The organism is Vibrio sp. M260121 (genome assembly GCF_036533715.1).
Lineage (GTDB): Bacteria > Pseudomonadota > Gammaproteobacteria > Enterobacterales > Vibrionaceae > Vibrio.
On record NZ_JATABF010000008.1, the window covers coordinates 57,672 to 112,745 of the forward strand.

The following is a 55,074-nucleotide window of genomic DNA, read 5'->3' on the forward strand; positions in this document are numbered from 1 at the left end:
ACGCACCACTAATGACAGCGCTAACTGAAGCGAAATTCCCGGAAGATGCTTACCAAACCACGACCATCATTAACCAAGATGATGCCGTTTGGGGAACTGGTTCATTTGTCAAATCATCGGCGCAAGACAGCAAACAAGAATTTCCTTGGTCATCAATGGTCTTAGATGAAAATGGTGTAGTGGCAAATAGCTGGGCTCTACAAGAAGAAAGCTCAGCCATCATTGTGCAAGACAAGCAAGGTAAAATTCTTTTCATCAAAGAAGGGGCTCTCAGCACGGATGAAATCAACCAAGTTCTTGGTCTAATCAAGCAAAATATCTAGTCTTAATTGCTCCTTACCGTCTTTAGGTGAGGAGCAAACTCCCGAAAACTTGCTTCTAAGTTATTATTTCATCACAGATAATCCATCTCCATTTCATAAAAGAATGAACTTTTCTGCCAAATGGGTGTTATATTATAACACTAGGTATCGTTTCGGGCTTTAAGATGCACTATCGCTGGCAAGCAATCTCACATTATTGGCGTCGCACTGTGGTCTTACTCAGTGTTGCGTTACTGATCGCTTGGAATTTTGCCACTATCGCTCATCAACTTGACCTAGTCCCGGAGCACCACAGCCACCATCATTGCCAAATGTTTGCTGGCTCGCATCATGGTCTGGTTAAGGCTCAACCAGAGCTTTTCGCACCAACTTATCAACGCTCGACATACTCAGACGTGATCAAAAAACGTTTAAATGTCAGTGATGTGCGTTATACAGCGCGCGCGCCGCCTATTTTTGCTTAAACTTAAGAAGCCTCCATACTAGAAATTAAACGAGTTGCTAACTACATGATTTAAATTAGCAATTTCAATAAAACATTTAAGCAAATTAGGAAAAGAAAATGCCTTCTAAACACGCTCTGGCTCTTGTTATCGGCCTATCTCTAGCAGCAACTGCAAACGCAGAAGAATATCGTCAACACGAAGCACACGTGCATGGTCACGTAGAATTCAATATTGCTCAAGATGGTAAAGACTTACTGATCGAAATCACTTCTCCAGGCGCGGACGTTGTTGGCTTTGAGCACGCACCTGAAAACGCAGAACAAGAGAAGGCACTTGGCGATGCTGTTGCTGCTCTAAAAAACACCGACCAGTTGTTTGCTATCAACAAACAAGCGAAATGTGTGATTGAAGATGTTCACGTATCCCACACCCTAGGCCAAGATTCTCATGAAGGTCATGAACACCACGACCATGAGAGCCACGATCACGATAAGCATGACCACGAAGGTCACGATCATGACAAACATGACCATGACAAGCACAAAGACCATGATCACGACGAACATGCACATGATGATGACCACCACGATCACGAAGGTCATGAACATCACGACGAGCATGAGGGTCACGATCATGAACACGGCGGCCACGGTGAATTCACAGCAGAATACCGCTACCACTGTGACTCTGTTGCCGATCTAAACAGCATCAATACCACTTGGTTCAAGCAATTCCCTGCAACAGAATCAATCAGTGCAAACCTATTCACTGACACCACTCAGTCTGCGACTAGCCTAAGCAAAGACAACGCAAAGATCGCAATTAAATAAATCACATGGCGTGTAAGTACTTACTTACACGCCATTGCTTTGGTAATTTATTATGACTGAAACCACGTTAAACGTTGTTGAGCTCTCTAATGCCCAGTTTGTCTGGCCCGGCTCCGAAAACGCGACCATTAACATCCCCCAGTTACACATTGCTCAAGGCGAGCATGTCTTTATCAAAGGCCCAAGCGGCTGCGGTAAATCGACTCTGCTTGCCCTGTTAACAGGCATCAATACGCTCACATCTGGTTCATTGTCTGTATTAGACACCGATATCGCGAGTTTGAGAGCGAGTCAAAGAGACAAGTTTCGCGCCGATCACATTGGCTATATCTTCCAACAATTCAATTTGTTGCCTTATCTCAATGTGATAGAGAACGTTCTCATTCCATGCCAATTCAGTAAAATTCGCCGCGACCGCGTTACTCCAAATGCTTCAACGACATCACTGGAAGAACAAGCGACGACGCTACTGGAGCGTTTGCGTTTACCTAAAGCCCTGCATGACAAACCGGTATCAGAGCTCAGTATTGGTCAGCAACAACGTGTCGCAGCAGCGCGTGCTTTGATCGGTCAGCCTGAACTGGTGATTGCCGATGAGCCCACATCGGCACTCGATCATGACAACCGCAAAGCATTCATTGAACTCTTGATGGAGCAAGCCAACCTTGCCAACGCGACGTTGGTCTTCGTCAGTCATGACCCGACACTAGAATCCTTATTTGACCGAACACTTAATCTGCCTGAAATCAATCAAGCGCAAACCCTAGGAGCCGCATCATGAGTGCTGTTGTAAAGCTCGCTTGGAAAAGCCTGATGAACCGCAAAGCGACCGCTATTCTCACCATCATGACGGTCGCCATTTCTGTTGTTCTACTATTAGGCGTAGAGCGCATTCGAACCCAAGCCAAAGATAGCTTCGCCAATACTATTTCTGGAACTGACCTAATTGTCGGAGGTCGCTCAGGACAAGTGAACCTGCTGCTGTACTCAGTGTTCAGAATCGGCAATGCCACCAACAATATTGACTGGAAGAGCTACCAAGAGTTTGCGAACCACCGAGCCGTCGATTGGGCAATCCCAATCTCGTTGGGTGATTCACACAAAGGCTTTCGAGTGATGGGCACCAACCACAGCTATTTCGAACATTATAAGTACGGAAGTAAGCAACCACTAACTTTCTCTGAAGGTCGAGAGTTCAACGGTTTATTCGAAACGGTTCTAGGTTCTGATGTCGCCAAAAAACTGGGTTATAAAATCGGTAGTGAGATCATCATTGCCCATGGCATCAGTGATGTAGGCTTTAGCCGTCATGACAACTTGCCGTTTAAAGTCGTTGGTATTCTTGCTCCAACGGGCACACCAGTGGACAAAACCGTCCACGTCTCATTGGAAGCAATTGAAGCGATTCACGTCGGTTGGGAAAGCGGGGCTCGCTTAGGTCCGACACCAAGTGCCGCAGACCTCAAAGCCAGAGATTTTCAACCAAAGCAGATCACTGCGATGCTGGTCGGGTTGAAGTCACGCATCCAGACTTTTGCTCTGCAAAGACAAATCAACACTTATCCGAAAGAGCCTCTTAGTGCCATCATGCCGGGCGTCGCTCTGCATGAATTATGGGGAATGATGTCGGTTGCGGAACAAGCACTGATGGCAGTCTCAGGCTTTGTAGTCGTGGCAGGTTTATTGGGTATGTTGAGTAGCTTGCTGACCAGCTTACAAGAACGCCGCCGTGAAATGGCCATCCTGCGCGCAATGGGGGCAAGACCTAAACACGTCTTCTCGCTACTGATCAGTGAAGCAAGTTTACTCACGTTTGCTGGCATCATTACCGGCGTTGCGGGCTTGTATTCCATTCTTGCCCTCTTGCAACCAATAATCCAACAAAGTTATGGTATACACCTAACCTTAACGGCACTGTCGCCGTATGAATGGATGTTGCTTGGCTTTGTACAGTGTGCAGGTATTGTGATTGGCTTCATCCCAGCATTCCGTGCTTACCGACAATCGCTCAGTGATGGAATGACAATTAGGATTTAGTAAAAATGTGGAAAAAAATACTCGCTAGCTGTTTGCTACTGATTTCCTTCACTGCACCAGTAATGGCCAGTGACGAACCGCTGAAACTCGATTGGATTGATCTTGTGCCAGAGAATGAGCGCAAGATGTTCGACAGTGTAGGCATGCCAGCTACAGACCACAACGGTGGTGCGGCACTTCAATCTAAGATTGGTAATGTTCGTCCTGAGCTTAACGGCAGCAAAGTGAAAATCCCTGGCTTCGTGATCCCATTAGAAGGTGATGCGAATACAGTGACGGAATTCTTACTGGTGCCATACTTTGGCGCTTGTATCCACGTTCCACCACCACCACCAAACCAGATCATTTATGTCAAATTCCCGAAAGGTGCACCAGTACAGGAGCTATGGGATGTCATTTATGTGGTGGGAACTCTGAAAACTGAAACGATCGAACATGAGTTGGCAGAAACGGCCTACGTGATTGAAGGCTCATCAATTGAAGCCTACGATGATATGTAGCTTGTTTGATAGCTAATAACTTGGTTGCGAATCAATAACTCCGTTGATTAGTAGGATAGATACACTAGGCGTCGCTTCGGCGCCTTTTTTATGCCTGCCAGATATACTTAGTTACACGATATAGCGAGACAAATACGCGAGTATACCGACATACAAAACCAAAAGTAGCGCTATCGACAGGTGTTTTCTCAGTTTGCTTACGTCTGAATATCTCATCACCCCTCCAAAATAATGATAACAATTTTAACAACTCATTATCATTTTGAATAGCCCTATTCTGTCAAAATCCGGACATGCCTCTCTGGTCGAGAAAACAGGAAAGGTGTAAATTTAAGCAAGTGCTAATCGCCAGCCTTGGTAGGAAATAAAATGGCAGAACCAACAAAGCAACCTGTTGTTATTGAACACGAACCCACACAACAAAAACACACTCACCACGAAAAGAAGTCTGGCTACATCAAAGACAGTGCGAGCCGTGTTCAAAGCATTGCTCAAATCTACGGATTAGATGCTTTGTTGCAAAACGATCCTCCAGCTAAAACTGCGCTTGAACGCGCTCAGTTACGTGAACAACGCCGCCAAGAACAGAGACAAAAGAACTTAGAGCAAATCCTCAAACTGGCGCACAGCTCATGTCGAGATGAGACCGCTGGTGAGCCAGACCAAGACTGGTTGTATCGTTTTTTCGATATGGCGCAAGACATCCACAACAGCTCAATGCAAAAGCTCTGGGCGCAAGTCATGAAGCGCGAAGTGACCAACCCCGGCTCAACTTCGATGAAAGCACTTAAAGTGTTGAAAGACATGTCGCCAAGAGAAGCCCAAACTCTGCAACGTGCCGCGACGCTAGCGTGCAGTTTTGGTGGAGATAGCAGTCGCAAACTGCTGATTGGCTACAAAGCGCATGGCGGGATGTTCAGCTTTGGCAAACGCGACACCACCAGCAACCTTAATATGGGTAGCTTCCAACTTCCTTATTCAAGTTTGTTAGTGTTGATTGAACTGGGACTGCTGCACAGCACTGAACTAGAGTCAGGAGAGATTGGCATTGAAACGCCTTTGATGCTCACCTATCAAGGTAAAAACTTATCACTGCAGGTAAATACCAAAGGCGTGCGCCTGTTGTACTACCGCTTTACTCCGACAGGTAATGAGTTGTGTAAGCTGCTTGGTAACAAACCTAATAATCAATACTATGACCAGATGCTAGCGCTTCTAAATCAAAGATTTAGCGTTCATAGCGAAGCCAAAACCACAGTAAACCACACCGTTTAGTACATAAAAAAGAGCTTTTGGTCACCTATGATCCAAAAGCTCTTTTAACTGCTCAGTGACTTTTTGGCCACCTATGATCCAAATGCTTTTTTATCGGATCACACCGCGTTGTCTAAGGTCGATTAAACACAACTCCACCAGCTCTTCGACACTCTTTTCGCCGGCTGGCAAATCAATTTCTGGGCTTGCTGGAGCTTGGTATTCAGAGTCAATACCAGTGAAATTCGGGATTTCTCCTGCGCGTGCTTTTTTGTACAAGCCTTTCGGATCGCGACCTTCACACACTTCTAAAGAAGCATTGACGAACACTTCAATAAACTCGCCCTCTGGCAACAGATCACGCACCAATTGACGCTCTGCGCGGTGAGGAGAAATAAATGCCGACAGAACAATCAAACCCGCGTCTGCCATCAGTTTCGCCAGTTCACCAATACGACGAATGTTCTCGCGACGATCTTGCTCAGAAAAGCCTAAGTCGCTACACAAGCCATGACGAACATTGTCGCCATCAAGCAAATAAGTGTGATAACCCAATTCGGCTAAGCGATTTTCCAATGCACCTGCCACCGTTGATTTGCCCGCGCCAGATAGCCCAGTAAACCAAAGTACCGCAGGCTTCTGCTTTTTTAATCCAGCACGAAACTGTTTATCAACCGAGTGCTGATGCCAAACGATGTTTTCATCTTTTACCGGAGTTTCGGCAGTCATAACGTATCCTTGTAAATTTACAGATTAAAACGGAAAGAAGACCGGAATCAGCGTCAGTACTAGCACTGAATACACGATGGAAATCGGCACGCCGATTCGCACATAATCGGTCAATTTGTAATTCCCTACGCTGTATACCAACAAATTGGTTTGGTATCCGTAAGGAGAAATAAAACTGGCACTGGCGCCAAACAGCACCGCCATAATGAAAGGCATTGGGTCAACGCCATAACCTACCGCCATGCTATAACCAATAGGGAAAGAAAGCGCCGCCGCCGCATTGTTGGTCACGAGCTCAGTTAGCACTAAAGTCATAATGTAAGTGGCGACTAGCGCGCCAAACACACCCCAGCCATTAAAGGCTTCAATAAACATATCGCCCATTCGCACCGATAAACCGGATGTAATCATCAGCTGGGCGATAGACAACGCCGAACCCACAATCACCACAATATCGATTGGGAAGCGGCGACGAAGTTCGGAAAGTTGAATCACGCCAAAAGCAAGTAGCGCAATCAGATAAGCTGCCAGACCTTTGATAATCGGTACGATCTCTAGCAACGCACAGCCAATCACAGCGGCAAAACCAAATAACACCAAAGCCGATTTGTTGGCGTCTAAACGCGCGCTGGAATCCAGATCGTTCACCAACACAAACTCTTTACGGTGAGCACGGCGTTCCGTCTCAAAGCGCTTACCGGGTACCAAAACTAACGTATCGCCTGCAGCTAAAGTGATATTACCTAAGCCACCTTCAAGGCGTTCATGGCCACGACGAATCGCTACAACCACCGCATCAAAACGGTCACGGAAGCGACTCTCTTTCAGCGTTTTATGACAGAAGGTCGCCGATGAACTGACTACCACTTCAATGAAGTTCTGACCGTTAAGGTGCTGATGGCCAAACAGCGTTAAACCAGGAATTTCTTGCAGTGTTGCGACACTCTCAACATCGCCACAAAACAGCAGCCGATCTTTAGCGTTGAGGACAAAATCAGGACCAACAGACGGAACCGTCACACCATCGCGAATCACTTCAGCAAGGAACAATTTTCTCAGGGCACGCAGGTTATTTTCGGTAATGGTGCGCCCAACTAGCGGCGAACCCGGTTCAACACGAGATTCTAGAAAGTAAGGTAAATCTTCTTGGCTTTGGTCATCGTAATTGGGCAACAGATAACTCAGCGGAATAAGAATAAGCACACCGCCTACCAGTACCGCTAAGCCAATCATGGTTGGAGTAAAGAAGCTCAAGCTTGGCAGCCCGGCATCTTCAACAAAACTGTTGATAATTAAGTTGGTCGAGGTACCAATCAACGTCAACGTACCACCAAAAATCGCTGCATAAGAAAGCGGAATCAAAAGCTTAGAAGGCGCATGTTGTTGGTTGCGTTTAATCGCGCCAATTAACGACACCACAACCGCGGTGTTATTTGTGAAAGAAGAAAGTAAAGCGGTAGAAAAGCCCAACTTGGCAATCACACTGCCGAGATGGCCTTCAGAAATACTGCGACTGACCCAACTGATCAATAAGGTTTTTTCTAATGCGCTCGATGCGAGGATCAGCAGCACTAGGGTCAGAAGTGAAGAATTAGTAAAGTTTGCCGCAATGGTATTGAGCTCAATCATCCCCACCATAAAGGCGATGAAAGCGGCTCCAGCAAATACGTAACTTGGTTTAATTTTGGTTACGAGTAAACAAGTGATAATGCCAAGCAAAATCGCTAATACAAATCCTTGTTCCCACATAGCCAATCCTTACCAATAAACCCGATACGGGCACAACAACGACTCGTGCAAACTTAGCTGCACGGAGTGACAAACGAGTAACCAGACAAAAAAGCAAAGCAAGCGAAAAAGAACGCCAGAATGCTCGGTTTCTTGGGCTTCCGGAGCATTCTGGATTCGGGGGAAATCAGCCTGACGGGTTTCGCAATCCAGTCAGGCTAGGTGAACCAATTACTTCTTCAATAACTGGCTCAGGTCTTTAGCTTCCCAATGCGGGAAGTGCTTACGAACCAAAGCATTGAGTTCAAGTTCGAACGCTGAAACATCCGCAAGACCACGCTCAACAGCAGCCAAACTTTCTTTCACCATGCCGGCACCTACTGTTACATTGGTTAGACGATCGATGATGATGAAGCCGCCGGTATCGGCACAATCTTGGTAGTTATCCAATGCGACAGATTCGTTCAGCGACCACTCACACAAACCGATGCCGTTGAGTGGCAATTCAGCTGCACCGTGAGTCGAAAGATTGTTGATGTCGTACTGGTGACGAATCGCTTCAACGTGACCAACCGTCTTCTTACCAGCAATCTTAATGTCGTAATCACGACCCGGTTGCAGCGGTTGCTCTGTCATCCACACTACGTCAGCCAACAAGTGGTTGGTTGATTCCACTTGTGCATTTTCCAGCACCAGCAAATCACCACGACTGATATCAATTTCGTCATTCAGAGTCAGCGTAACAGCCAGACCTGCTTGTGCTTCCTGTACATCGCCATCAAAGGTCACGATGCGTGCAACGGTTGAGGTTTTGCCTGATGGCAGCGCCTTGATCGCATCACCGACTTTCACTGAGCCTGATGAAATCGTGCCCGCAAACCCACGGAAATCAAGGTTAGGACGGTTTACATACTGAACAGGGAAACGGAAGTCGCCTTCGCCTTTCTCGTGGTCAACATCCACAGTCTCAAGTAGCTCAAGCAAAGATGGACCTTCAAACCAGCTTAAGTTCTGTCCTTTCTCTACTACGTTGTCGCCTTCTAGCGCTGACAACGGAATGATTTGGATATCCGTCTCACCCGCTAGGTTTTCTGAGAACTGCAGGTACTCATCGCGGATCTCTTCAAAACGTTCTTGTGAGTAATCCACCAAGTCCATTTTGTTGATAGCAACAACGAAGTGTTTCAAACCCAGTAGGTTAGAAATGAATGAGTGACGACGCGTTTGGTCTAATACACCTTTACGTGCATCAACCAAAATCACAGCCAAATCACAGGTCGATGCACCTGTTGCCATGTTACGTGTGTACTGCTCATGTCCTGGCGTGTCAGCAATGATGAACTTACGTTTCTGCGTCGAGAAGTAACGGTAAGCCACATCAATAGTGATGCCTTGCTCGCGTTCTGCTTGTAGACCATCTACCAGCAATGCCAAATCTGGCTTTTCACCCGTGGTGCCTACGCGTTGGCTATCCGAGTGAACTGCAGCTAGCTGATCTTCATAAATTTGTTTTGAGTCATGGAGTAAGCGACCGATTAGGGTACTTTTACCGTCATCTACCGAGCCACAAGTCAGGAATCTAAGTAACGACTTGTACTGGTGTTGTTTTAAATAGCCTTCAATACCAAGCTCGGCCAATTGAGCTTCAACTGCACTGTTCATTATCTTTCCTTAGATCCTTTAGAAGTAACCTTGACGTTTCTTAAGCTCCATCGATCCTGACTGATCGTGGTCGATCGCACGACCTTGGCGCTCACTTGAGGTTGCCACCAGCATTTCTTCGATGATGCCTGTTAGCGTGTTTGCTTCAGACTCAATCGCGCCAGTCAGCGGGTAACAACCCAAAGTACGGAAACGAACACTCTTCTCTTCAATCATTTCACCTGGCTCTAGCTTCATGCGGTCATCGTCTACCATGATCAGCATGCCATCACGCTCAACAACAGGTCGCTTGTCTGCAAGGTACAGAGGCACGATCTCGATGTTTTCTAGGTAGATGTATTGCCAGATATCCAGCTCAGTCCAGTTTGAAAGTGGGAACACACGAATGCTCTCCCCTTTGTTTACTTGACCGTTGTATGTTTTCCAAAGCTCTGGACGTTGGTTTTTCGGATCCCAGGTATGGTTCTTATCACGGAATGAATACACGCGCTCTTTTGCACGTGACTTCTCTTCATCACGACGTGCACCACCGAATGCCGCATCAAAACCGTACTTGTTCAGAGCCTGCTTCAAACCTTGAGTCTTCATGATGTCAGTATGCTTTGAAGAGCCGTGTACAAATGGGCTACAACCCATTGCTAGACCTTCTGGGTTCTTATGAACCAAAAGCTCAAAGCCGTATTTCTCAGCGGTACGATCACGAAACTCGATCATCTCACGGAATTTCCAATCCGTATCTACGTGCAGTAGTGGGAATGGAATTTTGCCTGGGTAGAAGGCTTTGCGCGCAAGATGCAACATGACTGATGAATCTTTACCAATCGAATACATCATGACTGGGTTATCGAACTCAGCCGCAACTTCGCGGATGATATGAATACTCTCCGCTTCGAGTTGTTTAAGGTGAGTTAAACGTTGTTGGTCCATGTTTTGTCTTTCCTTTTTAAGCTTGAAGGCTCATTAGTCCCTAATCTTTGGTCTGAAATTATATGGAGCTGGCAATAGCACTTTTGTTGAATTCAGTACTAGACAAAAACCAGTCCAACTTTTGAGACAGACGCACAACTTCGCCGACAACAATCAAAGACGGAGCTTGAGCTTCTTTAGATAATTCAGATAGTTGAGAAAGTTCTCCGGTGAAAACTTTTTGCTGGATTTGCGTACCGCGCTCGATGATGGCGATAGGGGTTGAGGCTGCCCTACCATGTTTGATGAGCTGATTCTGAATATAGTGTGATTTCATCAGCCCCATGTAGATCACTAAAGTTTGATTCCCGCGCGCTAATGTCGACCAATCCATGTCGTCACTTTCTTCTTTCAGGTGACCCGTGACAAACAGTGCTGACTGCGCGTAATCACGATGCGTCAGCGGAATACCGGCATAAGCGGTCGCTCCCGCAGCGGCAGTAATGCCTGGAACCACTTGAAAACGCACACCAGCATCAGCCAAAACTTCCAGTTCTTCACCACCGCGGCCAAACACAAATGGATCGCCACCTTTGATGCGCACCACTTTGTAGCCTTGCTTAGCAAAGTCCACCAGCAGTTGGTTGGTCTTTTCTTGCGGCACACTGTGGTGCCCAGCACGTTTACCCACGCACACCAAAATGGTTTCGCTTGGAATTAATGACATAATCTCATCAGACACCAGGTAGTCATAAAGCACGACGTCAGCTTGTTGCAGGCAGTTGAGTGCTTTCAGCGTTAATAGCTCAGGGTCACCCGGGCCGGCACCAACAAGGGCAACTTCGCCTGGCTGAAGAGATTGCTTACTGAAACGCGGAAGATCGGCAGCTTGGTTATCCGAAACCAGCCGAGGCTTGTTGATTGGGAAATTCGTTACTGAATCGTTAACTGCCATGTGCTTGCTCATCATCCATTGATATCGTTATGGATGGCATTATGGCGGTGGGTTTATATTACCGGAAATTCTAAAATTTCATTTTTTATTCAAAAAACTGCTAAGAAGCTTTTGTTAGGTCTCATTCAAAATGGTGAAAAAGTCATCACTTTGACACTTTCCTCCGCATTTAATTGCCTAATGTTCACAGTTTTCTGCATCTTAGCCTGAGCTTGCACTAATATTTGTTACATTACGCTGTACGACCCCTCTATCCCATTTAATTGGAGCACCTCATGAAAATGGCAGTTAATCCCGTATCCGTCGCAGTTTTAAGCGGTATGTTGACGCTTGCTGGCCCAGCGATGGCGGACACCATCAAGCTACGTATTATCGAAACCACCGACATTCACACCAATGTGATGGACTACGACTACTACAAAGATCAGCCTTCTCAGCAAATCGGTCTTAGCCGTGCGGCGACACTGGTTAAGCAAGCTCGTGAAGAAGCAGTGAACAGTGTTTTGGTCGACAATGGCGACTTGATTCAAGGCAGCCCGATGGGCGATTACATGGCAGCTAAAGGGATTAACGCTGGCGAAATCCACCCGGTATACAAAGCGATGAACCAGTTGGATTACGATGTGGGTAATATTGGTAACCACGAATTCAACTACGGTCTTGAGTTCCTGAAAAACTCTATCGACGGTGCGAACTTCCCTTATGTTAGTGCTAATGTTTTCGACAAGAAGACAGGCGAGCACTACTTCAAACCTTATCTAATTAAAACGCACACGTTCAAAGACACTGATGGTCAAAGCCACGAAATCAAAGTGGGTTACATCGGCTTCGTCCCGCCACAAATCATGGTATGGGATAAGAAGAATCTAGAAGGTAAAGTCTTCGCTGAAGACATCACTGAGACAGCGAAGAAGCTGGTTCCTCAGATGAAAAAAGAAGGCGCAGACGTGATTGTGGCGATTCCACACTCGGGCATTTCCACTGACCCATACAAGCTAGGCGCTGAAAACTCAGTTTACTACCTCACAGAAGTTGAAGGCATTGATGCGATTGCCTTTGGTCACTCTCACGCCGTATTCCCGGGTAAAGACTTTGCCAAGCTGCAAGGTGTCGACAACGCCAAAGGCACAATTAATGGTGTAACCGCAGTGATGCCGGGTCGTTGGGGTAGCCACGTTGGTGTAATGGACTTAATGCTGAAAGAAAAAAACGGCAAGTGGCAAGTGGTTGAAGGTCAATCTGAAGCGCGCCCTATCTTCGATAAAGCTAACAAGAAATCTTTGGCAGAAGCCGATAAAGGCATCGTGGATGCACTTGTTGATGACCATAAAGGCACACGTGAATTCGTCAACCAGCCAATCGGTAAAGCGAATGACGTGATGTACAGCTTCCTAGCGCTTGTACAAGATGATCCAACGATTCAAATCGTAAACCTTGCTCAGAAGGATTACGTGGAACGCTTTATCCAAGGCGACCCAGATCTTGCAGACATTCCAGTACTAAGCGCAGCCGCACCATTTAAAGTGGGCGGACGTAAAGACGATCCAAATGGTTTCACCGAAGTAGAGTCCGGACAGCTGACTTTCCGTAATGCCGCGGATCTTTACCTATACCCGAACACGCTGGTAGCAATGAAGGTTAAAGGCAAAGAAGTTCATGAATGGCTAGAGTGCAGTGCAGGTCAGTTCAATCATATTGATGTTAACAGCACCAAACCTCAGTCTTTGATCAACTGGGATAGCTTCCGCACTTACAACTTCGACGTGATAGATGGTGTGAACTACCAAATCGATGTTACTCAACCGCCGAAGTACGATGCGGATTGTAAAGTGATCAACCCAGACTCACAGCGTATCGTGAACCTGACTTACAACGGTAAACCGGTTGATCCGAAACAAGACTTCATCATCGCAACCAACAACTACCGTGCTTACAGTGCAACCTTCCCGGGTACTGGTCCGGACTTCATCGCATTTGATTCTCCAGATGAGAACCGCTCTGTAGTGGCCGCTTACATCTCTCGCATCAGTAAAGAGCAAGGTGAAGTAACACCAAGCGCGGATAACAACTGGTCATTCGCACCAATCAAATCGGATAACAAACTTGATGTTCGTTTTGAAACCTCACCAAGTGATAAAGCTGCGCAGTTCATCAAAGAGAAAGGGCAATACCCGATGAAACGTGTCGCAACTGACGAAGTTGGTTTCGCGATTTACCAAATTGACCTGAATAAGTAAGGCAAGTTTTGCAATGAATTCAAGCGGCTCTCATGAGCCGCTTTTTTGTTGTCAGTAAAAACCGTTAGAATGAGAAAAACCATTTCTGAGTTATCACATGCACAGCGATCTTTTTTCTGACTTAATCAACCATGACTTCCTCGAAGGTGAAGCGAATCAGCTAATTGAACATGGGCAACAGCTAGAGTTGCCGACACGCCATATTCTCAATCATCAAGGTGAATCCAGCTCGCACATCTACTTTGTGTTAGAAGGTTTATGCCATGCCAGTTATCTGACCGATAAAGGGAAGGAATTCAGTAAAGAGTTCTACTGGGAAAAGGATTGGGTGATTGGCTTTGAAGGGCTTATTAAGAATCAGCCCTCGCCGTACTTATTAGAAACGCTGACACCTTGTCATCTGTTTTGCTTGCCGATTGAAGTGCTACACCAATGGCGTGAAGAAAAGCATCCTATCTACTTAAAGCTGCTCGAAGCGCAATTGATGCATAAAGAAAACAAAGAACGCTTTATGTTGCTCTACTCACCAGAAGAGCGCTACCAACTGTTTTGTCAGCATTATCCAGACTTAGAACAGCGTATTACCGATAGCCAGATTGCCGCTTACTTGGGGATTACCGCGATCAGTTTAAGTCGAATAAAAACCCGGTTGAAGCAGCATCATGAAAAGTAGAACTAAAATAATATTGACAAAAAACAATCACTTTCAGTAGTCACACTCTTATTATTAACTAACGCTATTTGTTTGAAGTATAAGCAAAAATCTCAAATCCCATCTGGATATGCATAAGGATATACTACACCCTGCATAGCCAAATTTCATATCACTCGCCTCACATGGCGGGCGAGTGTTTCATCATGAGTTAAGGGAAAAGATTATGTTTGGAAAACTGAAAGCCGCCGCCGGTGATGCCGCAAACAATAAAGCAGCAACACTCATAACGACACACGTAGAACCCGTAATGGAAGAAATCCAAGGCTACTCTCCGGCAGTTATCATGGAAGATGAGACCTACCAGAGCCAAGTGATTGAGCCGACGCTCGTTGCACTTCAAGCGGCTTCGTCAGGCGTGACCTCAATGCTGCCAAACTTTAATGAGAAATTTAGCGCCTGCATGTTCCACCTTCGTGGCGAACTGCTCGAACTATCAGAAGATAAAGTCGCACTGATCGACGACTTCAAACAACAGCTACCTGCAACTGTTATGGAAGGCTTAAAGCTATAGCGGTGTACAAAAACAAAAAAACGGCTAAATCGTTAGCCGTTTTTTACTGTATTGCTGGTTTTACTTCAGCAAACGGGCACGGAATTGACGACCTTTCATCTTGCCGTTACTGATAGTTTGTAGCGCTTTCTTCGCCACTGACTTTTCTACCGCAACATAAGCACGCATTGGGAACAGGTGAATCTTACCCACTTGTGCTCCTGTGATGCCATTTTTACCCGTTAAGCAACCTAGAATGTCGCCTGCGCGCACTTTCTGCTTCTTGCCGCCATCGATGTTAATCGTCACCATCTTAGCTTGATATGGCTGCTGAGTTGATTTCGCGGGCAATGTTGCTGGAACCACGTCCATGTCTAGATACTCTTCGATACGAGCCACACGCAGGCCGTCTTTTTCACCAAAGAAGCTGAATGCTAAGCCTTTGCTGCCAGCACGACCAGTACGACCAATACGGTGAACGTGTACTTCTGGGTCACGAGACAATTCGAAGTTAAATACCGCATCTAGATTGTCAACGTCCAAACCGCGTGCCGCCACATCTGTTGCAACAAGGATCGAAACACTCTTGTTAGCAAACTGAACCAAGGCTTGGTCACGTTCGCGTTGTTCTAGATCCCCATGAAGATCGATAACACTGAATCCTTTGTGATGTAGTTCATCTGCTACATTCTGTACTTCTTTCTTCGTGTTACAGAACACCACTGCCGACTCTGGCTGGTGAGTCAGTAGTAGGTTTGCCAGAGCTTCATCTCGTGCTTCTGAACCTTCTACGTTGTAAAAGTACTGCGCAATGCTCGACGTATCGTGAGTGGATTCTACTTTGATCATCTCTGGCGATTGCATAATACGTTGAGCAATCTGTTCGATTTTCTCAGGGAACGTTGCACTGAATAGTAAAGTTTGACGCTGTTTGGGCGCGGCTTCAATGATCGCATCGAGTGCATCTTGGAAGCCCATATCTAGCATACGATCCGCTTCATCCAGAACTAGCGTGTTTAGCTCTTCTAGGTTAATGCGACCTTTCTCTAGGTGATCAAGGATACGACCTGGCGTACCAACAAGAATATGAGCGCCATGTTCTAGTGAACCAATTTGCGGTCCCATTGGCATACCACCACAGAGCGTAAGCACTTTGATGTTGTGAATACTACGGCCCAAAGTACGAATTTCTTTTGCCACCTGATCAGCCAGTTCACGCGTCGGACAAAGCACTAAAGATTGTACACGGAAGCGTTTTACGTTTAGGTTGGATAGTACGCCAAGACCAAACGCCGCTGTTTTACCTGAGCCGGTTTTACCCTGACCAATCACATCACGCTGATTCAAAATCGCAGGTAAGCTCAACGCTTGAATTGGCGTCATATGGGTGTAGTTCAATGATTCAAGCGTCTCTAGTAGCGCTGGAGTAAGCCCTACTTGGTCAAAAGTTTGTTTGCTCACAGGGAAATATCCTCAGGTGGGATGAAAAAGAGGGCACATTATCGCCAGATTTGTCACGAAGACCAGTGAAAATTAACCATTGTTAATGAGTAATAGCAGAAAACGACGTAAAGTCAGCTGCATTCGCTTATTAATGGATATTGGAAATGATCAACTGGACTGCCCTACCTTTCTCTCAACTGACAACAACACAACTCTACGAGATGCTGCGCCTGCGCGTTGATGTATTTGTGGTGGAACAAACCTGTCCATATCCAGAGCTAGACGGCAAAGATACGTTAGAAGGCGTGTATCACCTATTGGGCTATCAAGGCGATGAGCTGGTTGCCTGCGCTCGATTATTACCTGCTGGAACCACTTACGACAATGTGAGCATCGGCCGTGTGGTCACCAAACAAAGCGCTCGCGGTGGTGGTCTTGGACATGAACTGCTTGAGCAAGCTTTACAACATTGCCAACAGTTTTGGACAGGCCAAACGATCGATATCGGAGCACAAGAACACCTGATGGCTTTCTATGCAAGCCATGGCTTTGAAGTGATTTCTGAAAGCTACCTTGAAGATGGCATCCCTCATGTCGATATGCGCCGAGTAAGCTAAATGTCGCCTTACCACCTAGCACTATTCTTACTGGTGATCGGAAATTTGGCGGCATCACTCTCCGATGTCGCCGTTAAACTGATTGAAGGTGGTATTAGCCCGTTCCAATATATGTTTGTTCGCCAACTGGCTTCACTGCTGCTCATCTTACCTTTTTACCTCAAACAAAAACCAAATAAACGTAGCCTAAAGCAAGCACTTATTACCTTGTTGCGAGCGCACCTAATATTAATAGGTAGCGGATGTATGATGGTTGCAGTGACTCACCTCCCTCTGGCAACTGCCAACGCGGTTTTTTACGCAGCCCCTATTCTAATGCTGCCACTATCGATATTGTTTCTTAACGAGCACCCACCTCTGAGCAAAATTCTACTAACTTGCTTCGGGTTCCTTGGTGTCTTAGTGGTATTACGGCCGGATCACTTTCATTGGGCAGCACTATTTGCACTCGGCACGGCGAGCACACTGGCGATGTTCAATATATTGGTAAGAAAACTACCGAGCGAACAATCTGTCGTTACCACACTTTGGTGGACTACGCTGTTCTCGTTACCAATCTCTGCAGTACTGGCTGGGTTTTACTGGCAACCTATAACGTGGCAAGAACTGGCATTGGTTGTTGCGAGTGCGGTTTGCATCTTAAGTTATAACGGTTTGGCAGTATTGGCTTATCAAAAAGCGCCGGCGGGAGAGATAGCCTTAGCTGAATACTCAGGCTTAGTGTTTGTCACGCTCTTTGGGATATGGTGGTTTGATGAAATTCCAGATTGGCTGACTGCTATAGGGATAATAATGATCGTATTACCGCTCTTACCATGGAATAAAAGAAAAACACTCGCTAGAAAACAAATTAGACGTTAACAGATCAACAGCCATAAAAAAGGCGCGAATCATCGCGCCTTTAGAATGCTTATTAATGAACGCTATTTATTACGTCCGAATGTCCCATCAGATAGACGGAAGAACATCACCGACTCGCCACTTTTCTCTAGCTGAAGCATATCTAATTTACCATCGTCAGCAAGCTTAAAGCGCACCAATTGACCTTGCTTGATTCGACTCAAAGGTTTATCGCTGCCTTCAATTTTAACTAGGGCGTTTAAGTCTGCCATCGGCAGTTGGTTACTGCGGAATACTTGAGCCAAGGTATCGCCATTCTTCACCGTGTATTCTTTCCACTGCTCAGACTTAGGCTCTGAGTTTTGTGCAGAGCGCTGCTCACTTAAGCTTTGCGCGTTCAACTGAATCGCAACGCGTTGATTCTCTACTTGGGTGTCTTCAAGCAGTACTTCTGTATCTTTTGGTACTGGGATGATCAAAAGCACCAACACCACTGGCACCAATACCATCAGTGCACGTTGATGTAGTTTTGGAAGACGATGCCAAAACTGAGTCACAGGCTGTAATCTTTCCTGCCACTTCTCTTTATTGAATGGCTGCTTCCAATCGATAGCAGCGAACTTTTGTTTCATCAATTCGACATGGTCGACTTGCTGCTTTTTCTTTCTGCGACGATTCATTCTGATGAGTCCCTTAATACTTCTGATGTCAGTATAAAAATACCAGCGCGGAGAGTATATGTTTTTCACTAAAGTAAAATGTAATTTGGCGTAAATTAGCAGAAATTTCACTTGGAGTAAGAGATAAGTCACACCCTCTACTCCTCATAGAGACATTCGAGCGCAATCATTTAAACCTAGCCTCGAACCTGATATCCTGTGCCTTTATCACTCCTAATAAGAGCGACATTCATGTCTGAAATTAAATTTGAAACTGCAGAACAAAAAGCAAGCTACGGTATTGGTCTGCAAATGGGTCAGCAACTTGCTGGTTCTGGTCTAGAAGGTCTTAGCGTTGACGCTATCGCTGCTGGTATTGCAACGGCACTAACTGGTGACATGCCTTCTATCGAAATCGACGAAATCAACAACGCACTGCAAGAGCTACACACTCGTGCAGAAGCAGTTCGTCAAGAAGCAGCTAAAGCTGCAGCGGCTGACGGCGAAGCGTTCCTAAAAGACAACGCTCTACGTCCAGAAGTAAACGTTCTTGAGTCTGGTCTTCAGTACGAAATCATCACTGAAGGCACTGGTGAAATCCCAACTGCTGCATCTCAAGTACGTGTTCACTACCATGGTGAACTAACTGACGGCACTGTATTCGACAGCTCTGTATCTCGCGGTCAACCTGCTGAGTTCCCAGTAACTGGCGTAATCAAAGGTTGGGTTGAAGCTCTTCAACTAATGCCTGTTGGTTCTAAGTGGAAACTATACATCCCACAAGATCTAGCATACGGTGAGCGTGGCGCAGGTGCTGCTATCCCTCCATTTGCAGCTCTAGTATTCGAAGTAGAACTACTAGACATCCTGTAATTGAGACTCTCCTCAATACAAATTCGAAGCGGCGCTCACTAGCGCCGCTTTTTTTGTCTAAAATAAACAGACTTAAGCTCAACAACCTTTAAGTCTCTGTTATCTTAAGTAGTGAATAAACAATAATAATCGCAAGCCACACGGAGGTATTATGCGTAAAACACTCCTCACCTTAACGCTGCTTTCAATGAGCATTGGTACAGCCCACGCTTTTCTTGATGCGGTAACCGATAAGGAAAGCCAAGAAGGTTTAATGGACATGGTCAGCCAAGGCATGAATGCGGAATCATCTCCGCTCACCGATTTACTCACTAGCCAATTGCCCGTGTCAACCGAGCAGGCTGCAGGTGGTACAGGCGCCTTGTTAGCACTTGCACAAAGTCAGTTATCAGACCAAAACAGCAGCAAGCTGAAATCCCTAATTCCAGGTATGTCGAGTCTAGATGGCGCGCAAAGCTTATTAGGTAATATTGAAAGTTTAAGTGCAGTACAAAGTACTTTTGATAAATTAGGACTAGACCCATCGATGATCAGTCAGTTTGCGCCAGTGATACTTGGCTATCTAGGTGACCAAGGCGCAAGTGAAGGTTTACTGAATTCGCTAAGCGGGTTGTGGGGCTCAGGCAGCTAGACGTCTCGCCGAAACATAAATTAAGGCTCAACATTCGATTATCGAAGATTAGCTTTGAGAGGGGAGACGGAAAGCTGAATGTGTTTTCTCTTTCAAATACGACAGAAACAAAAAAGCCGAGCTAATGCTCGGCTTTTTTTGTTCTTACGAACTGAGATTACTCAGCAGCTTCTTCAGCAGCTGGGCGATCTACAAGCTCAATGTAAGCCATTGGAGCTTTATCACCAGCACGGAAGCCAGCTTTTAGGATACGAGTGTAACCGCCCTGACGAGCAGCAAAACGTGGACCTAGTTCGTTAAACAGTTTTGCAACTACTTCGTTATCACGAGTACGTGCAAATGCTAGACGACGGTTAGCAACACTGTCAGTCTTAGCTAGTGTAATCAAAGGCTCAACTACGCGACGTAGCTCTTTTGCTTTTGGCAAAGTAGTCTTGATAACTTCATGACGTACTAGAGAGCTAGCCATGTTGCTGAACATCGCTTTACGATGTGAGCTGTTGCGGTTGAGTTGACGACCACTCTTACGATGGCGCATGACCTAATCCTTCTAACTAGTATCGATTAATCTTCAGCGATTGATGCAGGTGGCCAGTTTTCTAGGCGCATGCCCAGAGACAGACCACGTGACGCAAGTACGTCTTTAATCTCAGTAAGAGATTTTTTACCAAGGTTAGGCGTTTTAAGTAGCTCAACCTCAGTACGTTGTACTAGATCACCGATGTAGTGAATCGCTTCTGCTTTCAGACAGTTAGCAGAGCGAACTGTTAGTTCAAGATCGTCTACAGGACGCAGTAGGATCGGATCGAATTCTGGCTTCTCTTCCTTCTCCTCAGGTACACGTACATCACGAAGATCTACGAACGCATCCAATTGCTCAGCTAGGATAGTAGCTGCACGACGGATTGCTTCCTCAGGTTCTAGAGTACCGTTTGTTTCCATATCGATAACAAGCTTGTCTAGATCAGTGCGCTGTTCTACACGAGCTGCTTCTACAGCGTAGGCAATTTTGTCTACAGGGCTGTAAGTAGCATCTACTAGTAGGCGACCGATTGGACGCTCGTCTTCTTCGTTATGGATACGCGCAGAAGCTGGAACATAACCACGACCACGTTCAACTTTGATACGCATTGCGATCTCAGCGTTGTCATCCGTTAGGTGACAAATTACGTGTTCAGGGTTAGCGATCTCTACATCACCATCATGGGTGATGTCACCTGCAACCACAGGGCCCGAGCCTGATTTGTTCAAAGTAATGAACACTTCATCTTTGCCTTCGGCAACGCGCACAGCCAAACCTTTAAGGTTTAGAAGAATTTCAAGAATATCTTCTTGAACGCCTTCTTTCGTGCTGTACTCATGAAGTACGCCTTCAATTTCTACTTCTGTTACAGCACAACCTGGCATAGAAGATAGAAGGATGCGGCGAAGTGCATTACCCAGAGTATGACCAAAGCCACGCTCTAATGGCTCAAGAGTTACTTTTGCGTGAGTCGAGCTGATTTGTTCGATGTCAACTAGACGTGGCTTAAGAAATTCTGTTACAGAACCCTGCATTGTGTCCTCTCTTTAGTTTAAACCTTACTTAGAGTAAAGCTCGACGATCAATTGTTCGTTGATGTCAGCTGATAGATCAGAACGCTCAGGCATACGCTTGAATGTACCTTCCATCTTGCCACCATCTACTTCAATCCAAGTTGGTTTTTCACGTTGTTCAGCAACTTCTAGAGCTGCTTTGATACGAGCTTGCTGTTTAGCTTTCTCGCGGATAGAAACAACGTCATTAGCCGCTACTTTGAAAGAAGGAACGTTTACAACTTTACCGTTAACTAGGATAGCTTTGTGGCTAACTAGCTGACGTGCTTCTGCGCGAGTTGCGCCAAAGCCCATGCGGTAAACTACGTTATCAAGACGACCTTCAAGAAGCTGAAGCAGGTTCTCACCTGTGTTGCCTTTAAGACGTGCAGCTTCTTTGTAGTAGTTACGGAATTGTTTTTCTAGAACGCCGTACATACGACGAACTTTTTGCTTCTCACGAAGCTGAACGCCATACTCAGATAGACGACCGCGACGAGCGCCGTGTACACCTGGTGCGTTATCAATTTTACACTTGGTATCGATCGCGCGAACACCAGACTTAAGGAATAAGTCAGTGCCTTCACGACGGCTAAGCTTCAGCTTAGGACCCAAATATCTTGCCATGATCTTTCTCCAGTAATCTAAAAAACGTTATACGCGACGTTTCTTAGGTGGACGACAACCGTTATGAGGGATTGGTGTAGCATCAACGATGTTTGTGATGCGGAAACCAGCAGCGTTCAGTGCGCGAACAGTAGATTCACGACCTGGACCTGGACCCTTAACCATAACTTCCAAGTTCTTTAGACCGTATTCTTTAGCCATTTCAGCACAACGCTCAGCAGCAACCTGTGCAGCGAACGGAGTAGACTTACGAGAACCACGGAAACCAGAACCACCTGCAGTAGCCCAAGCTAGAGCATTACCTTGACGGTCAGTAATGGTTACGATTGTGTTATTGAAAGAAGCATGGATGTGCGCAACGCCATCTGCAACTTGCTTGCGTACGCGCTTACGAGCGCGAGTTGGTTGTTTAGCCATTGTACTCTACCTTCCCGATTATTTCTTGATCGGCTTACGCGGACCCTTACGGGTGCGAGCATTGGTTTTAGTACGCTGTCCACGTAGTGGTAGACTGCGACGATGACGAAGACCACGGTAACAACCAAGGTCCATAAGACGCTTGATGTTCATAGATACTTCACGACGTAGATCACCTTCTACAGTGTACTTAGCTACACCATCACGCAGTTGATCGATCTGCTCTTCAGTTAGTTCACTGATCTTAACATCTTCAGCAATACCCACTTCAGCTAGGATAGCTTGAGAGCGAGTTTTACCGATGCCGTAGATTGACGTTAGTGCAATCACAGCATGTTTTTGATCAGGAATGTTAATGCCTGCTATACGGGCCATTATTCACTCCTAAGTGTTTCTATAAAAGAATTAGCCGCAGCAAAGCCCGTTATGGATACGCTGCGGAGTACTACTTCTTTTGCACGCAAAAGGTAGGCCGAGGAATATACTCGACCTAACCTTCGTTTTCAAGTAAAAATTTCTGCTAATTAGCCTTGGCGCTGTTTGTGCTTTGGCTCACTGCAAATCACGCGAACGACACCGTTACGCTTGATTACTTTACAGTTACGGCAGATTTTTTTAACGGAAGCACGAACTTTCATTGCTAAACTCCGTAATTGAAACTGAGTCTACCGCCGTATTAACGACCGTAGCCTTTCAGATTCGCTTTCTTCAACACAGAATCATACTGTTGAGACATCAGATGAGTCTGTACCTGTGCCATAAAGTCCATGATAACAACAACTACGATAAGTAGTGATGTACCGCCGAAGTAGAAACGTACGTTCCACGCGACCATCATGAACTCGGGAATCAGACAGATAAAGGTAATGTACAGTGCGCCCGCTAGGGTTAAACGTGTCATTACTTTATCGATGTACTTCGCTGTCTGCTCACCTGGGCGGATACCGGGTACGAATGCACCGGACTTCTTCAAGTTATCCGCTGTTTCACGCGGGTTGAAAACCAACGCCGTGTAAAAGAAACAGAAGAAGATAATCGCTGCTGCATAAAGCATTACATACAGAGGCTGACCTGGGCTAAGAGCCAAAGACACGTCAGTTAACCAACCGAACGCGCTGCTCTCACCGTTCTGACCAAACCACTGAGCCAGTGTTCCTGGGAACAGGATAATACTTGATGCAAAAATCGCTGGAATAACACCTGCCATATTAATTTTAAGTGGCAGATGCGAGCTTTGTGCAGCAAATACTTTACGACCTTGTTGACGCTTAGCGTAGTTAACGACGATTCGGCGTTGACCACGTTCCATGAAAACAACGAAGTAAATTACTGCGAAAGCTAATACCGCGATTAACAGTAGAAGAAGTACATGCAATTCACCTTGACGCGCTTGCTCGATTGTTTGACCGATTGCAGAAGGCAATCCAGCAACAATACCTGCAAAAATCAGAATGGAAATACCATTACCGATTCCTCGCTCTGTAATTTGTTCACCTAACCACATTAGGAACATGGTACCGGTTACTAAACTTACGGTAGCAATTAGCGTAAACATGGTTTGGTTCATTACAACCAGATTGTCGACCATGTTTGGTAAGCCAGTTGCAATACCAATAGCTTGGAATGTTGCAAGTACAAGCGTGCCGTAGCGTGTATATTGGCTGATCTTACGACGGCCTGCTTCACCCTCTTTCTTGAGTTCCGCTAACGCTGGATGAACTACAGTTAGCAATTGGACAACAATAGATGCCGAAATATACGGCATGATGCCCAATGCTAATATAGATGCACGCTCAAGAGCACCACCGGAGAACATGTTAAACATTTCAACGATGGTACCTTTTTGCTGTTCGAACAAATCGGCAAGTACAGCAGCGTCAATACCAGGAATCGGCACAAATGAGCCGGCTCGGAATACTAAAAGTGCACCAATTACGAATAACAAGCGCGACTTTAGTTCACTTAAGCCGCTCTGAGCACTACGAAAATCTTGTCCTGGTTTCTTAGCCATCTGTACCTCGTTCCTCGAGATTATTCCTCGATTTTACCGCCTGCAGCTTCGATTGCAGCTTTAGCGCCTTTAGTCACACGTAGACCTTTAACAGTCACTGCTTTATCGATTTCACCAGATAGAACAACTTTTACGAATTCGATGTTCTTAGTGATGATGTTAGCAGCTTTAAGGCTGTTTAGATCAACCACGTCACCAGAAACTTTCGCTAGTTCACCTAGACGAACTTCAGCAGACACTAGGCTCTTACGAGAAGTGAAACCGAATTTTGGTAGACGTTGTTTCAGAGGCATCTGACCGCCTTCGAAACCTGGACGAACTTTACCGCCAGAACGTGATTTTTGACCTTTGTGACCACGGCCACCAGTTTTACCTAGGCCAGAACCGATACCACGACCTACACGCTTAGGAGCATGCTTAGAGCCAGCAGCCGGTGCAAGAGTATTCAAACGCATTTCTGATTACTCCTCAACTTTAACCATGTAGTAAACCTTGTTGATCATACCGCGTACGCACGGAGTATCTTCAAGTTCTACTGTGTGGTTGATTTTACGAAGACCTAGACCACGCAAAGTAGCTTTGTGCTTTGGTAGGCGGCCAATTGAGCTTTTAGTTTGAGTTACTTTAATAGTTGCCATGGTGTTCTTACTCCGAAATAGCTTCAACAGTTAGACCACGTTTAGCAGCAACCATTTCTGGCGACTTCATGCTACCTAGTGCATCGATCGTTGCACGAACGATGTTGATAGGGTTCGTAGAACCGTATGCTTTAGATAGTACGTTGTGTACGCCAGCAACTTCTAGTACTGCACGCATCGCACCACCTGCGATAACACCAGTACCTTCTGCAGCAGGCTGCATGTAAACTTTAGAGCCCGAATGGCGACCTTTCACTGGGTGGTGAAGAGTGCCTTCGTTTAGCGCGATAGTAGTCATGTTACGACGCGCTTTTTCCATTGCTTTTTGAATCGCTGCAGGTACTTCACGAGCTTTGCCGTAACCGAAACCTACACGACCGTTACCGTCACCAACTACTGTTAGTGCAGTGAAGCTCATGATTCGACCGCCTTTAACCGTTTTAGAAACACGGTTAACTGCGATTAGCTTTTCTTGCAAATCATTCGCTTGAACTTGTTGTTCTTTAGCCATCTTCCAACCCTACCTTAGAATTTCAGACCAGCTTCGCGAGCAGATTCTGCTAGCGCCGCTACTCGACCGTGGTATTGGAAACCAGAACGATCAAATGCAACTGCAGTTACGCCTTTTTCAAGAGCGCGCTCAGCAACAGCTTTACCTACTGCTTTAGCTGCATCAACGTTACCAGTGTATTTCACTTGCTCACGGATCGCTTTTTCTACAGTAGAAGCTGCTGCGATAACCTCAGAGCCATTAGCCGCGATAACCTGTGCGTACACGTGACGAGGAGTACGGTGTACAACTAGGCGAGTCGCACCCAGTTCTGCAATCTTACGACGTGCACGTGTAGCACGACGGATGCGAGATGCTTTCTTATCCATAGTGTTACCTTACTTCTTCTTAGCTTCTTTAGTACGCACATTTTCATCTGCGTAACGAACACCTTTACCTTTGTAAGGCTCAGGTTGACGGTAAGAACGAATGTCAGCCGCAACTTGACCAACTAGTTGCTTATCACAACCAGTAATGATGATTTCAGTTTGGCTTGGACATTCAGCTTTAATACCCGCTGGCAACTCGTGCTCAACTGGGTGAGAGAAGCCTAGTGTTAGACCTACAGCGTTGCCTTTAATAGCAGCACGGTAACCAACACCTTTAAGAGTTAGCTTCTTAGTAAAGCCTTCAGTAACACCAACAACCATGTTGTTAACTAGAGCGCGAGCTGTACCAGCTTGTGCCCATGCGTTAGCAGCACCTTCTTTAGGACCGAAGGTTAGGTTGTTTTCTTCCTGAGCGATAACCACAGCGCTGTTAAGAACGCGTGATAGTTCGCCCTTAGCACCTTTTACAGTGATTTCTTGGCCGTTTAGTTTCACCTCTACGCCAGCTGGAATAGCGACAGGTGCTTTAGCAACACGAGACATATTCTACTCCTATTAAGCTACGTAGCAGATGATTTCACCACCAAGACCTGCTTTACGTGCAGCGCGGTCTGACATAAGACCCTTGGAAGTAGAAACGATAGCAATACCAAGACCACCCATTACAGAAGGAAGATCATCTTTCTTCTTGTAAACGCGTAGACCTGGACGAGAAACACGTTTAAGTTGCTCGATTACTGGTTTAGCTTGGAAGTACTTAAGTGTAACTTCTAGCTCAGGTTTTGCTTCGCCTTCAACAGCGAAGTCAACGATGTAACCTTCAGCTTTTAGTAGTGCAGCAATTGCAACTTTAAGCTTTGAAGAAGGCATTTTAACAGCAACTTTGTTTGCTGCCTGACCGTTACGAACACGGGTCAGCATATCCGAAATCGGATCTTGCATGCTCATATGATTTACTCCAAATGATTAAGTGGCAATTACCAGCTAGCCTTACGAAGACCCGGAATCTCGCCTTTCATGCAAGCTTCACGAACCTTAATACGGCTTAGACCGAACTTACGTAGGTAACCGTGTGGACGACCAGTTTGGTTACAACGGTTGCGCTGACGTGATGCACTTGAATCACGTGGAAGAGATTGCAGTGTAAGAACCGCATTCCAACGATCTTCTTCAGATGCGTTTACATCGCTGATGATAGCTTTTAGCGCTGCACGCTTTTCAGCGAACTTAGCTACTAGCTTCGCACGCTTTGCTTCACGTGCTTTCATTGAATTTTTAGCCATAACAGTAACCCTTCACCTTACTTACGGAATGGGAAGTTAAAGGCAGCCAGCAGAGCACGGCCTTCCTCATCAGTACCAGCAGACGTCGTAATAGTGATGTCTAGACCGCGTACTCGATCAACTTTATCAAAGTCGATTTCCGGGAAGATGATTTGCTCGCGAACGCCCATGCTGTAGTTACCGCGACCGTCAAAAGACTTAGCGCTAACACCACGGAAGTCACGTACTCGTGGAAGAGCGATGTTAATCAAACGCTCAAGAAAATCCCACATACGTTCGCCACGCAAGGTTACTTTACAACCGATAGGGTAGCCTTCACGGATTTTGAAACCTGCAACAGATTTACGAGCTTTAGTGATAAGTGGCTTTTGACCAGAGATCGTTGCCATATCAGCAGCTGCGTTTTCTAGCAGTTTCTTATCGTTGATTGCTTCACCAACACCCATGTTTAGGGTGATTTTCTCGATTCTAGGGACTTGCATGACGCTTGTGTAGCTAAACTGTTTGGTCAGTTCAGCGACTACAGACGACTTGTAGTAATCATGCAGTTTCGCCATAGTAGAACTCCAAATTACTTCTATTAGTTAGAAACGATTTCGTTGTTAGACTTAAAGAAACGAACTTTCTTACCATCTTCAAAACGGAAACCGATACGGTCAGCTTTACCAGTAGCTGCGTTAAAGATCGCCACGTTAGAAACATCGATAGCTGCTTCTTGCTCTACGATACCGCCTTGGATACCTAGTGCAGGAACAGGTTTCTGGTGTTTCTTAACAAGGTTGATACCTTCAACGATAACTTTACCAGTTGCTAGGACCTTAGTTACTTTACCTTTCTTGCCTTTGTCTTTACCAGCAAGAACGATTACTTCGTCATTACGACGGATTTTAGCTGCCATTTCTACGTGCTCCTTACAGAACTTCTGGAGCCAGTGAAACGATCTTCATGAACTTATCGCCACGAAGTTCGCGTGTCACAGGACCAAAGATACGTGTACCGATTGGTTGCTCAGTGTTGTCGTTCAACAATACACAAGCATTTCGGTCGAAGCGAATGACAGAACCGTCAGGACGACGTACGCCTTTACGGGTGCGCACTACCACCGCCTTCAGAACGTCACCTTTTTTAACTTTACCGCGAGGAATTGCTTCCTTAACAGTAACTTTGATAACGTCACCGATATGTGCATAACGGCGGTGAGAGCCACCCAGAACCTTAATACACATTACGCTGCGTGCGCCTGAGTTATCAGCTGCGTCCAGCATACTTTGCATTTGGATCATGTTAGTGCTCCGCTAAATAATAAAAAAACTAGACCCTCTCGGGTCGGGCTGCCTCTTTAAAAGGGACGCGAATTGTACCACCCTTTTTTCAGATTGGGTAGTCAAAAAATAAACGGCTCCAAAAATTATTTTTGGAGCCGTTTTTAATCATAGAATAAAGAAGATTAGATCTTCGCTTTTTCTAGGACTTTTACCAATGTCCAAGACTTAGTCTTAGACAGTGGACGACACTCAGCGATTTCAACTGTGTCGCCTAGGCCACACTCGTTGTTCTCGTCATGTGCGTGTACTTTAGTCGTGCGCTTTACGAATTTACCGTAAATTGGGTGTTTAACCATGCGCTCGATAGCAACTACGATAGACTTGTCCATCTTGTCGCTAACAACACGACCTTGTTGAGTACGTTTTACTTCGCTCATTATGCGCCTGCCTTCTCAGTCAAAACAGTTTTCACACGTGCGATATCACGGCGTACAGCTTTCAGAGTATGAGTTTGCTGTAGCTGACCAGTTGCAGCTTGCATGCGCAAGTTGAACTGTTCGCGTAGCAAATTCAATAGCTCAGCGTTAAGCTCTTCAACGCTTTTCTCGCGTAGATCTTGTGCTTTCATCACATCACCTGCTTAGTTACAAATGTAGTTTTGAATGGCAGTTTACGAGCCGCTAGGCGGAACGCTTCACGAGCCAATTCTTCAGGTACACCACCCATTTCGTACATAACCTTACCAGGTTGGATTTGGGCTACCCAGTACTCAACGTTACCTTTACCCTTACCTTGACGAACTTCAAGTGGTTTTTCTGTGATTGGTTTGTCTGGGAACACACGGATCCAGATTTTACCTTGACGCTTAACGTGACGTGTCATTGCACGACGTGCCGCTTCAATTTGACGAGCAGTTAGACGACCACGGCCAACAGCTTTAAGACCGAACTCGCCGAAGCTTACATCAGTACCTTTAGCTAGACCACGGTTACGACCTGTCTGAACCTTACGGAACTTAGTACGTTTAGGTTGTAGCATCTGTCGACTCCTTACTTACGGCCTTTACGCTGCTTCTTAGGCTTGTCGCCTTTAGGCTCTACAGCGTTAGCTGCTGGCATACCACCTAGGATCTCACCTTTGAAGATCCAAGTTTTAATGCCGATCACACCGTATTGAGTGTGAGCCGAAGAAGTTGCGTAATCAATGTCTGCACGTAGAGTGTGTAGAGGTACACGACCTTCACGGTACCACTCAGAACGTGCGATTTCAGCGCCGCCTAGACGACCGCTTACTTCCACTTTGATGCCTTTAGCACCTAGACGCATTGCGTTTTGTACCGCGCGCTTCATAGCACGACGGAACATAACACGACGCTCTAGTTGAGACGCGATGCTGTCACCAACAAGCTGTGCATCAAGCTCAGGCTTGCGTACTTCAGCGATGTTAATTTGAGCTGGTACACCTGCAATTTTAGCTACAGCTGCACGTAGTTTCTCAACGTCTTCACCTTTCTTACCGATTACAACGCCTGGACGAGCAGTGTGAATAGTCACACGGATGCTCTTAGCAGGACGCTCGATAACGATACGTGAAAGAGATGCTTTTTGTAGTTCCTTAGTTAGGAACTGACGTACCTTGAAGTCGCCGTCTAGGTTGTCAGCGAAATCTTTGGTGTTAGCAAACCATGTAGCATTCCAAGGCTTAACGATGCCAAGACGAATACCATTAGGATGTACTTTTTGACCCATTGCTTACTCTCCTAGTCTCTAGCGATCTGCTACAACAACAGTGATGTGGCTTGAACGCTTCAAGATACGATCCGCACGACCTTTAGCACGAGGCATAATACGCTTCATGGTTGGGCCTTCATCTACAAAGATTTTTGCGACATTCAGATCGTCAATATCTGCACCTTCGTTGTGCTCCGCGTTAGCGATAGCAGACTCTAGAACTTTCTTAACTAGAGCAGCAGCTTTTTTGTTGCTGAACGTTAGAATTTCTAGAGCTTGGTCAACAGATTTACCACGAATTAGATCCGCAACTAAGCGAGCTTTCTGAGGCGAAATGCGAGCAAAGTTATGTTTAGCAATAGCTTCCATTATTTACTCCTTAACGCTTCTTAGCTTTCTTATCCGCAGCGTGACCGCGGTAAGTACGTGTTGGTGCGAATTCACCTAGTTTGTGACCGATCATTTCTTCGGTAACGAAAACTGGTACGTGCTGACGACCATTATGGACAGCGATGGTCAAACCGATCATCGTAGGGATGATCATTGAACGACGGGACCAAGTCTTAATAGGCTTTTTGTCTCCGCTTTCCACCGCTTTCTCTACCTTCTTCAGCAAGTGTAGGTCAATAAAAGGACCTTTCTTGAGAGAACGTGGCATGGCGATTCCTCTTTATATAGATTACTTGTTACGACGACGTACGATGTACTTGTCAGTGCGTTTGTTCTTACGAGTCTTGAAGCCTTTAGTAGGCATACCCCAAGGAGATACTGGGTGACGGCCACCAGAAGTACGACCTTCACCACCACCGTGTGGGTGGTCAACCGGGTTCATTACTACACCACGTACGGTTGGACGTACGCCGCGCCAGCGTGAAGCACCAGCTTTACCAAGTTCACGTAGCATGTGCTCAGAGTTACCAACTTCACCGATTGTTGCACGGCCTTCAGAAAGAACTTTGCGCATTTCGCCAGAACGTAGACGGATAGTTACGTACGCACCGTCGCGAGCAACGATTTGAGCGTAAGCACCAGCCGAACGAGCTAGCTGACCACCTTTACCAGGTTTTAGTTCAACGTTGTGTACAGTTGAACCTACTGGGATGTTACGCATTGGTAGAGTGTTACCCGCTTTAATCGGTGCATCAACACCAGATTGAATAACATCACCCGCGTTAACACCTTTAGGTGCTAGGATGTAGCGACGCTCACCGTCTTTGTAAAGAACTAGAGCAATGTTTGCGCTACGGTTTGGATCGTATTCTAGACGCTCAACTTTCGCTGGGATGCCATCTTTAGTACGTTTGAAGTCAACTACACGGTAGTGGTGCTTGTGACCACCGCCGATGTGACGTACTGTGATACGACCGTTGTTGTTACGACCACCGTTCTTAGAGTTTTTCTCTAGAAGAGGTGCGTATGGCTTGCCCTTGTGTAGGTCAGCGTTAACAACTTTAACAACGTGACGACGACCAGGGGAAGTCGGCTTACATTTAACAATAGCCATTCTTAACTACTCCTGTTATTCCGCGCCGCCAACGAAGTCAAGATCTTGACCTTCTTTCAAAGTAACGTACGCTTTCTTAACGTCGCTGCGGCGACCTTGGCGTAGACCTTGACGTTTGGTCTTACCCTTAGTGATAAGAGTATTTACAGACTTAACTTCAACTTCAAAAAGCTTTTCTACAGCTGCTTTGATCTCTTTTTTAGTTGCATCTTTAGCTACTTTGAAAACGATAGTGTTCGCTTTCTCAGCTGCCATAGTTGCTTTTTCAGAGATGTGCGGAGCACGTAGAACTTTTAGGATACGCTCTTCAGTGATCATGCTAGCATCTCCTCAACTTGCTTAACTGCTTCTGCAGTCATTACAACTTTGTCGAACGCGATTAGTGAAACTGGATCGATACCAGCAACGTCACGTGCGTCAACTTTGTATAGGTTACGAGCAGCTAGGAATAGATTCTCATCTACTTCGCTAGTCACGATTAGAGCGTCAGTTAGCTCAAGCTCTTTAAGCTTAGCAACTAGCTCTTTAGTCTTTGGCGCTTCAACTGAGAAGTTATCAACAACGATTAGACGCTCTTGACGAACTAGCTCAGAAAGAATGCTCTTCATAGCACCGCGGTACATTTTTTTGTTTACTTTTTGGCTGTGATCTTGTGGTTTCGCAGCAAAAGTAACACCACCTGTACGCCAGATTGGGCTACGGATTGTACCAGCACGCGCACGGCCAGTACCTTTTTGACGCCATGGCTTAGCGCCACCGCCAGAAACTTCTGAACGTGTTTTTTGAGCACGAGTACCTTGACGAGCACCTGCTGCAAATGCAACAACTACTTGGTGTACAAGAGCTTCGTTAAACTCACGTCCGAAAGTAGTTTCGGAAACAGTTAGTGCATCAGCACCTTTAACCATTAGTTCCATTACTTACTCCTGAGACGTTATGCTTTAACAGCTGGTTTAACGATCACGTTGCCACCTGTTGAGCCTGGTACTGCACCTTTGATAAGAAGCAGATTGCGCTCAGCGTCAACACGTACGATCTCTAGGTTTTGAGTCGTTACACGCTCAGCACCCATGTGACCTGCCATTTTCTTGCCTTTAAATACGCGACCTGGAGTTTGACATTGGCCAATTGAACCCGGTGCACGGTGAGACAATGAGTTACCGTGAGTCATATCTTGAGTACGGAAGTTCCAACGCTTAACAGCGCCTTGGAAACCTTTACCCTTAGATGTACCAGTAACGTCTACTTTCTTAGTTTCGTTGAATAGTTCAACTGTTAGCTCAGCGCCAACTGCGAACTCTTCACCGTTTTCCAAACGGAATTCCCAAAGACCACGACCAGCTTCAACGCCAGCTTTAGCAAAGTGACCTGCTTCAGCTTTGTTTACGCGGTTAGCTTTCTTAGAACCAGCAGTTACCTGGATTGCAGCGTAGCCATCTGTCTCAAGAGTTTTAACTTGAGATACACGGTTTGCTTCAACTTCAACAACTGTTACTGGGATAGAAACGCCGTCTTCAGTAAATACGCGGGTCATGCCCACTTTACGACCGATTAGACCAATCATTCTTCTAATCTCCCTTAACCTAGGCTAATTTGAACGTCAACGCCCGCAGCAAGGTCTAGACGCATTAGAGCATCAACAGTTTTGTCTGTTGGCTCAACGATGTCGATTAGACGCTTGTGAGTACGAATTTCGTACTGGTCACGTGCTTTCTTGTTAACGTGTGGAGAGATAAGAACTGTGAAACGCTCTTTACGAGTAGGTAGTGGGATTGGACCACGAACCTGTGCGCCAGTGCGCTTAGCTGTTTCAACGATTTCCGCTGTAGAAGCATCGATTAGTTTGTAATCGAAAGCTTTTAGGCGGATACGGATACGTTGGTTCTGCATGAGACAGAGCTCCAATATTAAAAATTACACAAACAATATCGCCACTCAGACTCGTCAAGACGAGAGAATGCCGATTGATTTATGTGAAACCGTAGCGTCCAAGATTAGGACACATTGTCAGTTAATTTTCGATTAACTACCCCTATATGCCAGAGTCACGTCTGGGGATAGTTTTTCCGAAGAAAAGATAGCTAATTGTATTAACCGCGAACATAAGCTGAGTCTACATTACCTCGTAAATCCGAAGATTTACTCGCTCCTCACTGCTCATTGGTTCACAACTGGCTTAACCAGTGCGCTGCATTATACAGATCACACTTTAGGATGCAATAGCTGGATGAAAAATAATCGAACAAAAATTAACCATTCAAATTCTTCATTAAGCCATAAACAAAAAGGACGCCGAAGCGTCCTTTTCTAAACTGTAATCGTAATAGCGTCTGCTATTATTTCTTACCGCTTGATAGTGCACCGAAACGCTTGTTGAAGCGATCAACACGGCCGCCTGTATCAACGATACGTTGCTTACCAGTGTAGAATGGGTGGCACTTGTCACATACGTCTAGGTGGATAGAATCTTTACCTAGAGTAGAGTTGAACTCGAAAGAGTTGCCGCAAGAACAAGTAGCAGTTACTGCTTTGTATTCTGGGTGGATACCAGCTTTCATGGGATAACCTCAATTGTAGGCCGTGTCGCTATACGAATCTAAGCCGCACACCACACGTAATTAATAATAAAATGCGATACCGCATCGACCATTTGCCGAAGCCATATCTCAAGGCGCAGTATACTAATGAATCGCTAAGCTAGGATCAACACATTTGGCAACTTTTTCGCCACTTTTTTCACCAGTACTTTAGTACTGAGAGCGATCACTTCCCCAAAAATGCGCAGCGCTCGAATTCTTCACTGCGTTTTAATAGACTATACCTCTCTTCCCTCTTTTATATAGTAAAGATTCTATGCGTCCATCCATCGCACGAGTGGCATTACCGGTCCCTCTAGACAAGCAGTTTGACTATGTCATTCCTGGGCACCTGTTTCCAGTGATTGGAGGGCGAGTTTCTGTTCCTTTCGGCCGACAAACCTTGGTTGGCGTTGTCACAGCGATGGTTAATCATTCAGACTTTCCTAAAGAACAACTAAAACCAATTAAAGCCGTCTTGGATGCCCAACCTGTTTGGCCAGAGAAACTTTATTCTTTATTAATGTGGTGTAGCCAATTTTATCAGTACCCTCTTGGGGACACTTTGCACAATGCGATGCCAGCCGCTCTGCGAAAGGGTAAGCCCGCGGATTTCGCCACATTACAAGAGTGGCAAATCACCGCATCGGGCAAAGACAAGTTAATGCAGGGACTTGGGCGTGCGGTCAAACAACAACGCGCTTTACAGATGTTGGTCAACGGTGCCGTCCCACACCAAGAGTTTATTGATACAGAGATAGGCTCTGCAGTACTTAAGTCTTTGGAAGAGAAAGGCTGGGTTGAACGCATAGAGAAAAAGCCAACGGTAACTAAGTGGAGCACGCAGGTTGAACGTGACGTCGAAAAACCAAAACTCAACCACGAGCAAGCGCTTGCTATTGCCAGCGTAAATAGCCAAACAGGTTTTGCCTGCTATTTATTAGAAGGTGTGACAGGCTCAGGTAAAACAGAAGTTTACTTGAACCTTATCAAGCCAGTTCTTGAGCAAGGCAAACAAGCTTTGGTTTTAGTACCCGAAATTGGCTTAACCCCGCAGACCATCAACCGCTTTAAACATCGATTCAATGTGCCTGTGGATGTCATCCACTCTGGGTTAAATGACACCGAGCGTCTTAATGCTTGGCTATCTGCACGAGATAAAGCAGCTGGTATTATTATTGGTACCCGCTCTGCCCTACTCACTCCCTTTGCGGATCTGGGCATCATTATTGTCGATGAAGAACACGACTCCTCTTATAAACAGCAAGATAGTTTGCGCTACCACGCCCGTGATGTCGCAGTCATGCGCGCGCACAAAGAGCAAGTACCTATTGTTCTTGGATCAGCGACCCCTGCTTTGGAAACGCTGCACAATGCGCTATCGGGCAAATACCACCACTTAACATTGACTCAGCGTGCTGGCTCCGCGGTACCCACCACTAACAAAGTACTCGATGTTAAAGGGCTTTATTTAGACAGTGGTTTATCCGCACCTCTGATTGCTGAAATGCGTAAACATCTTAAAGCAGGCAACCAAGTGATGTTGTTCCTAAACCGTCGCGGCTTCTCCCCTGCCTTGATGTGCCATGAGTGTGGTTGGATTGCAGAATGTAAGCGTTGCGATGCTTATTATACGTTCCATCAATACAGCAATGAGATTCGCTGCCATCACTGCGGCTCACAACAACCGGTAATTCATCAATGTCAGGGCTGTGGTTCTACTCAGCTAGTAACTGTTGGCGTGGGCACTGAACAGCTTGAACTGCAACTGGCAGATCTGTTCCCTGAATACAAAGCGATTCGTATTGATAGAGACAGCACTCGCCGTAAAGGCAGCTTGGAAGATGCGCTAGAGTCAATTCGTAAAGGTGAATACCAAATTCTGATAGGGACCCAGATGTTAGCGAAAGGCCACCACTTCCCTAATGTCACCCTTGTTGCACTATTGGATGTCGATGGCTCTCTATATAGCAGCGACTTCCGCGCCTCCGAAAGGCTCGCTCAGCTATTTATTCAGGTTGCGGGGCGTGCAGGGCGTGCAAGCAAACCCGGTGAAGTGATTCTTCAAACTCACCACCCTGAACACAGCCTACTGCAAGCCCTGCTTCAGAAAGACTATCGTCACTTTGCTATGACAGCGTTGGAAGAGCGTAAACTCGCCCAACTGCCACCGTATAGCTTCTTGACCTTATTTAAAGCAGAAGCGAACCAAAGCGAAGTGGTCGAAGACTTTTTACGTCAGGTGCGTTTTACCCTTGAATCACACCCATTGTTCGATGATAGCTGCATGGTATTGGGACCGACACCTTCACCACTGGCTAAGCGCGCTGGCAAATATCGATGGCAGCTTTTACTGCAAACTCAGCATCGCTCATTGATGCAAAAGTTATTAACCAGTGCAAAACCTGCTATTGAGTTGTTGCCAAATGCCAAGAAAGTTCGCTGGAATTTAGACATAGAGCCACAGGATCTCAGCTAGCAAACGTTTAACCATGTAATGAATTGCCTTTTAATGTGATGAAATTCACATTAGGATTGCAATTTTTGTTAAACAGACCGTAACTTTCCCTTTAGAAATGAATAGACTATTCAAATTAGTAAAGTCTAAAGTGGATCAGTCACATAGGCTTCAATTAGAACAATGACAAACGTCACCTTGGCGAATATTTTAAGAGGGTAAAAACTATGGCGACAATGAAGGATGTTGCCCAGCTTGCAGGGGTATCTACTGCGACGGTATCAAGAGCATTAATGAATCCAGAAAAAGTCTCTTCTTCAACAAGAAAGAGAGTGGAAGATGCCGTACTAGAAGCTGGTTATTCACCAAATTCATTAGCTCGTAACTTACGCAGAAATGAATCAAAAACCATTGTCACCATCGTACCTGACATTTGCGACCCGTACTTCTCAGAGATCATTCGTGGTATTGAAGATGCAGCAATGGAACACGGCTATCTTGTTCTATTGGGCGACAGCGGTCAGCAGAAAAAGCGTGAAAGCTCGTTTGTTAACTTAGTCTTTACTAAACAAGCAGATGGTATGCTTTTACTTGGTACAGATCTGCCGTTTGATGTCAGCAAGCCTGAACAGAAAAACCTGCCACCTATGGTGATGGCGTGTGAATTTGCTCCAGAGTTGGAACTGCCAACCGTTCATATCGATAACCTAACCTCAGCCTTTGAAGCAGTGAACTACCTTACTCAGTTAGGTCATAAGCGTATTGCTCAGATCTCTGGCCCAGACTCTGCTGCTCTGTGTCAGTTCCGCCACCAAGGTTACCAACAAGCACTGCGTCGAGCGGGTATTAATAAAGAGGAGCAATACACTGTTATTGCCGACTTCTCTTTTGACGGCGGAGTACAAGCCGTGCGTAAACTGCTTGAGCTTCCAGAGCCACCGACCGCTCTATTCTGTCACTGTGACACCATGGCAATTGGTGCTATTCAAGAAGCGAAGCGCCTAGGTCTGCGTATTCCTCAAGACCTGTCCGTAGTCGGCTTTGATGACATTCAGTTCGCTCAATATTGCGATCCACCGCTAACCACCATCTCTCAACCTCGTTATGAGATCGGTCGCCAAGCGATGTTGATGATGCTTGAGTTGCTTAAAGGTCACGACGTGCATTCTGGTTCTCGCCTACTCGAGACCAAACTTGTTGTGCGTGGCAGTGCAGCGCCACCGCCACTTCGATAAGAAAACTCTTCCGCAGCAACAACCGTTTCATTCTAAGCGACGCATTTAGCGTCGCTTTTTTATGCCTACTTTCCTGTACATAGCTAACAAGAATGTTCGAATAGGGTGTTTTCTCATTGCGTTCTGGATTAACATATTTGCCAGAATCCTTGATGACCTGAAGTAACCGTGGCAAATAGAGATTATGTAAGACGCGGACGCGGCGCTCCGAAAAAGTCTACAAAAAAACAACCTTCAAGAAAAAAACCTTGGCGTAGTGGTCTACTGGCAATATTGCTCGTGGGCGGTTTCGGCTATGGTCTGTATTTATTGAGCTCAGATCCAGAACCTGAGCAAACCGTTGTGGCAGAAAAGCCTGTAACGAATACCACCAGCAAACCAAAGCCGAAGAAAGACATTCCACCTCCACCAGAAGAAAAGTGGGAATACGTGGAATCTCTACCACAGCGTGAAGTAGAAGTCGTCGCTAAAGAAATTCAGGTATCCAAAGTACCTTATGTGATGCAGTGTGGTGCTTACAAAAACCAAAGTCAGGCAGAAGAGCGTAAGCTAGCTATCGCCTTCCAGGGCATGACGAGCCGAGTCATTAAGAAAGAAGGCAGCTCTTGGTATCGCGTTGTTCTTGGTCCATACAAGTTCAAACGAGATGCAGAAAAAGATCGTCACAAACTGCAACGCGCGAAGATCGAGCCATGTGCTATTTGGAAAGAGAATCTATAATTCTCACAGTTCGATAAAATACGGAGACCAACCGAGCGATCGGTTGGTCTTTTCTTTTAGCTAAAGGTCAGAAAAATGAGATTCCCTACTCGTTTAGCTTCACTGTAGGGAGTGACACAGGTAACACGCCACCAGCACGCCTTATCTCCCCCAACGCCATCGCTCTCATTCTTGTTCAAAAAGACAAAACACTCTGTCTATCATCGAAAAACAACTTCCCCTTGAATCCACAATTCATTTGCCCCATATACTTAATTAAATCCAAAGAGAAATAATTAAGAGGTCGACTGTGACTACCATTGTATCTGTACGTCGAAACAATAAAGTCGTCATCGCGGGTGATGGCCAAGTGTCGCTAGGCAATACCGTAATGAAAGGCAACGCGCGTAAAGTTCGCCGCCTATACAACAACCAAGTCCTTGCAGGCTTCGCTGGCGGTACAGCAGATGCCTTCACCTTATTCGAGCGCTTCGAAAGCAAGCTGCAAATGCACCAAGGCCATTTAACAAAGGCAGCTGTGGAGCTAGCAAAAGACTGGCGTAGCGACCGCGCACTTCGCAAACTAGAAGCCCTACTAGCAGTAGCAGATGAAACCGCTTCATTGATCATCACGGGTAACGGTGATGTGGTGCAGCCAGAAAACGATCTTATCGCTATTGGCTCTGGCGGCGCGTACGCACAAGCTGCAGCAACAGCCCTATTAGAAAACACAGACCTAGACGCGCGTGAAATTGCGGAAAAAGCATTGAACATTGCTGGCGACATCTGTGTATTCACCAACCATCACCACACTGTAGAAGAACTAGAATCTACAGTAGAGCTTCCTAAGCCAACCGCTTAAGAGCAATCGTAACGAAGTAAGGAAAGAATATGTCTGAAATGACTCCTCGCGAAATCGTTCATGAACTGAACCGCCACATTATTGGTCAAGACAAAGCAAAACGTTCGGTTGCGATTGCACTACGTAACCGTTGGCGTCGTATGCAGCTTGAAGAAAGCTTGCGTGTTGAAGTAACACCAAAGAACATTCTAATGATTGGTCCTACTGGTGTAGGTAAAACTGAGATCGCACGTCGTCTTGCTAAACTGGCAAATGCACCATTCATTAAAGTCGAAGCAACTAAATTCACTGAAGTGGGTTATGTAGGTAAAGAAGTGGAAACCATCATCCGCGATCTTACTGATGTTGCCGTGAAGATGACTCACCAACAAGCGATGGAAAAAGTAAAATTCCGCGCCGAAGAGCAAGCGGAGGAGCGTATTCTTGATGCTCTACTGCCGCCAGCTCGCGATGCTTGGGGTCAATCTGAGCAAAAAGAAGACACATCGAACACGCGTCAAATCTTCCGCAAGAAACTGCGTGAAGGCCAGCTAGATGACAAAGAAATCGAGATCGACGTAGCTGCACCGCAAATGGGTGTTGAGATCATGGCGCCTCCTGGTATGGAAGAAATGACCAACCAGTTACAAGGCATGTTCCAAAACCTAGCCGGTGACACCAAGAAGAAGCGTAAGCTGAAAATCAAAGACGCAATGAAAGCGTTGGCAGAAGAAGAAGCTGCGAAACTGGTTAACCAAGAAGAACTGAAAGAGTCTGCAATCTTCAACGTAGAGAACAACGGCATCGTATTCATCGACGAAATCGACAAGATTTGTAAGCGTGGTGAAAGCTCTGGTCCAGACGTATCTCGTGAAGGTGTTCAGCGTGACCTACTACCGCTAATCGAAGGTAGCACGGTATCAACGAAGCACGGTATGGTGAAAACTGACCACATCCTATTTGTGGCATCTGGCGCATTCCAAGTAGCGAAGCCTTCTGATCTGATCCCAGAACTACAAGGTCGTCTACCAATCCGTGTAGAACTTGAAGCGCTAAGCAGCAACGATTTTAAACGCATCCTAACCGAGCCAAAAGCATCTCTGACAGAGCAATACATTGCGCTGATGAAAACAGAGAACGTGGATGTAGAATTCACTGAAGACGGCATCACGCAAATCGCGGAAGCGGCATGGACGGTAAACGAAACCACTGAGAACATTGGTGCGCGTCGTCTACACACTGTGATGGAGCGTCTAATGGATGAGATTTCTTACGACGCGACTGAAAAAGCCGGTGAGAAATTCGTCATTAACGCGGCATACGTAAAAGACCGCCTAGGCGATACGATTGAAGATGAAGATCTAAGCCGCTTTATTCTTTAATAACGCTCTATAGAGTCCAAAGCCCAGAACGATGCTTCTGGGCTTTTTCGTTCAGAATAACGGTGACTTTAAGAGGTTCTAAACAAAAAGAGTTCGTCATCCTAACGAGCTCAAGCGAGACTATGGATCGAGTAGCAACGCACTCCAACTCTTCATCCTTCACTTCAACCCAGAGCACAAACGGACAGTAGATTCTGAATCACCTCGTCCCTCGTTGTTCAGAATGACAATTACTTTAGCAAGCTCTAAACAAAAAGAGTTCGTCATCCTAGCGAGCTCCAGCGAGACTAAGGATCTAATAACAACTCACTCCAACCCTTCATCCTTCACCTCAACTCACAGCACAAACGGACCGTAGATTCTGAATCACCTCGCCCCTCGTTGTTCATAATGACAATTACTTTAGCAAGCTCTAAACAAAAAGAATTCTTCATTCTAGTGAGCTCCAGCGAGACTAAGGATCTAGTAACAACGCACTCAAACTCTTCGTCTTTCACTTCAACCTAGAGCACAAACGGACAGTAGATTCTGAATCACCTCGTTCCTCGTTGTTCAGAATGACAATTACTTGAGCAAGCTCTAAACCCAAAGAGTTCGTCATCCTAGCGAGCTCAAGCGAGACTAAGGATCTAATAACAACGTGCGCCTTACCCTTCTCTTTCCCCCAAAGCGCCATTTTATTACCTCAAATATGGAAACTGTGTTCCTTCTCCGTAAGCCTTTGACTCTTAATTGAGTTGTTTCAGGTCAATAGCGTAATGGGCGCTTTGTGCTTATACTGGGCACATTGGTTACTAGCACGAAATATCCATGAAACAATCATTGCAGATCTGGCTTGAAGCCGCTCGCCCAAAAACATTACCCCTCGCACTGGTGTCTATTTTGACCGGTAGCGTACTCGCCTACTCTGCGGGTCACTTCTCGCTGACGATTGCCATTATGGCGTTTGTCACGGCAACCCTACTGCAAATTTTGTCGAACCTTGCGAACGACTACGGCGATGCAGTGCAAGGCACGGATAACGACAACCGTTTAGGCCCTCAGCGCGCAATGCAGTCTGGCGCGGTCACAGCGCAGCAAATGAAAGTCGCGATCATCTTCAACATTATTCTGACGGCAATTGCTGGCTTAACTCTGGTGTTTTATGCACTGAGCTCTTTTGAGAGCATCATTACCTTTATCGGCTTAGGCATACTTGCCATTATCGCGGCGATTGCTTACACCATGGGTAGCAAGCCTTACGGTTACGTCGGCTTAGGCGACCTGTCCGTTTTCATCTTCTTTGGTTTACTTGGTGTCTCTGGTACCTACTTCCTGCATACCGGTCATGTGGATGCGACATTGTTCTTACCTGCATTGGGCTGCGGTTTGTTAGCGGTAGCAGTGCTGAACATCAACAATATGCGTGACATCGAGAACGACAGCGAATGTGGTAAGCGCACCATGGCTGTTCGACTTGGCCAACGCAAAGCAAAGCAATACCACTTCATTTTACTTGGCGGTGCACTATTGGCTTTCGCGGCTTACCTGCTTATTCAAGACAAGCCAGTGTGGATTAGCCTGCCCTTCTTGATCAGCATTTACGTGGTGGCTCATCACGGTAAAGCGGTTTGGGATACCGAAAAGCCAGCACAAATCGCACCTATGATGCCTGTTGTTGTGAAATGCTCACTGGTCACTAACGTTTTATTTGCAACAATTGTGGTAGCTCAAACTCTGATGAGTTAAAAAAGGATTGTCATTGCATTGACTTAATGCCTAGATATACTCAAAGACAACAGTTTCTGTTTAGAAAGGTACGCTATGGAATACAATACCTCAGCACTCTGTGATATCTATCTTGATCAGGTAGATGTAGTTGAACCAATGTTCAGTAACTTTGGCGGCCGAGCGTCATTTGCCGGGCAAGTGACGACAGTTAAGTGCTTTGAAGACAACGCACTGATCCGCGAAACGTTAGAACAAGATGGTATCGGACGAGTATTGTTGATTGATGGTGGCGGTTCCCTACGCAGAGCCTTAATCGATGCAGAAATCGCAACGCTTGCAGAAGAAAACGAATGGGAAGGAATTGTCGTTTACGGTTGCGTCCGTGAAGTGGACGAGCTGGAAGACATGAATCTTGGCATTCAAGCACTCGCGTCTATCCCTGTTGGGGCAGCAAACCAAGGTATCGGTGAAATCGACGTACCAGTGAACTTCGGTGGCGTTAGCTTCCTACCTGAAGATTACATCTATGCAGACAGCACCGGCATCATTCTTTCTCCTGAGCCTCTAAATGTAGATTTAGAGCTCGATGAAGAAGACGAAGGTGAGGAAGGTTAAACTAACCTCACTCCTTTATTAGCAACGAGCCAGTCGCTAAAAACCCATCGCCAAATACGCAAACACCCGCCGAAGCGGGTGTTTTTGATTCTGGATACTTAAGTGGATTATTCCACTTCGTCCATCTTGCCAAGTAGTGCACGAATGCGCTCTTGCCACTGTGCGTGTTCTTGTTGAGCTTGCTGAGATTTTTGCTCTAGCTCTTCACGCTGAGAACGAAGCTCGTTTGCTTCTGTTTCAAGCTTCACTTTATCTTCTTTCAGCTCTTCGACTTCCATCTGAAGAAGAGTGATTGTGTCAACTGCAGTTTGAATTTTCGATTCTAGTTGTTCTAGTACTTCAAAAGACATCTTGGCCTACCTATTGTTATTCCGTTGGGACGATGCGCGAGCATTCGCTTGCACCTTACCTATGAGGTTCATTCTACTCAGCGTAGCGACGAGAAACACTTACTATATTCGATATTTTGCATCATTCGGTTAAAAAATCGGCGCAATCTCACTAAACGCTGACTTTTCTTATCATCGAAGCATTTTTGCGCAATGCATTTTCCCATCACTACCCCATAAACTCACCCAAGTATTGATCAAATTCAACTTAGTTAAAGTAAAAGCTCAGCAAAAAGGCAAACGTTTAACTGACGATGTGATAAAATCGCCGCGCAAATTATTCTTCCCTCTTGTTACTTGGAGACATCATGAAACGCGATTTAGCAATGGCATTTTCCCGTGTTACTGAAGGTGCCGCTTTGGCTGGTTACAAATGGCTTGGCCGTGGCGACAAAAACGCAGCGGACGGTGCTGCAGTTGAAGTGATGCGCACCCTGCTGAACAAAACAGACATCAGTGGTGAAATCGTTATTGGTGAAGGTGAAATCGATGATGCACCAATGCTGTACATCGGTGAGCAAGTGGGTATAGGTGGCGACGAAGTTGATATCGCTGTAGACCCAATCGAAGGCACACGCATGACCGCTATGGGCCAATCTAACGCCCTAGCAGTATTAGCTGCGGGTGAGAAAGGCAGCTTCCTTAAAGCACCAGACATGTACATGGAAAAACTGGTTGTTGGTCCAGGTGCAAAAGGCGTTATCGACCTAGGTAAGCCACTTAAAGAAAACCTAGAAAACGTAGCAAAAGCACTGAACAAGCCTCTTGATACGCTAGTCGTTATTACGCTTGCGAAGCCTCGTCACGATAAAGTGATCGCAGAGATGCAAGCAATGGGCGTTCGCGTATTCGCTGTGCCAGACGGTGATGTAGCTGCTTCAATCCTAACTTGTATGCCAGATAGCGAAGTAGACATGATGTACTGCATCGGCGGCGCACCAGAAGGCGTAGTATCTGCAGCAGTAATTCGCGCACTAGACGGTGACATGCATGGTCGTCTTCTTCCTCGTCATGAAGTAAAAGGCGATACGGAAGAAAACCGCATCTATGGCTCAGCTGAACTACAACGCTGTGAAGAGATGGGTGTAAAAGCGAATGTTGTATTGAAGATGGAAGACATGGCGCGCAGCGACAACGTAGTCTTCTCTGCAACGGGTATTACTAAAGGTGACCTACTAGAAGGCATCTCTCGCCAAGGCAATATCGCAACAACAGAAACCCTATTGATTCGCGGTCGCTGCCGTACTATTCGCCGCATCAAGTCTACGCACTACCTAGAGCGTAAAGACCCTGAAGTGCGCGATATCATTCTTTAAGCAGTATTCGAGGCTCCCACTCACTCTGAGTTGGAGCCTTTCTTTTCTGGTAAGTCATTTAAACTTCGTTTTTAATCGCGAGACTGAGAATCTAATTCCAGCAAGCTCTTAAGCTTTATTCCTCCTCCAGACCACAGAAACAAAGGATAATAGATTCTGAATCACACTCGTTCCTCGTTGTTCAGAATGACGACTACTTTAACAAGCTATAAACCAAAAGAGTTCGTCATCCTAGCAAGCTCAAGCGAGACTAAGGATCTAGTAGCAGCGCCCCCCAAACTCTTCCTCATTCACCTTAAATCACCGCACAAACGGACAATAGATTCTGAATCACACTCGTTCCTCGTTGTTCAGAATGACGATTACTTTAACAAGCTACAAACCAAAAGAGTTCGTCATCCTAGCGAGCTCAAGCGAGACTAAGGATCTAGTAACAGCGCCCCCAAACTCTTCTTCATTCACCTTAAATCACAGCACAAACGGATAATAGATTCTGAATCACACTCGTTCCTCGGTGTTCAGAATGACGATTACTTAAACAAGCCATAAACCAAAAGAGTTCGTCATCCTAGCGAGCTCAAGCGAGACTAAGGATCTAGTAACAGCGCCCCCAAACTCTTCTTCATTCACCTTAAATCACAGCACAAACGGACAATAGATTCTGCATCATGCCCGTTCCTCGATGTTCAGAATGACGATTACTTAAACAAGCTATAAACCAAAAGAGTTCGTCATCCTAGCGAGCTCAAGCGAGACTAAGGATCTAGTAACAGCGCCCCCAAACTCTCCCTCATTCACCTTAAATCACAGCACAAACGGACAATAGATTCTGAATCACACTCGTTCCTTGTTGTTTAGAATGACGACATATACCCAACAAATTCACACACAAATTAAGTCAACACTTTTCTTTACTAACCCTATCGCGCATAATATGTACTGACGTATAAATGGTGGGTATATGAAGACCGTAGATAGGATTTTGCAAATCGTTAAGCGTGATGGCTCTGTCACAGCGAAACAACTCTCTTCTGAACTGGGTATGACAACCATGGGTGCGCGTCAGCACTTACAAGGTTTGGAAGATGACGGCATCCTGTCGATTCATGATGTAAAAGTCAAAGTTGGTCGCCCAACCCGTCATTGGTCCCTTACGCAAAAAGGTCATGAGCAATTTGCTGATCGCCACGGCGAACTGACCATTCAGTTTATTGAAGCGGTAGAGCACATCTTCGGAAAAGACGGATTGGAGAAAGTCACATCTGAGCGTGAGAAACTCACCTTACAAAACTACCAACAGCATCTTGAGCAGTGTGACTCTCTAGAGAGCAAACTAAAGACATTGGTTACTCTGCGTGAACAAGAAGGCTACATGGCAGAATTAGAGAAAGATGAGCATGGGTTTATTCTCATCGAAAACCACTGCCCTATTTGCAAAGCCGCGACTCGCTGCCCAAGCTTGTGCCAATCTGAGCTCAACGTCTTCCAGTCACTTCTCGGCAGTGACACCAAAATAGAGCGAGCTGAGCACATCATCAGTGGCCAGCGTCGCTGCGTGTACCGCATTCAAGCCTAGTATTTCGACTCTCTTCCACTTTATTATGAATATACGCTCTTATTAATGAGACGATGCTGTCATTCCTTCTATCTCCGTTTCCGCATGGATTAAGCTTTTATTAATTAGGAGCAACGTCCAATGGATTTGGAGATAGCCATGCCAAGCACCCACAAACCACAAGTTTTGCCCTCATTCGATGAAATGGTAAAAATGGCAGAACGCGATCCCGAAGCCTTTGAGCAGTTTCGTCATAATATGGCAAAAGAGATGATAGAAGGTGCCTCAGAGCAGATGCAGCCAAGGTTATGGGCGCAACAAAGCCACATAGATAGAGTCATCCACAACTGCAAGAACCCCAACCACACCAATGTTGTGTTGATGAATGAACTACAAAAACAGGTGGTGAAATTTAGAGAGGCATTGCAGGGAGAAACTACCTCAACTAAAAAAGCCGATGTGGTTGAGTTGAGAGCGTTTAAAGGTAGGGATGATTTTTACTAAAACTCATTGGATAAATCGAGAAAGTCAGGATTCGTTTTTCTTACTAAATCTAACTTCCACTCTCGCTTCCATTGTTTCAGCTGCTTTTCTCGGTTTATGGCAGTTGCCATATCTTCGAACAACTCAAAATAAACGAGCTTGTGAACGTGATATTTCTTGGTAAAACCTTCAATGACTCCATTTTTATGCTGCCATATTCTTTGTGCTAGTTGGCTGGTAACACCAATATAGAGAACAGAGTTATTTTTTGAAGTTAAGATGTAAACGCAAGGTGTTTTGTCGATGGTTCATTCTCCTTAATGACTTGTTTTTAGTTTCCTATTGTGACCCGCCAGCAAAGTAAGCTTACTTCAAACTCGAAGTACTCGGTGAGTAGATTCTGAATCACGCTCGTCCCTCGCTGTTCAGAATGACAGTTAATTTAACTTACTATTAAATAAAAGAAACCCGTCATTCTAGCGAGCGCCAGCGAGACTAAGAATCTACGTCCAACGAGTCCAATATCCAAGGAGCTTATTTCGGCTCTGGGCCGTAGTCGTTCTGACCTGCAGTACCTTTCAAGAAACCACACTCAACCAGAATCCACAGGCCACAAATCAGAGAAATCGAAGCGATCATCATTTGCGGTGTCGATGGGTCTTGTGCTGCAGGATTCGTCATCGGCGTTGCAACTCGGCCAATGATCAATGGGATGTTTAACGCCAACCAGTAAATAGACTTATTACGGTCATGCCAGCGCTTAGTGGTGATCGCCAAATCTGGGATAAGAAGAATTAATAGGAAGATAGGCAGAAGAATATAAGAGAACGCAGGGAATAACTTACTGATGCCAGCACCAAAGCCCAAGATCATGATGTAGTAAATGATATTCCACATCCAGTAAGTTTTACGGCCTATACGACCTTGGAAAGAAAACAGTAATTCTTTAATCGACATCGAAACACTCAACATATTGAAAGTGCGACAACTCCTTGGCCGCACTAAGTAAATCTAGTGTGTCTAATTTACCACCTTCTGGAAGCAATCAATATCCATATCTCGAACATTAACGGTCAAACTGCGTACGTGACTCGCTTGTTCTTGCAGTACTACCATCAGTGCTCTTGATAATTCCCGCTTCTGTTCTGGGCTTCTTCCTGTTAGCAAATCAAAGTTGATATGAATAAAATCCACACTATCGCCCTCTTCCCCGACCAGCCAATTGTGGCAACGAAGTGCACGAGATTTGACGGACGCCAGCTCGAACAAACCACTATCTAAAGTCACTTTATGTAAGTCTTCTAATAGGCCTTGAACATTCACACGCTCATCGACCGAGTTGGAATATTCTAAAACTAAGTTTGGCATTTTGATTCCTTTCTTATTACGGCTAACTTTTAGCCCGTAGTAATACCAATCTAAGGCGCATTTTCCGAGGAATGAACTATCATTCTGTCTACGCGATCACCAATCGATTGCTTTTGACAAAATGGATATACCCAAGTGACCTCAAGATACAGGGTCCAGAGCGTTGTCATTGATTCCCTGTTTACCGAAAAAGCAAGCTAGGAAAACAACGCAGCATCGGTTCAATGACACGCTCCCGAAGGGCGAGCTGCCTTGGTCTGCATACTTTGTTAACAATTTTTAATTTAGAACCACTAGATCTTCAAATTGTTGCCTCGCCTGCAAACCAAGCCATTCTCGCTGAACCTAGCATCTCGAGGTTACTTGGGTATAGAACAAATGCAGCACCGATCAGATGAAGAAAGCCGAATAAGACATGACGCCAATCATGATCTGTTCACATTATTCTGTTATATTCCTACGTAGATTTTTTACATTAATAGACTATTTACATTAAAGATAAGGGAGATATTCCTATGCGTCGTCCTGTAGTGATGGGTAACTGGAAACTAAACGGTAGCAAAGCAATGGTAACTGAGCTACTAACAGGTATTAACGCTGAGCTTGAAGGCGTTGAAGGTGTAGACGTAGCAGTAGCTCCACCAGCTCTTTACATCGATCTAGCTGAGCGCGTAATCGCTGAAGGCGGTAACAAAGTTATCCTAGGTGCACAAAACACAGACCTAAACAACAGCGGTGCTTTCACTGGCGACATGTCTCCAGAAATGCTGAAAGACTTCGGTGCTTCTCACATCATCATCGGTCACTCAGAGCGTCGTGAATACCACAACGAATCTGACGAGTTCATCGCTAAGAAATTCAACTTCCTAAAAGAAAACGGTCTAACGCCTGTTTTCTGTATCGGTGAATCTGAAGCTCAAAACGAAGCTGGCGAAACTGAAGCAGTATGTGCACGTCAAATCAACGCAGTTATCGACACCTACGGTGTTGAAGCTCTAAACGGCGCAATCATCGCTTACGAACCAATCTGGGCTATCGGTACTGGTAAAGCAGCAACAGCTGAAGATGCACAACGCATCCACGCTTCTATCCGCGCACTAATCGCAGCGAAAGACGAAGCAGTTGCAGCACAAGTAATCATCCAATACGGCGGTTCTGTTAAGCCAGAAAACGCTGAAGCTTACTTCTCACAACCAGACATCGACGGTGCTCTAGTTGGCGGTGCTTCTCTAGACGCTAAGAGCTTCGTAGCTATCGCTAAAGCAGCGGCAGCAGCTAAAGCTTAATTTCGCTTTTTACTAAGAAGAAATAACAAAGGGATGCATCACGCATCCCTTTTTGTTTACTTACGATCTAGTGAGTCCTGTCATTCCGAGGAGCCTAAGCGACATCAGGAATCTACTCTCCGCACGCACCCAAATCAAACCAGAAAAACAACAGAATCCCGTCATTCCAAGGAGCCCAAGCGACATCAGGAATCTACTAACCGCACGCCCCAAATCAAACCTGCAAAACAACAGACATAACCTATAAGAATCCCGTCATTCCGAGGAGCCTAAGCGACATCAGGAGTCGACTCACCCCACGCCCCAACTCAAAGTACCCAAACAACAGACATACCCAAAAGACATCCGTCATTCCGAGGAGTCTAAGCGACATCAGGAATCTACTCACAACACGCGCTAAACTCAAAACAACGACAAACCACTTACATCAAACAAAGAACCCAATCGCACTTCCGATTATTCCTACTCAATTCCATCCAACCAACGAACTCTATTCACTTACCCTGCTCTCAAGATTTACTATTGACCTACGCTTGTTCAAGGAGGAGCAATCGACATGACAACACCAATATCAGACATCGCCAATGTGATTCACCATGGTGGGAAACATACCGTCACTGGCTCTTGTCATGAATTGAAACTACCACACGGCAGCATCTTGATCGATTGCGGACTCTTTCAAGGCAAAGACATCCATTTTGGTAATCGCAAGGCATCACTGGATATTGAATTTCCGGTTAAACACATCAAAGCATTAGTCCTGACTCATGCTCATATCGACCATATTGGACGCCTACCTTGGTTACTGGGTGCTGGATTTAAAGGCCCCATCTACTGCACCAAAGCAACAGCCGAACTGGTACCGCTCATGTTAGAAGATGGATTAAAGCTGCAACTGGGTTTGAACTTCCATCAGCGTCAGCAAGTCCTCAATGTCATTAAAAAACAGCTAAGACTCCATGACTACCAACAATGGCTGCCACTTGGCAAACAATGTTACCTACGCTTTCAACCAGCAGGGCACATTCTTGGTTCCGCTTACGTGGAATTCAAACTCCCCAATCATGAAATCATCATGTTTTCCGGCGATCTAGGTCCGTCCAATACCCCGCTCTTACCCGATCCAAAGCCGCCAAAGCGTGCCGACTATCTGTTCATCGAGTCCACATACGGCAACAAAGAGCATGAAGACATTGCAACTCGAACTGAGCGCTTGAACGCCATTATCGATCACGCATTGCAAGACGGTGGTGTAATTCTGATCCCAGCTTTCAGCGTAGGGCGTACGCAGGAACTGTTATTCGATATTGAACAACTGATTCATCAACGCGACTTGTCGTCTTCTTTGCCAATTATCCTAGACTCACCACTTGCGAAAAGAGTCACGAAGACCTATCGCCGTTTCAAAAAACTGTGGGGAAAAGAAGCGAAGCAAAAGCTCAACAATCATCGTCATCCCCTCGCTTTTGAACAATGCATTACTGTAGAAAACCATCGAGAACATCAAGCATTAGTGAATCGACTAGCCTCCACTGACGAGCCTGCGATTGTCGTCGCGGCATCCGGTATGTGCGAAGGAGGAAGAGTCGTCAATTACTTAAAAGCACTCTTGCCAGACGAAAGAAATGATGTGTTGTTTGCGGGCTATCAAGCACAAGGAACCTTGGGTCGAGAAATCCAATCAGGCAGCCACACGGTGGATATCGATAATCAACCAATCGAAGCCAACGCGCAGATCCATACCATCTCTGGTTATTCTGCACATGCAGACCAAAGCGATTTATTGAAGTTTGTTACTGGTATTCCAGCACAACCAAAAGCCGTGCATTTGATACATGGAGAGAAAGAAGCAAAAAAAGAGTTAGGAAAAAGGATTGAAGCGGAAGGAGTTGAAGTGGTTTATTAATTGAAACTTTTTAGGAGCTTTAATAAGAGCAAAGAAAGAAGGTCCTAGCAAACTAGGACCTTCCGGGATATTGATTAGTCGCTACCAAACAAGTCGCGCGTGTAAACTTTACCCGCTACGTCTGCTAACTCTTCCACCATGCGGTTAGAAACAATCACATCTGCACTTTGTTTGAATTCATTCAAGTCTTTAATTACTCTAGAATTAAAGAAATCTTTTTCTTTTAATACAGGTTCGTAAACCACAACTTCAACACCTTTTGCCTTGATGCGCTTCATGATGCCTTGAATAGAAGAAGCACGGAAGTTATCCGATCCCGCTTTCATGATAAGGCGGTAGATACCGACAACTTTTGGCTCTCGCTTGAGGATTGATTCTGCCACAAAGTCTTTACGAGTACGGTTTGCATCCACAATCGCACCGATGATATTGTTTGGCACTTCTTGGTAGTTAGCAAGTAGTTGCTTAGTATCCTTAGGAAGACAGTAGCCACCGTAACCAAATGATGGGTTGTTATAATGATTACCGATACGAGGATCTAAGCCAACACCTTCAATGATCTGACGAGCATCCAAGCCATGTGCTTCTGCATAAGAATCCAGCTCATTAAAGTATGCTACACGCATAGCAAGGTAAGTGTTCGAGAACAGTTTAACCGCTTCCGCCTCTGTAGAGTCAGTAAAGAGAACTTGAATGTCCTCTTTTACAGCACCTTCAACCAACAAACCTGCAAACATTTCTGCACGCTCGCTACGCTCACCTACAATAATACGAGATGGATGCAGGTTATCGTGAAGCGCTTTACCCTCTCGCAAGAACTCAGGAGAGAAGATGACATTCTCACAACCCAATTCTTCTTTAATGCGTGCGGTATAACCCACTGGTACGGTAGACTTAATTACCATTACAGCTTCTGGGTTAATCGCCATCACATCTTTAATCACCGCCTCAACAGAAGAAGTATTAAAGTAGTTGGTTTGCGGGTCGTAATCTGTAGGTGTTGCAATCACAACATATTCCGCACCTAGGTATGCTTGTTCTTTATCTAAGGTAGCAACAAAGTTTAGTGTTTTCGTCGCAAGAAAATGTTCAATTTCAGCATCCACAATTGGTGATTGCTTATTGTTTAACATTGCTACTTTTTCTTCGATGATGTCTACTGCAACCACTTCATGGTTTTGTGCCAATAACATAGCGTTAGAAAGCCCAACATAGCCGGTCCCAGCAACTGCGATTTTCATGGGATAATCCTTAAATATAATTTTAAGGAAGAATAACAAAACAGAGCAGCTAGCGCTATCTATCGCTATGACCCTTATTAACATTGGCGATGTTCAGCAAAGCTTTTGTAGAGATTATCGCTTTTTCCATTAATGAACTTGAGCTAAAATTGGACGAATATACACAATAACCGTTGGCTCAATCATGCTTCTTGAACTTAGTTTTATCTTTTTCTCTTCTTTTGCCACGCTATTTCTCATGCGAAAAGTAGCAAAGCAGATTGGCTTAGTTGACAAACCCAACGCTCGGAAACTTCACAACGGCGCTATCCCTTTAGTTGGCGGTATATCCATTTGCCTCGTCCTTGCACAATACCTAGTTTTAAAACCAGAAACCATCGAACATAGTTGGCTTTATCTACTTAGCATATGTGTACTAACAGTTGTCGGTGCAGTTGATGATAAGATCGACCTAAGCTTTAAAGTTCGAATGGGCATTCAGGCTGCTTTATCTATAGTAATGATGGAAATAGCAGGTATTGAACTGCATAGCCTAGGGAACATGTTTGGCTTCGGTGAAATCAGTTTAGGTTGGCTAGGGAGCATAATCACAATTGTCGCTGTAATTGGTGCTATCAATGCCTTTAATATGGTGGATGGTATCGACGGCTTGTTAGGTGGTCTTTCTATTGTAACATTCGGTGCGCTAGCATTTTTATTACAAGTTGATAGCCAACATGGCTTAGCTTATCTATGTGTGGTCATCATTGTGGCCCTGCTTCCTTATATCTTTATGAACCTTGGGATACTAGGGAGAGAGCGAAAAGTATTTATGGGTGATGCCGGGAGTATGATGATTGGCTTCACTGTAATCTGGTTGCTACTAGGCGTTAGTCAAACAGGAAATTCCGAGCCATTAATGCGCCCAGTCACGGCTCTTTGGCTTATTGCGGTACCATTGATGGATATGGCAGCAATAATGATTCGCCGCATTCGTAGAGGCGATTCTCCATTCAAACCTGATCGTGAACATCTTCATCACATATTTCAACGCCTAGGAGTTGGACCGAAACAAACTCTTGTAGCAATATGTTTTATTGCAAGTCTTTATGCTGGTTTCGGCATTTATGGTGAGGCTACGAATATTTCAGAAGTAACGATGTTCGTATTATTCATTTCGTGCTTTGTAATTTACTCAATCATCTTGGCGTACATTTGGAAAATTACTAGCTATATCAGAAGTTGGGTAAAGGCGAGAAAAGCGGTAAAAGCTTAAAAAAATCCAGAAGGGGGGCCCCCTTCTGGACTTTTTTATTTTTTCAAAACTCCTATAACTCTCTCATCTTCGACAACGATGAGAGACGTTATCTTTTTATTTTCCATCACTTCATAGGCACTTTGAGTACTCGCAGAGCCAGAAATTTTTGCGGGATTTAAGGTTAGAATGTCTCGAGCCTTTAAATCAAAAACTTGCTTACCGTTAGCATTCATTGCTTTTCGAACGTCGCCATCCGTAATGATAGCTAAACCCTGCTCAACTTCAACTAACACCAACCCTAACTTTCCATCAGAAATTGCGTGCACAACAGAAGTAAAGTCAGCACTTTCTTTGACTAATGGAAACTCGGAGACCATTTCATCGCTAACTTTGGATAAAAGGCGCCTTCCTAAACTCCCTCCAGGATGAAATCGGGCAAAGTTTTCTGGAAGAAATTCTCTAGATTCCATTAACGCGACAGTCAATGCATCTCCCATAACCAACGTAGCAGTGGTTGAGGACGTTGGAGCTAATTGATGAGGGCAAGCTTCTTTAGGAATGGCTATATCCAAATGACAATGTGCGTTTTTTGCTAATGTTGATCCACTTTTGCCGGTAAGCGCTATAACATAGTTCCCATTATCTCTTAGAAATGGAAGTAGCTTTAGCACCTCATCCGTTTCACCTGAGTTAGATATTGCAATAAAGACATCTTCAGGTTTGACCATCCCTAAATCACCGTGAAAAGCTTCACCTGGATGCATAAAGAAACTAGGCGTACCTGTGCTTGCGAAAGATGCAGCAATTTTTTTTCCAACAATACCAGATTTACCCATACCACAAATAATAGTACGACCACGAGCAGTGAGAATAGCATTTACCGCCTGAGTAAAACTACTATCGATGTGAGCACCCATATAAATAAGCCCATCTACTTCTGTCTGAATTACGTCCTTAGCAATTTTTATGATGT

At 45.5% G+C, this 55,074-nt stretch carries 68 protein-coding genes and 1 pseudogene (2 of these 69 running past the window's edge); 27 read left to right on the plus strand and 42 right to left on the minus strand.

Annotated features, from left to right (window positions below; genetic code table 11):
- The 7 genes from QTO06_RS06905 to QTO06_RS06935 form a co-directional block, all read left to right on the plus strand.
- Window positions 1-323, plus strand: the 3' portion of a protein-coding gene (locus QTO06_RS06905; protein ID WP_005430577.1) for a YtfJ family protein. Its footprint begins 229 nt before the window's first position; only the last 323 of its 552 coding nucleotides appear in the window; the start codon falls outside the window, past its left edge; the stop codon is at window positions 321-323.
- Between the two features lie 164 nt (window positions 324-487).
- Window positions 488-787: a DUF2607 family protein gene (locus tag QTO06_RS06910; protein ID WP_331407282.1), complete on the plus strand. Its 300-nt coding sequence runs from the start codon at window positions 488-490 to the stop codon at window positions 785-787.
- Window positions 788-885: 98 nt separating this feature from the next.
- Entirely contained in the window at window positions 886-1,599 is a 714-nt protein-coding gene (gene zrgA, locus QTO06_RS06915) for a zinc uptake protein ZrgA (RefSeq protein WP_050909978.1), read from the plus strand.
- A gap of 52 nt (window positions 1,600-1,651) precedes the next feature.
- Window positions 1,652-2,380: an ABC transporter ATP-binding protein gene (locus QTO06_RS06920; RefSeq protein WP_012126892.1), complete on the plus strand. Its 729-nt coding sequence runs from the start codon at window positions 1,652-1,654 to the stop codon at window positions 2,378-2,380.
- Complete coding sequence (locus QTO06_RS06925; RefSeq protein ID WP_331407283.1) at window positions 2,377-3,636, plus strand: ABC transporter permease; 1,260 nt, start codon at window positions 2,377-2,379, stop codon at window positions 3,634-3,636. Before QTO06_RS06920 ends, QTO06_RS06925 begins: the two co-directional genes overlap by 4 nt.
- Before the next feature lie 5 nt (window positions 3,637-3,641).
- Window positions 3,642-4,136 carry a DUF3299 domain-containing protein gene (locus tag QTO06_RS06930; RefSeq protein WP_005430529.1) on the plus strand — a complete coding sequence of 165 codons (495 nt, stop codon included), beginning with the start codon at window positions 3,642-3,644 and terminating at the stop codon, window positions 4,134-4,136.
- A gap of 369 nt (window positions 4,137-4,505) precedes the next feature.
- Complete coding sequence (locus QTO06_RS06935) at window positions 4,506-5,411, plus strand: TIGR03899 family protein (protein WP_331407284.1); 906 nt, start codon at window positions 4,506-4,508, stop codon at window positions 5,409-5,411.
- 90 nt (window positions 5,412-5,501) lie between these two features.
- Here the strand turns inward: QTO06_RS06935 and cysC are convergent, their stop codons facing one another.
- The 5 genes from cysC to cobA all read right to left on the minus strand — a co-directional run bounded on the left by cysC (window position 5,502) and on the right by cobA (window position 11,370).
- Entirely contained in the window at window positions 5,502-6,119 is a 618-nt protein-coding gene (gene cysC, locus QTO06_RS06940) for an adenylyl-sulfate kinase (protein WP_005430514.1), read from the minus strand.
- A 24-nt stretch (window positions 6,120-6,143) separates the two neighbouring features.
- Entirely contained in the window at window positions 6,144-7,868 is a 1,725-nt protein-coding gene (locus tag QTO06_RS06945; protein ID WP_331407285.1) for an SLC13 family permease, read from the minus strand.
- Window positions 7,869-8,078: 210 nt separating this feature from the next.
- Window positions 8,079-9,509 carry a sulfate adenylyltransferase subunit CysN gene (gene cysN, locus QTO06_RS06950; RefSeq protein WP_005528550.1) on the minus strand — a complete coding sequence of 477 codons (1,431 nt, stop codon included), beginning with the start codon at window positions 9,507-9,509 and terminating at the stop codon, window positions 8,079-8,081.
- Window positions 9,510-9,527: 18 nt separating this feature from the next.
- Entirely contained in the window at window positions 9,528-10,436 is a 909-nt protein-coding gene (cysD, locus tag QTO06_RS06955; RefSeq protein WP_078607900.1) for a sulfate adenylyltransferase subunit CysD, read from the minus strand.
- 58 nt (window positions 10,437-10,494) lie between these two features.
- Window positions 10,495-11,370, minus strand: coding sequence for a uroporphyrinogen-III C-methyltransferase (gene cobA, locus QTO06_RS06960; RefSeq protein ID WP_228904109.1), 876 nt, complete (start codon window positions 11,368-11,370; stop codon window positions 10,495-10,497).
- Window positions 11,371-11,645: 275 nt separating this feature from the next.
- On the opposite strand from cobA, the gene cpdB reads away from it, so the two are divergent.
- From cpdB to QTO06_RS06975, 3 genes are all read left to right on the plus strand, one after another.
- Window positions 11,646-13,607 (plus strand): 2',3'-cyclic-nucleotide 2'-phosphodiesterase, encoded by a 1,962-nt coding sequence (gene cpdB, locus QTO06_RS06965; RefSeq protein WP_331407286.1) that lies wholly within the window; start codon window positions 11,646-11,648, stop codon window positions 13,605-13,607.
- A gap of 97 nt (window positions 13,608-13,704) precedes the next feature.
- Window positions 13,705-14,280, plus strand: a complete 576-nt coding sequence (locus QTO06_RS06970; RefSeq protein WP_331407287.1) for a Crp/Fnr family transcriptional regulator — start codon at window positions 13,705-13,707, stop codon at window positions 14,278-14,280.
- Between the two features lie 205 nt (window positions 14,281-14,485).
- Window positions 14,486-14,833: a hypothetical protein gene (locus QTO06_RS06975; protein WP_331407288.1), complete on the plus strand. Its 348-nt coding sequence runs from the start codon at window positions 14,486-14,488 to the stop codon at window positions 14,831-14,833.
- A 60-nt stretch (window positions 14,834-14,893) separates the two neighbouring features.
- On the opposite strand, the gene dbpA is transcribed toward QTO06_RS06975, so the two are convergent.
- A complete protein-coding gene (gene dbpA / locus QTO06_RS06980) occupies window positions 14,894-16,273 on the minus strand; it encodes an ATP-dependent RNA helicase DbpA (RefSeq protein ID WP_039984677.1) in 1,380 nt (459 codons plus the stop codon).
- A gap of 146 nt (window positions 16,274-16,419) precedes the next feature.
- Between dbpA and QTO06_RS06985 the strand changes: the two genes are divergently transcribed.
- Window positions 16,420-16,872: a GNAT family N-acetyltransferase gene (locus QTO06_RS06985; protein WP_039841369.1), complete on the plus strand. Its 453-nt coding sequence runs from the start codon at window positions 16,420-16,422 to the stop codon at window positions 16,870-16,872.
- Complete coding sequence (locus QTO06_RS06990) at window positions 16,873-17,733, plus strand: DMT family transporter (protein ID WP_331407289.1); 861 nt, start codon at window positions 16,873-16,875, stop codon at window positions 17,731-17,733. It abuts the gene before it with no gap.
- A gap of 62 nt (window positions 17,734-17,795) precedes the next feature.
- On the opposite strand, the gene QTO06_RS06995 is transcribed toward QTO06_RS06990, so the two are convergent.
- Entirely contained in the window at window positions 17,796-18,392 is a 597-nt protein-coding gene (locus QTO06_RS06995) for a LysM-like peptidoglycan-binding domain-containing protein (protein ID WP_033005517.1), read from the minus strand.
- A gap of 231 nt (window positions 18,393-18,623) precedes the next feature.
- Between QTO06_RS06995 and QTO06_RS07000 the strand changes: the two genes are divergently transcribed.
- Window positions 18,624-19,244: an FKBP-type peptidyl-prolyl cis-trans isomerase gene (locus QTO06_RS07000; protein ID WP_005437303.1), complete on the plus strand. Its 621-nt coding sequence runs from the start codon at window positions 18,624-18,626 to the stop codon at window positions 19,242-19,244.
- Window positions 19,245-19,395: 151 nt separating this feature from the next.
- The gene (locus QTO06_RS07005) at window positions 19,396-19,875 is read left to right on the plus strand and encodes a DUF2780 domain-containing protein (RefSeq protein WP_331407290.1); all 480 of its coding nucleotides are present in this window, start codon (window positions 19,396-19,398) and stop codon (window positions 19,873-19,875) included.
- Window positions 19,876-20,032: 157 nt separating this feature from the next.
- On the opposite strand, the gene rplQ is transcribed toward QTO06_RS07005, so the two are convergent.
- The 29 genes from rplQ to rpmE all read right to left on the minus strand — a co-directional run bounded on the left by rplQ (window position 20,033) and on the right by rpmE (window position 34,362).
- Window positions 20,033-20,413: a 50S ribosomal protein L17 gene (gene rplQ, locus QTO06_RS07010; RefSeq protein WP_005383141.1), complete on the minus strand. Its 381-nt coding sequence runs from the start codon at window positions 20,411-20,413 to the stop codon at window positions 20,033-20,035.
- Between the two features lie 26 nt (window positions 20,414-20,439).
- The gene (locus QTO06_RS07015) at window positions 20,440-21,432 is read right to left on the minus strand and encodes a DNA-directed RNA polymerase subunit alpha (RefSeq protein WP_005383143.1); all 993 of its coding nucleotides are present in this window, start codon (window positions 21,430-21,432) and stop codon (window positions 20,440-20,442) included.
- 24 nt (window positions 21,433-21,456) lie between these two features.
- Window positions 21,457-22,077: a 30S ribosomal protein S4 gene (gene rpsD / locus QTO06_RS07020; protein ID WP_005383146.1), complete on the minus strand. Its 621-nt coding sequence runs from the start codon at window positions 22,075-22,077 to the stop codon at window positions 21,457-21,459.
- 27 nt (window positions 22,078-22,104) lie between these two features.
- Window positions 22,105-22,494, minus strand: a complete 390-nt coding sequence (rpsK, locus tag QTO06_RS07025) for a 30S ribosomal protein S11 (RefSeq protein WP_001118870.1) — start codon at window positions 22,492-22,494, stop codon at window positions 22,105-22,107.
- A gap of 18 nt (window positions 22,495-22,512) precedes the next feature.
- Window positions 22,513-22,869: a 30S ribosomal protein S13 gene (gene rpsM / locus QTO06_RS07030; RefSeq protein WP_005435100.1), complete on the minus strand. Its 357-nt coding sequence runs from the start codon at window positions 22,867-22,869 to the stop codon at window positions 22,513-22,515.
- A gap of 149 nt (window positions 22,870-23,018) precedes the next feature.
- On the minus strand, window positions 23,019-23,132 hold the full coding sequence (rpmJ, locus tag QTO06_RS07035; protein WP_000868186.1) for a 50S ribosomal protein L36: 114 nt from the start codon (window positions 23,130-23,132) through the stop codon (window positions 23,019-23,021).
- Window positions 23,133-23,170: 38 nt separating this feature from the next.
- Window positions 23,171-24,505: a preprotein translocase subunit SecY gene (gene secY / locus QTO06_RS07040; protein WP_005435093.1), complete on the minus strand. Its 1,335-nt coding sequence runs from the start codon at window positions 24,503-24,505 to the stop codon at window positions 23,171-23,173.
- Window positions 24,506-24,525: 20 nt separating this feature from the next.
- Window positions 24,526-24,960 (minus strand): 50S ribosomal protein L15, encoded by a 435-nt coding sequence (rplO, locus tag QTO06_RS07045; protein ID WP_005435092.1) that lies wholly within the window; start codon window positions 24,958-24,960, stop codon window positions 24,526-24,528.
- Between the two features lie 6 nt (window positions 24,961-24,966).
- Complete coding sequence (gene rpmD / locus QTO06_RS07050) at window positions 24,967-25,143, minus strand: 50S ribosomal protein L30 (protein WP_000201159.1); 177 nt, start codon at window positions 25,141-25,143, stop codon at window positions 24,967-24,969.
- A gap of 7 nt (window positions 25,144-25,150) precedes the next feature.
- Window positions 25,151-25,654 carry a 30S ribosomal protein S5 gene (gene rpsE, locus QTO06_RS07055; protein WP_005435090.1) on the minus strand — a complete coding sequence of 168 codons (504 nt, stop codon included), beginning with the start codon at window positions 25,652-25,654 and terminating at the stop codon, window positions 25,151-25,153.
- A 14-nt stretch (window positions 25,655-25,668) separates the two neighbouring features.
- Complete coding sequence (gene rplR / locus QTO06_RS07060) at window positions 25,669-26,022, minus strand: 50S ribosomal protein L18 (RefSeq protein ID WP_005435088.1); 354 nt, start codon at window positions 26,020-26,022, stop codon at window positions 25,669-25,671.
- 9 nt (window positions 26,023-26,031) lie between these two features.
- Complete coding sequence (gene rplF, locus QTO06_RS07065) at window positions 26,032-26,565, minus strand: 50S ribosomal protein L6 (RefSeq protein WP_005435087.1); 534 nt, start codon at window positions 26,563-26,565, stop codon at window positions 26,032-26,034.
- 12 nt (window positions 26,566-26,577) lie between these two features.
- The gene (gene rpsH, locus QTO06_RS07070) at window positions 26,578-26,970 is read right to left on the minus strand and encodes a 30S ribosomal protein S8 (RefSeq protein ID WP_009707834.1); all 393 of its coding nucleotides are present in this window, start codon (window positions 26,968-26,970) and stop codon (window positions 26,578-26,580) included.
- A 29-nt stretch (window positions 26,971-26,999) separates the two neighbouring features.
- Entirely contained in the window at window positions 27,000-27,305 is a 306-nt protein-coding gene (rpsN, locus tag QTO06_RS07075; RefSeq protein ID WP_004410442.1) for a 30S ribosomal protein S14, read from the minus strand.
- A gap of 17 nt (window positions 27,306-27,322) precedes the next feature.
- Window positions 27,323-27,862 (minus strand): 50S ribosomal protein L5, encoded by a 540-nt coding sequence (rplE, locus tag QTO06_RS07080; RefSeq protein ID WP_004745887.1) that lies wholly within the window; start codon window positions 27,860-27,862, stop codon window positions 27,323-27,325.
- Window positions 27,863-27,885: 23 nt separating this feature from the next.
- Window positions 27,886-28,203 (minus strand): 50S ribosomal protein L24, encoded by a 318-nt coding sequence (rplX, locus tag QTO06_RS07085; protein WP_005435084.1) that lies wholly within the window; start codon window positions 28,201-28,203, stop codon window positions 27,886-27,888.
- A gap of 13 nt (window positions 28,204-28,216) precedes the next feature.
- Complete coding sequence (rplN, locus tag QTO06_RS07090; protein ID WP_004410450.1) at window positions 28,217-28,588, minus strand: 50S ribosomal protein L14; 372 nt, start codon at window positions 28,586-28,588, stop codon at window positions 28,217-28,219.
- Between the two features lie 164 nt (window positions 28,589-28,752).
- Complete coding sequence (gene rpsQ / locus QTO06_RS07095) at window positions 28,753-29,007, minus strand: 30S ribosomal protein S17 (protein WP_005435082.1); 255 nt, start codon at window positions 29,005-29,007, stop codon at window positions 28,753-28,755.
- On the minus strand, window positions 29,007-29,198 hold the full coding sequence (gene rpmC / locus QTO06_RS07100) for a 50S ribosomal protein L29 (RefSeq protein WP_004410456.1): 192 nt from the start codon (window positions 29,196-29,198) through the stop codon (window positions 29,007-29,009). The genes rpsQ and rpmC overlap by 1 nt, the downstream gene beginning before the upstream one ends.
- Entirely contained in the window at window positions 29,198-29,608 is a 411-nt protein-coding gene (rplP, locus tag QTO06_RS07105) for a 50S ribosomal protein L16 (RefSeq protein WP_005379577.1), read from the minus strand. Before rplP ends, rpmC begins: the two co-directional genes overlap by 1 nt.
- A gap of 11 nt (window positions 29,609-29,619) precedes the next feature.
- Window positions 29,620-30,318: a 30S ribosomal protein S3 gene (gene rpsC / locus QTO06_RS07110; protein WP_005435080.1), complete on the minus strand. Its 699-nt coding sequence runs from the start codon at window positions 30,316-30,318 to the stop codon at window positions 29,620-29,622.
- An 18-nt stretch (window positions 30,319-30,336) separates the two neighbouring features.
- On the minus strand, window positions 30,337-30,669 hold the full coding sequence (gene rplV, locus QTO06_RS07115) for a 50S ribosomal protein L22 (RefSeq protein ID WP_005383164.1): 333 nt from the start codon (window positions 30,667-30,669) through the stop codon (window positions 30,337-30,339).
- A 10-nt stretch (window positions 30,670-30,679) separates the two neighbouring features.
- On the minus strand, window positions 30,680-30,958 hold the full coding sequence (rpsS, locus tag QTO06_RS07120) for a 30S ribosomal protein S19 (RefSeq protein WP_005435078.1): 279 nt from the start codon (window positions 30,956-30,958) through the stop codon (window positions 30,680-30,682).
- Between the two features lie 21 nt (window positions 30,959-30,979).
- The gene (gene rplB, locus QTO06_RS07125; RefSeq protein WP_005435076.1) at window positions 30,980-31,804 is read right to left on the minus strand and encodes a 50S ribosomal protein L2; all 825 of its coding nucleotides are present in this window, start codon (window positions 31,802-31,804) and stop codon (window positions 30,980-30,982) included.
- 15 nt (window positions 31,805-31,819) lie between these two features.
- On the minus strand, window positions 31,820-32,122 hold the full coding sequence (gene rplW / locus QTO06_RS07130; RefSeq protein WP_004398471.1) for a 50S ribosomal protein L23: 303 nt from the start codon (window positions 32,120-32,122) through the stop codon (window positions 31,820-31,822).
- Window positions 32,119-32,721: a 50S ribosomal protein L4 gene (gene rplD / locus QTO06_RS07135; RefSeq protein ID WP_005435074.1), complete on the minus strand. Its 603-nt coding sequence runs from the start codon at window positions 32,719-32,721 to the stop codon at window positions 32,119-32,121. The genes rplW and rplD overlap by 4 nt, the downstream gene beginning before the upstream one ends.
- A 17-nt stretch (window positions 32,722-32,738) precedes the next feature.
- Window positions 32,739-33,368 (minus strand): 50S ribosomal protein L3, encoded by a 630-nt coding sequence (gene rplC / locus QTO06_RS07140; RefSeq protein WP_005435072.1) that lies wholly within the window; start codon window positions 33,366-33,368, stop codon window positions 32,739-32,741.
- A 14-nt stretch (window positions 33,369-33,382) separates the two neighbouring features.
- The gene (gene rpsJ / locus QTO06_RS07145; protein ID WP_004410492.1) at window positions 33,383-33,694 is read right to left on the minus strand and encodes a 30S ribosomal protein S10; all 312 of its coding nucleotides are present in this window, start codon (window positions 33,692-33,694) and stop codon (window positions 33,383-33,385) included.
- Window positions 33,695-34,140: 446 nt separating this feature from the next.
- Window positions 34,141-34,362, minus strand: a complete 222-nt coding sequence (gene rpmE, locus QTO06_RS07150; RefSeq protein WP_005435070.1) for a 50S ribosomal protein L31 — start codon at window positions 34,360-34,362, stop codon at window positions 34,141-34,143.
- Between the two features lie 295 nt (window positions 34,363-34,657).
- Here rpmE and priA point away from each other — a divergent pair, with 295 nt between their 5' ends.
- The 7 genes and pseudogenes from priA (at window position 34,658) to rraA (ending at window position 43,320) form a co-directional block, all read left to right on the plus strand.
- A complete protein-coding gene (gene priA / locus QTO06_RS07155; protein ID WP_038893882.1) occupies window positions 34,658-36,859 on the plus strand; it encodes a primosomal protein N' in 2,202 nt (733 codons plus the stop codon).
- A gap of 203 nt (window positions 36,860-37,062) precedes the next feature.
- Window positions 37,063-38,073, plus strand: a pseudogene (gene cytR, locus QTO06_RS07160) (DNA-binding transcriptional regulator CytR); the annotation flags it as partial.
- A 168-nt stretch (window positions 38,074-38,241) separates the two neighbouring features.
- Window positions 38,242-38,793 carry an SPOR domain-containing protein gene (locus QTO06_RS07165; protein WP_331407291.1) on the plus strand — a complete coding sequence of 184 codons (552 nt, stop codon included), beginning with the start codon at window positions 38,242-38,244 and terminating at the stop codon, window positions 38,791-38,793.
- Between the two features lie 289 nt (window positions 38,794-39,082).
- On the plus strand, window positions 39,083-39,634 hold the full coding sequence (gene hslV / locus QTO06_RS07170) for an ATP-dependent protease subunit HslV (protein ID WP_005435051.1): 552 nt from the start codon (window positions 39,083-39,085) through the stop codon (window positions 39,632-39,634).
- 29 nt (window positions 39,635-39,663) lie between these two features.
- Window positions 39,664-40,995, plus strand: coding sequence for an HslU--HslV peptidase ATPase subunit (gene hslU, locus QTO06_RS07175; RefSeq protein ID WP_270050218.1), 1,332 nt, complete (start codon window positions 39,664-39,666; stop codon window positions 40,993-40,995).
- Between the two features lie 810 nt (window positions 40,996-41,805).
- Window positions 41,806-42,723 carry a 1,4-dihydroxy-2-naphthoate polyprenyltransferase gene (locus QTO06_RS07180; RefSeq protein ID WP_005435047.1) on the plus strand — a complete coding sequence of 306 codons (918 nt, stop codon included), beginning with the start codon at window positions 41,806-41,808 and terminating at the stop codon, window positions 42,721-42,723.
- A 75-nt stretch (window positions 42,724-42,798) separates the two neighbouring features.
- On the plus strand, window positions 42,799-43,320 hold the full coding sequence (gene rraA / locus QTO06_RS07185) for a ribonuclease E activity regulator RraA (protein WP_039841359.1): 522 nt from the start codon (window positions 42,799-42,801) through the stop codon (window positions 43,318-43,320).
- A gap of 107 nt (window positions 43,321-43,427) precedes the next feature.
- Here rraA and zapB read toward each other — a convergent pair whose 3' ends face one another.
- Window positions 43,428-43,670, minus strand: coding sequence for a cell division protein ZapB (zapB, locus tag QTO06_RS07190; RefSeq protein ID WP_005428165.1), 243 nt, complete (start codon window positions 43,668-43,670; stop codon window positions 43,428-43,430).
- 347 nt (window positions 43,671-44,017) lie between these two features.
- On the opposite strand from zapB, the gene glpX reads away from it, so the two are divergent.
- The 3 genes from glpX (at window position 44,018) to QTO06_RS07205 (ending at window position 47,084) form a co-directional block, all read left to right on the plus strand.
- Complete coding sequence (glpX, locus tag QTO06_RS07195) at window positions 44,018-45,025, plus strand: class II fructose-bisphosphatase (RefSeq protein ID WP_039984690.1); 1,008 nt, start codon at window positions 44,018-44,020, stop codon at window positions 45,023-45,025.
- A gap of 961 nt (window positions 45,026-45,986) precedes the next feature.
- Window positions 45,987-46,601: a helix-turn-helix transcriptional regulator gene (locus tag QTO06_RS07200; RefSeq protein ID WP_331407292.1), complete on the plus strand. Its 615-nt coding sequence runs from the start codon at window positions 45,987-45,989 to the stop codon at window positions 46,599-46,601.
- A gap of 120 nt (window positions 46,602-46,721) precedes the next feature.
- Window positions 46,722-47,084 (plus strand): DUF3135 domain-containing protein, encoded by a 363-nt coding sequence (locus QTO06_RS07205; RefSeq protein WP_331407293.1) that lies wholly within the window; start codon window positions 46,722-46,724, stop codon window positions 47,082-47,084.
- Here QTO06_RS07205 and QTO06_RS07210 read toward each other — a convergent pair.
- The 3 genes from QTO06_RS07210 to QTO06_RS07220 form a co-directional block, all read right to left on the minus strand.
- Window positions 47,081-47,368, minus strand: coding sequence for a GIY-YIG nuclease family protein (locus QTO06_RS07210; RefSeq protein WP_331407313.1), 288 nt, complete (start codon window positions 47,366-47,368; stop codon window positions 47,081-47,083). The two genes, QTO06_RS07205 and QTO06_RS07210, sit on opposite strands and share 4 nt — an antisense overlap.
- Window positions 47,369-47,597: 229 nt before the next feature.
- Window positions 47,598-48,020 carry a DUF805 domain-containing protein gene (locus tag QTO06_RS07215; protein ID WP_045370165.1) on the minus strand — a complete coding sequence of 141 codons (423 nt, stop codon included), beginning with the start codon at window positions 48,018-48,020 and terminating at the stop codon, window positions 47,598-47,600.
- Window positions 48,021-48,083: 63 nt separating this feature from the next.
- Window positions 48,084-48,431, minus strand: a complete 348-nt coding sequence (locus QTO06_RS07220; protein WP_005528522.1) for a 5-carboxymethyl-2-hydroxymuconate Delta-isomerase — start codon at window positions 48,429-48,431, stop codon at window positions 48,084-48,086.
- Window positions 48,432-48,946: 515 nt separating this feature from the next.
- Here QTO06_RS07220 and tpiA point away from each other — a divergent pair.
- Window positions 48,947-49,717, plus strand: coding sequence for a triose-phosphate isomerase (gene tpiA / locus QTO06_RS07225; protein WP_005428123.1), 771 nt, complete (start codon window positions 48,947-48,949; stop codon window positions 49,715-49,717).
- A 556-nt stretch (window positions 49,718-50,273) separates the two neighbouring features.
- On the plus strand, window positions 50,274-51,623 hold the full coding sequence (locus tag QTO06_RS07230) for an MBL fold metallo-hydrolase (RefSeq protein ID WP_331407294.1): 1,350 nt from the start codon (window positions 50,274-50,276) through the stop codon (window positions 51,621-51,623).
- 74 nt (window positions 51,624-51,697) lie between these two features.
- Here QTO06_RS07230 and QTO06_RS07235 read toward each other — a convergent pair whose 3' ends face one another.
- Entirely contained in the window at window positions 51,698-52,864 is a 1,167-nt protein-coding gene (locus QTO06_RS07235; protein WP_331407295.1) for a nucleotide sugar dehydrogenase, read from the minus strand.
- 184 nt (window positions 52,865-53,048) lie between these two features.
- Between QTO06_RS07235 and wecA the strand changes: the two genes are divergently transcribed.
- Entirely contained in the window at window positions 53,049-54,119 is a 1,071-nt protein-coding gene (gene wecA, locus QTO06_RS07240; RefSeq protein WP_331407296.1) for a UDP-N-acetylglucosamine--undecaprenyl-phosphate N-acetylglucosaminephosphotransferase, read from the plus strand.
- 35 nt (window positions 54,120-54,154) lie between these two features.
- Here the strand turns inward: wecA and QTO06_RS07245 are convergent, their stop codons facing one another.
- Window positions 54,155-55,074 carry the 3' portion of a KpsF/GutQ family sugar-phosphate isomerase gene (locus QTO06_RS07245; RefSeq protein ID WP_331407297.1) on the minus strand. The gene runs 4 nt beyond the window's last position, so the window shows 920 of its 924 coding nt (coding positions 5-924); the start codon falls outside the window, past its right edge — the gene reads right to left on this strand; it ends in the stop codon at window positions 54,155-54,157.

Bases quoted from the DNA above. Each gene is read 5' to 3' on its own strand.
- rpmD (WP_000201159.1), bottom strand. From the start codon at position 25,143: ATGGCAACTATTAAAGTAACTCAAACTAAAAGCTCAATTGGCCGCCTA.
- QTO06_RS06925 (WP_331407283.1), top strand. From the start codon at position 2,377: ATGAGTGCTGTTGTAAAGCTCGCTTGGAAAAGCCTGATGAACCGCAAA.
- rplO (WP_005435092.1), bottom strand. From the start codon at position 24,960: ATGCGTTTGAATACTCTTGCACCGGCTGCTGGCTCTAAGCATGCTCCT.
- QTO06_RS07205 (WP_331407293.1), top strand. From the start codon at position 46,722: ATGGATTTGGAGATAGCCATGCCAAGCACCCACAAACCACAAGTTTTG.
- QTO06_RS06935 (WP_331407284.1), top strand. From the start codon at position 4,506: ATGGCAGAACCAACAAAGCAACCTGTTGTTATTGAACACGAACCCACA.
- cpdB (WP_331407286.1), top strand. From the start codon at position 11,646: ATGAAAATGGCAGTTAATCCCGTATCCGTCGCAGTTTTAAGCGGTATG.
- rpsM (WP_005435100.1), bottom strand. From the start codon at position 22,869: ATGGCCCGTATAGCAGGCATTAACATTCCTGATCAAAAACATGCTGTG.
- QTO06_RS07200 (WP_331407292.1), top strand. From the start codon at position 45,987: ATGAAGACCGTAGATAGGATTTTGCAAATCGTTAAGCGTGATGGCTCT.
- QTO06_RS07220 (WP_005528522.1), bottom strand. From the start codon at position 48,431: ATGCCAAACTTAGTTTTAGAATATTCCAACTCGGTCGATGAGCGTGTG.
- rpmJ (WP_000868186.1), bottom strand. From the start codon at position 23,132: ATGAAAGTTCGTGCTTCCGTTAAAAAAATCTGCCGTAACTGTAAAGTA.
- wecA (WP_331407296.1), top strand. From the start codon at position 53,049: ATGCTTCTTGAACTTAGTTTTATCTTTTTCTCTTCTTTTGCCACGCTA.
- QTO06_RS06995 (WP_033005517.1), bottom strand. From the start codon at position 18,392: ATGAATCGTCGCAGAAAGAAAAAGCAGCAAGTCGACCATGTCGAATTG.
- cysC (WP_005430514.1), bottom strand. From the start codon at position 6,119: ATGACTGCCGAAACTCCGGTAAAAGATGAAAACATCGTTTGGCATCAG.
- QTO06_RS06910 (WP_331407282.1), top strand. From the start codon at position 488: ATGCACTATCGCTGGCAAGCAATCTCACATTATTGGCGTCGCACTGTG.
- rplR (WP_005435088.1), bottom strand. From the start codon at position 26,022: ATGGATAAGAAAGCATCTCGCATCCGTCGTGCTACACGTGCACGTCGT.
- rpsQ (WP_005435082.1), bottom strand. From the start codon at position 29,007: ATGAGCGAAGTAAAACGTACTCAACAAGGTCGTGTTGTTAGCGACAAG.
- secY (WP_005435093.1), bottom strand. From the start codon at position 24,505: ATGGCTAAGAAACCAGGACAAGATTTTCGTAGTGCTCAGAGCGGCTTA.
- QTO06_RS06990 (WP_331407289.1), top strand. From the start codon at position 16,873: ATGTCGCCTTACCACCTAGCACTATTCTTACTGGTGATCGGAAATTTG.
- rplP (WP_005379577.1), bottom strand. From the start codon at position 29,608: ATGCTACAACCTAAACGTACTAAGTTCCGTAAGGTTCAGACAGGTCGT.
- hslU (WP_270050218.1), top strand. From the start codon at position 39,664: ATGTCTGAAATGACTCCTCGCGAAATCGTTCATGAACTGAACCGCCAC.
- rplD (WP_005435074.1), bottom strand. From the start codon at position 32,721: ATGGAACTAATGGTTAAAGGTGCTGATGCACTAACTGTTTCCGAAACT.
- rplF (WP_005435087.1), bottom strand. From the start codon at position 26,565: ATGTCTCGTGTTGCTAAAGCACCTGTCGCTATTCCAGCTGGCGTAGAG.
- rpsK (WP_001118870.1), bottom strand. From the start codon at position 22,494: ATGGCTAAACAACCAACTCGCGCTCGTAAGCGCGTACGCAAGCAAGTT.
- zapB (WP_005428165.1), bottom strand. From the start codon at position 43,670: ATGTCTTTTGAAGTACTAGAACAACTAGAATCGAAAATTCAAACTGCA.
- QTO06_RS07000 (WP_005437303.1), top strand. From the start codon at position 18,624: ATGTCTGAAATTAAATTTGAAACTGCAGAACAAAAAGCAAGCTACGGT.
- rpsJ (WP_004410492.1), bottom strand. From the start codon at position 33,694: ATGCAGAACCAACGTATCCGTATCCGCCTAAAAGCTTTCGATTACAAA.
- rplX (WP_005435084.1), bottom strand. From the start codon at position 28,203: ATGGCAGCTAAAATCCGTCGTAATGACGAAGTAATCGTTCTTGCTGGT.
- QTO06_RS07005 (WP_331407290.1), top strand. From the start codon at position 19,396: ATGCGTAAAACACTCCTCACCTTAACGCTGCTTTCAATGAGCATTGGT.
- glpX (WP_039984690.1), top strand. From the start codon at position 44,018: ATGAAACGCGATTTAGCAATGGCATTTTCCCGTGTTACTGAAGGTGCC.
- rpsD (WP_005383146.1), bottom strand. From the start codon at position 22,077: ATGGCAAGATATTTGGGTCCTAAGCTGAAGCTTAGCCGTCGTGAAGGC.
- rplW (WP_004398471.1), bottom strand. From the start codon at position 32,122: ATGATCACTGAAGAGCGTATCCTAAAAGTTCTACGTGCTCCGCACATC.
- tpiA (WP_005428123.1), top strand. From the start codon at position 48,947: ATGCGTCGTCCTGTAGTGATGGGTAACTGGAAACTAAACGGTAGCAAA.
- rplC (WP_005435072.1), bottom strand. From the start codon at position 33,368: ATGATTGGTCTAATCGGTCGTAAAGTGGGCATGACCCGCGTATTTACT.
- rpsS (WP_005435078.1), bottom strand. From the start codon at position 30,958: ATGCCACGTTCTCTCAAGAAAGGTCCTTTTATTGACCTACACTTGCTG.
- cysD (WP_078607900.1), bottom strand. From the start codon at position 10,436: ATGGACCAACAACGTTTAACTCACCTTAAACAACTCGAAGCGGAGAGT.
- zrgA (WP_050909978.1), top strand. From the start codon at position 886: ATGCCTTCTAAACACGCTCTGGCTCTTGTTATCGGCCTATCTCTAGCA.
- cysN (WP_005528550.1), bottom strand. From the start codon at position 9,509: ATGAACAGTGCAGTTGAAGCTCAATTGGCCGAGCTTGGTATTGAAGGC.
- rpsC (WP_005435080.1), bottom strand. From the start codon at position 30,318: ATGGGTCAAAAAGTACATCCTAATGGTATTCGTCTTGGCATCGTTAAG.
- QTO06_RS07180 (WP_005435047.1), top strand. From the start codon at position 41,806: ATGAAACAATCATTGCAGATCTGGCTTGAAGCCGCTCGCCCAAAAACA.
- rplB (WP_005435076.1), bottom strand. From the start codon at position 31,804: ATGGCTATTGTTAAATGTAAGCCGACTTCCCCTGGTCGTCGTCACGTT.
- rpsN (WP_004410442.1), bottom strand. From the start codon at position 27,305: ATGGCTAAAAATTCAATGAAAGCACGTGAAGCAAAGCGTGCGAAGCTA.
- rpsH (WP_009707834.1), bottom strand. From the start codon at position 26,970: ATGAGCATGCAAGATCCGATTTCGGATATGCTGACCCGTGTTCGTAAC.
- QTO06_RS06985 (WP_039841369.1), top strand. From the start codon at position 16,420: ATGATCAACTGGACTGCCCTACCTTTCTCTCAACTGACAACAACACAA.
- cobA (WP_228904109.1), bottom strand. From the start codon at position 11,370: ATGGCAGTTAACGATTCAGTAACGAATTTCCCAATCAACAAGCCTCGG.
- rpsE (WP_005435090.1), bottom strand. From the start codon at position 25,654: ATGGCTAAAGAACAACAAGTTCAAGCGAATGATTTGCAAGAAAAGCTA.
- QTO06_RS06920 (WP_012126892.1), top strand. From the start codon at position 1,652: ATGACTGAAACCACGTTAAACGTTGTTGAGCTCTCTAATGCCCAGTTT.
- QTO06_RS06930 (WP_005430529.1), top strand. From the start codon at position 3,642: ATGTGGAAAAAAATACTCGCTAGCTGTTTGCTACTGATTTCCTTCACT.
- QTO06_RS07230 (WP_331407294.1), top strand. From the start codon at position 50,274: ATGACAACACCAATATCAGACATCGCCAATGTGATTCACCATGGTGGG.
- priA (WP_038893882.1), top strand. From the start codon at position 34,658: ATGCGTCCATCCATCGCACGAGTGGCATTACCGGTCCCTCTAGACAAG.
- rpmE (WP_005435070.1), bottom strand. From the start codon at position 34,362: ATGAAAGCTGGTATCCACCCAGAATACAAAGCAGTAACTGCTACTTGT.
- rplQ (WP_005383141.1), bottom strand. From the start codon at position 20,413: ATGCGCCATCGTAAGAGTGGTCGTCAACTCAACCGCAACAGCTCACAT.
- rplN (WP_004410450.1), bottom strand. From the start codon at position 28,588: ATGATCCAAATGCAAAGTATGCTGGACGCAGCTGATAACTCAGGCGCA.
- QTO06_RS06975 (WP_331407288.1), top strand. From the start codon at position 14,486: ATGTTTGGAAAACTGAAAGCCGCCGCCGGTGATGCCGCAAACAATAAA.
- QTO06_RS07215 (WP_045370165.1), bottom strand. From the start codon at position 48,020: ATGTCGATTAAAGAATTACTGTTTTCTTTCCAAGGTCGTATAGGCCGT.
- QTO06_RS07235 (WP_331407295.1), bottom strand. From the start codon at position 52,864: ATGAAAATCGCAGTTGCTGGGACCGGCTATGTTGGGCTTTCTAACGCT.
- rplV (WP_005383164.1), bottom strand. From the start codon at position 30,669: ATGGAAGCTATTGCTAAACATAACTTTGCTCGCATTTCGCCTCAGAAA.
- QTO06_RS06945 (WP_331407285.1), bottom strand. From the start codon at position 7,868: ATGTGGGAACAAGGATTTGTATTAGCGATTTTGCTTGGCATTATCACT.
- QTO06_RS07015 (WP_005383143.1), bottom strand. From the start codon at position 21,432: ATGCAGGGTTCTGTAACAGAATTTCTTAAGCCACGTCTAGTTGACATC.
- rraA (WP_039841359.1), top strand. From the start codon at position 42,799: ATGGAATACAATACCTCAGCACTCTGTGATATCTATCTTGATCAGGTA.
- rplE (WP_004745887.1), bottom strand. From the start codon at position 27,862: ATGGCGAAACTGCATGATTACTACAAGTCGTCTGTAGTCGCTGAACTG.
- QTO06_RS06970 (WP_331407287.1), top strand. From the start codon at position 13,705: ATGCACAGCGATCTTTTTTCTGACTTAATCAACCATGACTTCCTCGAA.
- rpmC (WP_004410456.1), bottom strand. From the start codon at position 29,198: ATGAAAGCACAAGATCTACGCGAGAAAAGCGTTGAAGAGCTTAACGCT.